Origin of the sequence: Pseudophaeobacter sp. 1A09344, assembly GCF_041008745.1 — a bacterium.
Taxonomy (GTDB): domain Bacteria; phylum Pseudomonadota; class Alphaproteobacteria; order Rhodobacterales; family Rhodobacteraceae; genus Phycobacter; species Phycobacter gallaeciensis_A.
The window spans coordinates 56,765-114,435 of sequence record NZ_JAXGFS010000004.1; the positions used below are offsets into that span (position 1 = coordinate 56,765).

Annotated in this window: 50 protein-coding genes (1 of these 50 cut by a window edge); 26 read left to right on the plus strand and 24 right to left on the minus strand. The window is 60.6% G+C overall.

Features of this window, described 5'->3' with window-relative positions; all coding sequences use genetic code 11:
• The 5 genes in view from SM765_RS08215 to SM765_RS08235 are tightly spaced (at most 11 nt apart) and all read right to left on the minus strand, a layout consistent with a single transcriptional unit that may run on beyond the window.
• A protein-coding gene (locus SM765_RS08215) for an NAD-dependent epimerase/dehydratase family protein (protein WP_274837101.1) crosses the window boundary here: on the minus strand, positions 1–427 show its 5' end (the start). Its footprint begins 1,673 nt before the window's first position; the window shows 427 of its 2,100 coding nt (coding positions 1–427); it begins with the start codon at positions 425–427; the stop codon falls past the left edge of the window.
• An 11-nt stretch (positions 428–438) separates the two neighbouring features.
• A complete protein-coding gene (locus SM765_RS08220; protein WP_274837102.1) occupies positions 439–1,398 on the minus strand; it encodes a glycosyltransferase family 2 protein in 960 nt (319 codons plus the stop codon).
• Positions 1,395–2,609 (minus strand): glycosyltransferase family 4 protein, encoded by a 1,215-nt coding sequence (locus SM765_RS08225; protein ID WP_274837103.1) that lies wholly within the window; start codon positions 2,607–2,609, stop codon positions 1,395–1,397. The genes SM765_RS08220 and SM765_RS08225 overlap by 4 nt, the downstream gene beginning before the upstream one ends.
• Positions 2,606–3,577 (minus strand): NAD-dependent epimerase/dehydratase family protein, encoded by a 972-nt coding sequence (locus SM765_RS08230; protein ID WP_274837104.1) that lies wholly within the window; start codon positions 3,575–3,577, stop codon positions 2,606–2,608. The genes SM765_RS08225 and SM765_RS08230 overlap by 4 nt, the downstream gene beginning before the upstream one ends.
• Positions 3,565–4,689, minus strand: coding sequence for a Gfo/Idh/MocA family protein (locus SM765_RS08235; RefSeq protein WP_082995959.1), 1,125 nt, complete (start codon positions 4,687–4,689; stop codon positions 3,565–3,567). Before SM765_RS08235 ends, SM765_RS08230 begins: the two co-directional genes overlap by 13 nt.
• Positions 4,690–5,122: 433 nt before the next feature.
• On the opposite strand from SM765_RS08235, the gene SM765_RS08240 reads away from it, so the two are divergent.
• A complete protein-coding gene (locus SM765_RS08240) occupies positions 5,123–5,719 on the plus strand; it encodes a gamma-glutamyl kinase (RefSeq protein WP_274837105.1) in 597 nt (198 codons plus the stop codon).
• 60 nt (positions 5,720–5,779) lie between these two features.
• Here the strand turns inward: SM765_RS08240 and SM765_RS08245 are convergent, their stop codons facing one another.
• From SM765_RS08245 to guaB, 3 genes are all read right to left on the minus strand, one after another.
• Positions 5,780–8,092, minus strand: a complete 2,313-nt coding sequence (locus SM765_RS08245) for a hybrid sensor histidine kinase/response regulator (protein WP_274829284.1) — start codon at positions 8,090–8,092, stop codon at positions 5,780–5,782.
• A 94-nt stretch (positions 8,093–8,186) separates the two neighbouring features.
• Positions 8,187–9,362: an RsmB/NOP family class I SAM-dependent RNA methyltransferase gene (locus tag SM765_RS08250; protein ID WP_274837106.1), complete on the minus strand. Its 1,176-nt coding sequence runs from the start codon at positions 9,360–9,362 to the stop codon at positions 8,187–8,189.
• A gap of 49 nt (positions 9,363–9,411) precedes the next feature.
• Positions 9,412–10,860: an IMP dehydrogenase gene (gene guaB, locus SM765_RS08255; protein ID WP_065270343.1), complete on the minus strand. Its 1,449-nt coding sequence runs from the start codon at positions 10,858–10,860 to the stop codon at positions 9,412–9,414.
• Positions 10,861–11,128: 268 nt separating this feature from the next.
• Here guaB and SM765_RS08260 point away from each other — a divergent pair, with 268 nt between their 5' ends.
• On the plus strand, positions 11,129–13,177 hold the full coding sequence (locus tag SM765_RS08260) for an ASKHA domain-containing protein (protein ID WP_274837107.1): 2,049 nt from the start codon (positions 11,129–11,131) through the stop codon (positions 13,175–13,177).
• Between the two features lie 234 nt (positions 13,178–13,411).
• Here the strand turns inward: SM765_RS08260 and SM765_RS08265 are convergent, their stop codons facing one another.
• The 4 genes from SM765_RS08265 to SM765_RS08280 all read right to left on the minus strand — a co-directional run bounded on the left by SM765_RS08265 (position 13,412) and on the right by SM765_RS08280 (position 17,621).
• Positions 13,412–15,019 carry a PAS domain-containing sensor histidine kinase gene (locus tag SM765_RS08265; RefSeq protein WP_274837108.1) on the minus strand — a complete coding sequence of 536 codons (1,608 nt, stop codon included), beginning with the start codon at positions 15,017–15,019 and terminating at the stop codon, positions 13,412–13,414.
• Between the two features lie 281 nt (positions 15,020–15,300).
• Complete coding sequence (locus SM765_RS08270; protein WP_065270345.1) at positions 15,301–16,362, minus strand: methyltetrahydrofolate cobalamin methyltransferase; 1,062 nt, start codon at positions 16,360–16,362, stop codon at positions 15,301–15,303.
• A 3-nt stretch (positions 16,363–16,365) separates the two neighbouring features.
• A complete protein-coding gene (locus tag SM765_RS08275) occupies positions 16,366–17,298 on the minus strand; it encodes a methylenetetrahydrofolate reductase (RefSeq protein WP_065273465.1) in 933 nt (310 codons plus the stop codon).
• Between the two features lie 26 nt (positions 17,299–17,324).
• Positions 17,325–17,621 (minus strand): virulence factor, encoded by a 297-nt coding sequence (locus SM765_RS08280; RefSeq protein ID WP_274829279.1) that lies wholly within the window; start codon positions 17,619–17,621, stop codon positions 17,325–17,327.
• 355 nt (positions 17,622–17,976) lie between these two features.
• Between SM765_RS08280 and SM765_RS08285 the strand changes: the two genes are divergently transcribed.
• Both SM765_RS08285 and SM765_RS08290 read left to right on the plus strand, forming a co-directional pair.
• Positions 17,977–19,089, plus strand: a complete 1,113-nt coding sequence (locus tag SM765_RS08285) for a Ppx/GppA phosphatase family protein (protein WP_274833666.1) — start codon at positions 17,977–17,979, stop codon at positions 19,087–19,089.
• A gap of 111 nt (positions 19,090–19,200) precedes the next feature.
• Entirely contained in the window at positions 19,201–19,932 is a 732-nt protein-coding gene (locus tag SM765_RS08290; protein ID WP_274829278.1) for an RlmE family RNA methyltransferase, read from the plus strand.
• A 30-nt stretch (positions 19,933–19,962) separates the two neighbouring features.
• Here the strand turns inward: SM765_RS08290 and SM765_RS08295 are convergent, their stop codons facing one another.
• Positions 19,963–20,130: a hypothetical protein gene (locus SM765_RS08295; protein WP_274829277.1), complete on the minus strand. Its 168-nt coding sequence runs from the start codon at positions 20,128–20,130 to the stop codon at positions 19,963–19,965.
• A 153-nt stretch (positions 20,131–20,283) separates the two neighbouring features.
• Entirely contained in the window at positions 20,284–21,180 is an 897-nt protein-coding gene (locus SM765_RS08300; RefSeq protein WP_274837109.1) for a YihY/virulence factor BrkB family protein, read from the minus strand.
• Between the two features lie 188 nt (positions 21,181–21,368).
• Between SM765_RS08300 and cls the strand changes: the two genes are divergently transcribed.
• The 4 genes from cls to SM765_RS08320 all read left to right on the plus strand — a co-directional run bounded on the left by cls (position 21,369) and on the right by SM765_RS08320 (position 27,073).
• Positions 21,369–22,790: a cardiolipin synthase gene (cls, locus tag SM765_RS08305; RefSeq protein WP_342455863.1), complete on the plus strand. Its 1,422-nt coding sequence runs from the start codon at positions 21,369–21,371 to the stop codon at positions 22,788–22,790.
• 134 nt (positions 22,791–22,924) lie between these two features.
• A complete protein-coding gene (locus SM765_RS08310) occupies positions 22,925–23,581 on the plus strand; it encodes an ABC transporter ATP-binding protein (RefSeq protein WP_274834208.1) in 657 nt (218 codons plus the stop codon).
• Positions 23,578–26,004: an ABC transporter permease gene (locus SM765_RS08315; RefSeq protein ID WP_274837110.1), complete on the plus strand. Its 2,427-nt coding sequence runs from the start codon at positions 23,578–23,580 to the stop codon at positions 26,002–26,004. Before SM765_RS08310 ends, SM765_RS08315 begins: the two co-directional genes overlap by 4 nt.
• The gene (locus SM765_RS08320; RefSeq protein WP_274837111.1) at positions 25,994–27,073 is read left to right on the plus strand and encodes a lipocalin-like domain-containing protein; all 1,080 of its coding nucleotides are present in this window, start codon (positions 25,994–25,996) and stop codon (positions 27,071–27,073) included. Before SM765_RS08315 ends, SM765_RS08320 begins: the two co-directional genes overlap by 11 nt.
• Before the next feature lie 71 nt (positions 27,074–27,144).
• On the opposite strand, the gene SM765_RS08325 is transcribed toward SM765_RS08320, so the two are convergent.
• The 3 genes from SM765_RS08325 to SM765_RS08335 all read right to left on the minus strand — a co-directional run bounded on the left by SM765_RS08325 (position 27,145) and on the right by SM765_RS08335 (position 31,654).
• Positions 27,145–27,576, minus strand: a complete 432-nt coding sequence (locus SM765_RS08325; protein WP_274829272.1) for a universal stress protein — start codon at positions 27,574–27,576, stop codon at positions 27,145–27,147.
• A complete protein-coding gene (locus SM765_RS08330; RefSeq protein ID WP_274837112.1) occupies positions 27,573–30,560 on the minus strand; it encodes a TRAP transporter permease in 2,988 nt (995 codons plus the stop codon). Before SM765_RS08330 ends, SM765_RS08325 begins: the two co-directional genes overlap by 4 nt.
• A 128-nt stretch (positions 30,561–30,688) precedes the next feature.
• On the minus strand, positions 30,689–31,654 hold the full coding sequence (locus tag SM765_RS08335) for a TAXI family TRAP transporter solute-binding subunit (RefSeq protein ID WP_065270355.1): 966 nt from the start codon (positions 31,652–31,654) through the stop codon (positions 30,689–30,691).
• A 451-nt stretch (positions 31,655–32,105) separates the two neighbouring features.
• Between SM765_RS08335 and mtnA the strand changes: the two genes are divergently transcribed.
• From mtnA to SM765_RS08385, 10 genes are all read left to right on the plus strand, one after another.
• Positions 32,106–33,215, plus strand: coding sequence for an S-methyl-5-thioribose-1-phosphate isomerase (mtnA, locus tag SM765_RS08340; protein WP_274837113.1), 1,110 nt, complete (start codon positions 32,106–32,108; stop codon positions 33,213–33,215).
• Entirely contained in the window at positions 33,212–33,877 is a 666-nt protein-coding gene (locus SM765_RS08345) for a class II aldolase/adducin family protein (RefSeq protein WP_274837114.1), read from the plus strand. The genes mtnA and SM765_RS08345 overlap by 4 nt, the downstream gene beginning before the upstream one ends.
• Positions 33,878–33,986: 109 nt before the next feature.
• Complete coding sequence (locus SM765_RS08350) at positions 33,987–35,048, plus strand: dipeptidase (protein ID WP_274837115.1); 1,062 nt, start codon at positions 33,987–33,989, stop codon at positions 35,046–35,048.
• Between the two features lie 53 nt (positions 35,049–35,101).
• Positions 35,102–36,697 carry an ABC transporter substrate-binding protein gene (locus tag SM765_RS08355; protein ID WP_274837116.1) on the plus strand — a complete coding sequence of 532 codons (1,596 nt, stop codon included), beginning with the start codon at positions 35,102–35,104 and terminating at the stop codon, positions 36,695–36,697.
• On the plus strand, positions 36,698–37,756 hold the full coding sequence (locus SM765_RS08360) for an ABC transporter permease (protein WP_274837117.1): 1,059 nt from the start codon (positions 36,698–36,700) through the stop codon (positions 37,754–37,756). It abuts the gene before it with no gap.
• On the plus strand, positions 37,753–38,670 hold the full coding sequence (locus SM765_RS08365) for an ABC transporter permease (RefSeq protein ID WP_065270361.1): 918 nt from the start codon (positions 37,753–37,755) through the stop codon (positions 38,668–38,670). Before SM765_RS08360 ends, SM765_RS08365 begins: the two co-directional genes overlap by 4 nt.
• On the plus strand, positions 38,667–39,524 hold the full coding sequence (locus SM765_RS08370; protein ID WP_274837118.1) for an ABC transporter ATP-binding protein: 858 nt from the start codon (positions 38,667–38,669) through the stop codon (positions 39,522–39,524). The genes SM765_RS08365 and SM765_RS08370 overlap by 4 nt, the downstream gene beginning before the upstream one ends.
• Positions 39,521–40,291, plus strand: a complete 771-nt coding sequence (locus SM765_RS08375) for an ABC transporter ATP-binding protein (RefSeq protein ID WP_274837119.1) — start codon at positions 39,521–39,523, stop codon at positions 40,289–40,291. Before SM765_RS08370 ends, SM765_RS08375 begins: the two co-directional genes overlap by 4 nt.
• Positions 40,292–40,296: 5 nt before the next feature.
• On the plus strand, positions 40,297–41,082 hold the full coding sequence (locus SM765_RS08380; protein ID WP_368981486.1) for an N-acyl homoserine lactonase family protein: 786 nt from the start codon (positions 40,297–40,299) through the stop codon (positions 41,080–41,082).
• Between the two features lie 139 nt (positions 41,083–41,221).
• Entirely contained in the window at positions 41,222–42,970 is a 1,749-nt protein-coding gene (locus SM765_RS08385) for a sugar phosphorylase (RefSeq protein WP_274837121.1), read from the plus strand.
• Between the two features lie 21 nt (positions 42,971–42,991).
• On the opposite strand, the gene SM765_RS08390 is transcribed toward SM765_RS08385, so the two are convergent.
• Genes SM765_RS08390 through SM765_RS08400 form a run of 3 tightly spaced genes read right to left on the minus strand, consistent with a single transcriptional unit; the run spans position 42,992 to position 45,988 of the window.
• The gene (locus SM765_RS08390) at positions 42,992–44,212 is read right to left on the minus strand and encodes a glycosyltransferase family protein (RefSeq protein WP_065270366.1); all 1,221 of its coding nucleotides are present in this window, start codon (positions 44,210–44,212) and stop codon (positions 42,992–42,994) included.
• Positions 44,213–44,226: 14 nt separating this feature from the next.
• The gene (locus SM765_RS08395; RefSeq protein WP_274837122.1) at positions 44,227–45,000 is read right to left on the minus strand and encodes an HAD-IIB family hydrolase; all 774 of its coding nucleotides are present in this window, start codon (positions 44,998–45,000) and stop codon (positions 44,227–44,229) included.
• A gap of 13 nt (positions 45,001–45,013) precedes the next feature.
• Positions 45,014–45,988, minus strand: a complete 975-nt coding sequence (locus SM765_RS08400) for a DUF808 domain-containing protein (RefSeq protein ID WP_274833702.1) — start codon at positions 45,986–45,988, stop codon at positions 45,014–45,016.
• A gap of 262 nt (positions 45,989–46,250) precedes the next feature.
• Here SM765_RS08400 and gap point away from each other — a divergent pair, with 262 nt between their 5' ends.
• Together gap and SM765_RS08410 are read left to right on the plus strand one after the other, a co-directional pair.
• Entirely contained in the window at positions 46,251–47,252 is a 1,002-nt protein-coding gene (gene gap / locus SM765_RS08405; protein ID WP_274833704.1) for a type I glyceraldehyde-3-phosphate dehydrogenase, read from the plus strand.
• A gap of 73 nt (positions 47,253–47,325) precedes the next feature.
• Entirely contained in the window at positions 47,326–47,469 is a 144-nt protein-coding gene (locus SM765_RS08410) for a hypothetical protein (protein ID WP_165832660.1), read from the plus strand.
• 127 nt (positions 47,470–47,596) lie between these two features.
• Here SM765_RS08410 and coaD read toward each other — a convergent pair whose 3' ends face one another.
• The 3 genes from coaD to SM765_RS08425 all read right to left on the minus strand — a co-directional run bounded on the left by coaD (position 47,597) and on the right by SM765_RS08425 (position 49,684).
• Positions 47,597–48,091 (minus strand): pantetheine-phosphate adenylyltransferase, encoded by a 495-nt coding sequence (gene coaD, locus SM765_RS08415; RefSeq protein ID WP_065270370.1) that lies wholly within the window; start codon positions 48,089–48,091, stop codon positions 47,597–47,599.
• A gap of 127 nt (positions 48,092–48,218) precedes the next feature.
• A complete protein-coding gene (locus tag SM765_RS08420; protein WP_274837123.1) occupies positions 48,219–48,653 on the minus strand; it encodes a CBS domain-containing protein in 435 nt (144 codons plus the stop codon).
• Positions 48,654–48,787: 134 nt separating this feature from the next.
• The gene (locus SM765_RS08425) at positions 48,788–49,684 is read right to left on the minus strand and encodes a LysR family transcriptional regulator (RefSeq protein WP_065270372.1); all 897 of its coding nucleotides are present in this window, start codon (positions 49,682–49,684) and stop codon (positions 48,788–48,790) included.
• Positions 49,685–49,832: 148 nt separating this feature from the next.
• Between SM765_RS08425 and SM765_RS08430 the strand changes: the two genes are divergently transcribed.
• The gene (locus tag SM765_RS08430; RefSeq protein ID WP_065270373.1) at positions 49,833–51,332 is read left to right on the plus strand and encodes a CoA-acylating methylmalonate-semialdehyde dehydrogenase; all 1,500 of its coding nucleotides are present in this window, start codon (positions 49,833–49,835) and stop codon (positions 51,330–51,332) included.
• Positions 51,333–51,586: 254 nt separating this feature from the next.
• Positions 51,587–52,183, plus strand: coding sequence for a L,D-transpeptidase (locus tag SM765_RS08435; RefSeq protein WP_065270374.1), 597 nt, complete (start codon positions 51,587–51,589; stop codon positions 52,181–52,183).
• A 20-nt stretch (positions 52,184–52,203) separates the two neighbouring features.
• On the opposite strand, the gene SM765_RS08440 is transcribed toward SM765_RS08435, so the two are convergent.
• The gene (locus SM765_RS08440; protein WP_274833710.1) at positions 52,204–53,997 is read right to left on the minus strand and encodes an O-linked N-acetylglucosamine transferase, SPINDLY family protein; all 1,794 of its coding nucleotides are present in this window, start codon (positions 53,995–53,997) and stop codon (positions 52,204–52,206) included.
• A 236-nt stretch (positions 53,998–54,233) separates the two neighbouring features.
• Here SM765_RS08440 and SM765_RS08445 point away from each other — a divergent pair, with 236 nt between their 5' ends.
• The 4 genes from SM765_RS08445 (at position 54,234) to SM765_RS08460 (ending at position 57,630) form a co-directional block, all read left to right on the plus strand.
• The gene (locus tag SM765_RS08445; protein WP_274834238.1) at positions 54,234–55,379 is read left to right on the plus strand and encodes an acyl-CoA dehydrogenase family protein; all 1,146 of its coding nucleotides are present in this window, start codon (positions 54,234–54,236) and stop codon (positions 55,377–55,379) included.
• An 8-nt stretch (positions 55,380–55,387) separates the two neighbouring features.
• Positions 55,388–56,428, plus strand: a complete 1,041-nt coding sequence (locus tag SM765_RS08450; protein ID WP_274837124.1) for an enoyl-CoA hydratase/isomerase family protein — start codon at positions 55,388–55,390, stop codon at positions 56,426–56,428.
• A gap of 3 nt (positions 56,429–56,431) precedes the next feature.
• The gene (gene mmsB / locus SM765_RS08455; protein ID WP_274833716.1) at positions 56,432–57,304 is read left to right on the plus strand and encodes a 3-hydroxyisobutyrate dehydrogenase; all 873 of its coding nucleotides are present in this window, start codon (positions 56,432–56,434) and stop codon (positions 57,302–57,304) included.
• Between the two features lie 134 nt (positions 57,305–57,438).
• On the plus strand, positions 57,439–57,630 hold the full coding sequence (locus tag SM765_RS08460) for a YgaP family membrane protein (RefSeq protein WP_065270379.1): 192 nt from the start codon (positions 57,439–57,441) through the stop codon (positions 57,628–57,630).
• The last annotated feature ends 41 nt before the right edge of the window (positions 57,631–57,671 follow it).

The following is a 57,671-nucleotide window of genomic DNA, read 5'->3' on the forward strand; positions in this document are numbered from 1 at the left end:
AGGCCCCAGCGCGCATGTCCTTTTTCATCTTTTGATAGGAGGGAAGACCCAGAAAGTTGTGCCCGGCGCAAAACCGCTTGCCTGCTTTGGTGGCTGCCGCCTCGATCTCGCGGGTCTCGGCCGCTGATTCAGCAACCGGTTTTTCAACCAACACATCGAGCCCGCCTTCAAGGCACTTGATGGCCAGCGCCCGGTGCAGATGCGGCGGGGTCAGGATATGCACGGCGTCGCAGCTACCAGAAGCGATCAGATTATCGACAGAGGTAAAGGCCTGCGCACCATATCGTCCTGCGAACCCTTTGGCCGCGGTTTCATTGACATCGCAGACCGCCGCGATCCGCACATTCGGCGTCGCCTTGAGGGCGTCCGCATGCCAGGTGGCAATATATCCGGCGCCAATCAGGCCTATGCGGGTTTCGCTCGCCATGGAATGTTCCTTTACTTGTACTCGATGATGCGCATGTCGCGCCCGGTTAGGCGGCGCAGGTGAAATTGCACCATGCCGATCAGGTTCGGAAATTTTGATAGGCTCAGTAGAAAGCCAAGGTATCTTGCCTTGGTGAGCGGAATGCCATCCCGGCGCAATCCCGCCGTTGAGCGTGCCCAATTGAGCGCATAGACCCCCAGAATGGGCAGGCTGAACGGCCACCACACCACAGCCACAGCGAGTGCGAAGAGCGGTAGCGCAAGGGCGTAAACATAGGCGCGCCTGCATTCTGTGGTGAAATAGTCAGGATGAAGATGATGCACCTGCGCAAAGCCGTGGCCGGTGCGCACCGCTCGCGTCCACCACTGACCAAAACGCAGCATGTCCGCATCATGACGTGTCATGCCACTGGGTATGCGCCAGAGGGTATGGCCGGATTTGCGAAAACGGCAGCAGATCTCATCGTCTTCGGCAGCGATCACCTGCGGGTTCATACCGCCCACGGCCTGCCATAGCGCAGCACGAACCATCATATCGCCGCCGCAGGCCATGATTTCGCCCGGCGGACGATGCCATTCCCAATCACAGAGAAGGTTATAGGGGCTGGCCTCCGGATGGATCTCGGAGCGCCAGCCGGTTACCATGCCGACCTCTGGATGATCGTTCAGATAATCGCGCGCGGCCTCTACGAATCCGGAAGCCAGAACACAGTCGCCATCGATGAACAGGACAAGCTCGGGATCCTCCAGCGCGTCAAACCCCGCGTTTCGCGCACGCGCCGCGGTGAAGGGGATCGACATATCCAACTCCACCACTTTGGCGTTGCGCTTGCGGGCCTCGTGAAGGCTGTCATCGTCTGAGCCGCTGTCCACATAGACAATGTGCCGAGCCTGCCCCTGGACCGAGTCGAGGCAGGCAATCAGACGCGCGCCCTCGTTGCGCCCAATGAGAACGATATCGACCGGCGTCATGGACGCTTCTCCAGAACGGTGCTGCCGCCTGAATAGCTGGTAAACAGGCGGGACAGGCGGGCGGCTTCGGTATGTATGTTGAAATCGTCGGACACCTTTGCACGACCCGCCAGCCCCATGTCCTGCCGGGCCTTGCTGTCCGCCAACATATGGTCCAGGGCCGCGCGCAGCTCTTGCGGATCGCCGGGCGGTACCAGCAGCCCGCTGGTGGCGTGATCCACCAGTTCTGGTATTCCTGCAATCCTTGTTGCAACAACCGGCACAGCCGAGGCCATTGCCTCCATCAGAACCACGGGCACTCCTTCGGCAAAGCTGGGCAGGACAAAGACGTCGGTGTTCGAGAGCGCTTCTGCGACTTCGGATTGCGAGCGGTAGCCAAGAAAATCGACATTCAGCCCCTGTGCCTGCGCCTCAAGCGCGGCGCGATCCGGACCGTCTCCGATCACCGTCAGTTTCCAGTCGCCAGAGAGGTCCCGCAACGCATCAAGCAGAATTGGCAGACCCTTGACCGCCGCGAGCCGCCCGACGAAGAGCAGGTTTGCACCCTTGTGAGGCGCAGAAGTGTAGCGGCCTGGGTCAATGCCGCAATGAATGATATGAAAGCGCGCCCAATGGGATTGATCGGCAAAACACATCAGCTGTGATCGGCAGAATTCGCTGATGCAGGCAACAAACCGCGCCCGCGCGGCCTTTTCATCGATCCGCCAATGGTTCGGATTGAAAAAGATGTCCGGCCCGTGGATCGTGAAACTGTAGGGGATGCCCGATAGTTCCGAGGCCAGCATTGCCACAGTGCAAGCGGCAGTGGCGATGTGATTGTGCAGATGATCGACCTCCTGTCGGCGCAGCTCATCCGCCAAGACGCCCGCCTCAAGGAAGTAGATCAGGTTATAGAGGCGCCCCTTTACCCCTCGGGGCGCCGTTTTCCAGGCCAGTCGCAAGGCAGCGATATAACGGCCGGGATTTCGCATCCAGCGCAGATGCGCGCGCAGCAGGCGCAGGGGCTTTTTACAGGCGCCAAGCACCTTGAAGGTCAAGGCATGCTCCTGGCGCTGCTCTGGACCCACTAGGTGCTCGGCCCCCGTGGTCCGGATCGAGCAGGTCAGGACATCATGACCCAGCGCCCGCAACGCCGTGACTTCACGCTGGATAAAGGTATCCGAGGCGCGCGGGTATTCTCCGGTCAGATAGGCAAGCTTGGGCAATGTCATGGCTCACCTGCGATGCTCTGTGCCATCATCTCTTCGAATGGCGCGTGATCCTTGCCACCCAATGTGGCCCGCAAGGCCGCGTTGGGATAGCGCAGCGGCATCAGCCGTGCGCGAATAATCGGTTCCTGAAACAACCCCGGCAACCCCGCTGATATCGGCCGCAACAGGCGCGCCAGCTTCAGCCAAACGTCATAGGTAATGGGAAGGACGAACTTGGGCCAGCCAGTCAGAGTTTTGTGCACCGACACAAACCGCCTCCGGTCAGGCAGATCATCGTCCACCACATTGATCGACACCGTTCCCTTTGGTTCCTTCTGCGCTGCCCGGATCAGGGTCTCGCCAAGATGATCAACATGAACCAAAGGCAAGGCGCCATCCTTGCCGATCTGCACGAAAACCTTGGCTGCCCAGAACCCCAGCAGAGCGTTCCACGTTCGTCCGGCCCCCCAAACCGCACCGGGCCGGATCAGCCAGGCATCGGGCATAGCCTCTTGGACCAGCGCTTCCTGTGTGAGCTTTGCCTTAGAATAGGCATCGCGGGCTTTCTGGGCGGTTGCGAGAGCGCAGGTTTCGTCCAGAGCGTCACCGGGGGCAAGCGCCACCGTGTCGTAGACCGCAATGGAAGAGACAAGCACGAACGTGCCGCACCAGTTTTCCAGAGCAGAAAGCAGCGCTTGCGTCCCCCCCAGGGTCACACGGTCGTGCGCCGCCGCATCATCACCCAGATGCGCTGCGGCATGGATGATTGCACCGGCTTCGCTGACAAGTGGGGTCAGCTGTTCGGTGGCGTCTGCTGCGGTTAGATCCAGCTTTACCGCAGTGATGCCGAAATCATCCTCCCACGCGGCGTGCGGCAGGCCGCGGTATAGCGCGATCACCTCGATCCCCTGATCGCGGGCGGCGCGCAGGGCAGCGGAGCCGACAAAGCCGCTCGCGCCGGTGATCAGGATACGGTTCACTGCGCCCATGGCATCGGCTCCATCGCATCGCAGCGGGTTGTCATGGTCTGGGCTCCGCTGAACTCGCCTGCGTTCTGGATAGCCAGCGTGACTTCGGTCAGGTGCAAGGCGAAATCACCGGACAGCCGCCCTGGGCGTCCTTCAGCAAGCGCGGATAGCATTTCGTCGGGGCCAAGCATGAAATTCATCGCCGCTGCCCCCCACTTCCTAACCTTGGGATGGGTTGGCTGCTTGAGCCGGATCCGTTTCTTCAACGGCGATTCCATCAGGCGCCGCCTTAGTTTGATACGCCGTGCGAACCGGATTTTCGCATCATTGTCCCAGGCTTCATCGCAGCTCAGCACGCCTGCGTCGCCGACGATCTGGATCTGGTGGTTGTGCGGCGCAACAAAGGAACAGGTCAGTCGCGTCACCGGGCCGTTCTCGAAAAACAGGGTCGCCACCGACAGATCCGGCGCATGCGGTCCGTGCCCCTCCTTGCCCGGAACAGCCTCGGCGCTGGCGGCAACTACCGTGCGGACTGCTCCGAACCAGCTGATCAGCCAGGCCAGGTAATAGCCTGCGTGTTCGAGCGTGCAGCCAACCCGGAATTCATCCTCATAGGGCCAAGGCGCGCCGCTCTCCGTCTGCCATTTGTGGTATTCGGCCTGGGTGATGAAACCGTCATCCAGCTCGGCATAGATAGCGCGCGGAGTGCCTGCGGTATTGTTGCGAAGAGCCTGACCAAGAGTTTGCGCCGCTTCCCCCAGGACCGAGCAAGGGGCCGAAGCGATCTGCAAGCCGCGGCTAATGGCAAGATCCACCAGTTCTTTGGCCTCAGGAAAGGTCGTCGCCAGGGGTTTTTCGGAATATACTGGGTGGCCCGCACCCAGACAGGCGCGGCTGGTTTCAAAGTGGGATCCTGGATTTGTCAGGTTGAGAACGAGCGCGCCCGGCGCGCTTTGCAACAATGCTTCAAACGTTGGTGCAAGCGGCAGGTTCCAGTAGCTGCAGAAGTGTTTGAGCCGTTGTTTGTCGGTATCAAACACGCCCGCGATCTCGATCCCCGGCATCACCGCCAAGGACCGCATATAAAGGTCGGCCACAAAGCCGCAGCCAAGTACCAGAAGCCGCTGTTTCATGCCCCTGCCCCCGATAAGAAAAACCCGCAAGAACGGGACACACCTGCCAAACTTTCAAGGAGCACTAATAAGACCTGCCTTTTCCCACGACATCTGCCTATTTTACAAAAATGGCCAGAATTCGGCGAGACTTCGAATTCTGAATGATGGGCAAAAATGGCGCGTTTCCGCAACGTTCGTTGTCGCTTTGCGCTATTTCAGAGCGGAGAATTTACCTTCTCTTCCCGCTTTCCAGACCGAAAATCAGGTGCTTTGCAGCATTGCCTCAATAGCGAAGGCCTCCACGAGGTATTCAGCTGACCACGCGAAATGCACTGCACTCTACCGCATCAAAGCTCTCGCGGCGCTTTTGTTGTCCTTTGAATGGAATAATTGTGACACGTGCAATCTGATAGTATGTCTTAGATTGATTTCCTTTCGGAGCCCCGTGGCAATGCTTGTATTTTATGACGAACGGCTGGTTCTTCTTTCGGTTCCGAAAACCGGCACCACGGCCTATCAGGCGGCGTTGCGGGATCGTGCTGATTTCGTGGTCTCCGATCCGCCGCAGCTGAAACATGCCCCTGTGTTCCGCTATAACCGCTGGTTCCGGCCGATGTTCGAACGGGTCTGCGGTGTTGAGCTGGAGCTGGCCGCCGTGATGCGTGAGCCGATCAGCTGGCTGGGCAGCTGGTACCGGTTTCGTCAACGGCCGTTTCTGGATGGGTCCCCGAATTCTACCAAAGGGATCAGTTTCGACGATTTCGTCCGAGCCTATTGCAAAGGCGATGTGCCGAAATTTGCAGATGTGGGAAGTCAGGCTAAGTTTCTGGAGCCACAGCGTAATGGCTGCGCAGTGACGCATCTGTTCCGATATGAGGACCAGCCCGCGCTCACAGCCTTTCTGGAGCAACGGCTTGATATGAAGATCGCAACCGACCGCCAGAACGTCAGCCCCGCCATGGAGCTGACACTGGATCCCAAGGTCGAAGCCATCCTGCGGCGTAAGCGTGCGGCGGATTTCGACCTCTACGACAGCATCGGCGGCTAACGCCGACGCCTTTCGTCAGAAAAATACTGGCTGCCGAAAGCAGGCAGCGCCTGTGCAGCGTCAGTGAAGTTGGGCGTGTACCGTTTCGGTCAGCTGGCTCAGCGAGAAGGGTTTGGGCAGGAACACCGAGTTCGGCACATCCGGGTCCGTTTCGCCGAAGGCGCCTTCTGCATAGCCGGAAACGAAGACAACACGGGTATCGGGGCGTTCTTTCAGTGCCTCGCGTACCCAGCTGGGGCCATCCATGCCCGGCATCACAACGTCCGTGACAAAGACATCGACGCTCAGTCCCGGATCCTCCAGCGTGCGCAGCGCGTCTTCGGCGGATTCTGCCTCCAGCACCGTATAGCCGCGCATTCGCAGCGCGCGCGATGCAAAGGCGCGCACCGGCGCCTCATCCTCGACCAGCAATACCACACCCTCGCCATGCTGCGGCGCGGCGGTTTCCTCGACGGGTGCCTCGACTGGGGCATGTTCCACGGCGTCTTGCTTGTGCACCGGGAAAAACAGGGTGAAGCGGGTGCCATGATCCTTGACCGAGTCGATGAAGATATAGCCACCGGTCTGTTTGATGATGCCATAGGCGGTCGACAGGCCCAGACCGGTGCCCTCGCCGGTGCGTTTGGTGGTGTAGAAGGGTTCGAACACCTTCTGCATCTTGTCCGGATCGATCCCGACACCTTCGTCTGACACCCGAATGGTGACCCAATCGCCCGCAGGCACCTTGGCCCGGTCGCGTTCCAGCGGTGCCGTCAGCGTAACCGCTTCTGTCTCGACGCGGATTTCACCGCCATTGGGCATCGCATCGCGGGCGTTCACCACAAGGTTCATCAGCACCTGTTCCAGCTGGCGTTTGTCCGCCCGGATCGAGCGCATCACCGGATCATGGCTGAGCGTCAGAGTCACCTTCTCCCCGACCAGACGATTCAGCAGATGCGTCAGGTCCGACAGCGTGTCGCGCACGTCAAGGATTTCGGGCTGCAGGGTCTGCTTGCGCGAAAACGCCAGAAGCTGACTGACAAGGGAGGCCGCCCGGTTGGCGTTTTCATGAATCTGGATCAGATCACCATAGTCCTGATCGCCCTGATCGTGGCGCAGCAGCAGCAGGTCACAATGGCCAGAAATGGCGGTCAGCAGGTTATTGAAGTCATGCGCAACGCCGCCGGCAAGCTGGCCGATGGCCTGCATTTTCTGGCTTTGCACGAATTGCGCCTCAAGCGTCTTCAGCTCGGTCGCGTCGTTCAGCACCGCGATCAAAACCGGCGCGCCCTCTTCGAAGGTGCGCGTCAGGGTCACCTGTACGAAAACCTCGCGGTCACGGCGCGATAGCCGCAGGAATTCGGACTTGTTAGAGGCCAGCCCTGCGGCCGTATCGCGCAGCCAATCGGACATCGGGCGCCCCAGTCCCTCCATCAGCTGACCGAGTTTCAGATCGTCGCGCGGCTCCACCGCCAGCAGACGCTGGGCCATCTTGTTGAGAGACAGGATATCGCCGCTGGGCGCAACTTTCAGGAAGGGCACGGGCAAGCTTTCGAACCCGGAGCTGGAAGCGCTGAGCCCGGAGGTGTCCACCTCCATCAGGTAAAGCTCGCTGCGGCCCTGGGTGCGGTTCAGCTCGGTCACCAAGACGTCCACCGGCCCGGATTGGGTCATGATGGTGTTGAGTTGGCCGGGATTGACCGGCAACGCCGTAAACAGGCGCTCGGTGGATTTGACCCGTTCGCCGATCAGTTTGCGGGCGGCCTCGTTCATGAACAAAACCGCGCCGGACCGGCCCACGGTGATCATCGGGATTGGCACCGCCTCAGCACCGCGCCCGCTGCCGCCGCTGCGTTCGGCAATATCCTCAACCCGCCACAAAAAGCTGCCGCCCTGCATCTGGTGCACCGCGAGACGTACATGACCCCGCCGGGTAACGATATCCTCACGCGCAGCACCGCTTTTTGCCGCCTGGCTTTGCAGGCGGAACAGTACTGCTGTCGGATTGGCCAGAACCGAGCGCAATGTGCCGGCGAGCGTTTCCTGTTTGCCTTCGGAAAACCGCTTCACGGCGGCCTCGTTGCAGGCGTGAATGCTGCCGTCCACATCGGTAACGAAGGTGGGCGTGGCGTCCTTTTCGATGAAACCGGTCAGAAGATCCGTCGCCATCGCCCGGGCATTCAGTCGCACCCTGGATTGCAGCACCATCAGAAGCGCCACCGCCACCAGAGTCAGCGAAACGGCGAGCATTCCGCGCGCGACCCGGTCAGGCCACTCAAGCGCCCAAGGCGCCACCAGCATTGCGCCTGCCAGCAGCAGAACGATCAAAAGGCGTTTATTCTCTGGGGTATTCACCCGCAATGAAGGAACGGAGGAAGTGGGGCGACCTGTCATTACGGCTCCGAAAAAAGACAAGATGCCGCCAATACGCCGCCATCAAGGTTAAGGCCACGTTAATGGTGCAGCGGCTTTTGTTGACAGATACTTATCAATCAGCCTTCGACCGCGTCAACATCGCTGCGAAGAAGCCATCGGTGCCATCCTGCACCCCCCAGGATTTTTCGCCGATCAGTTGCCATTCCGGGCTGCGGGACAGGAAGGCACGGATCTGATTGCCGTTCTCCGCCTCCAGCATGGAGCAGGTGGCATAGGCCAGCACACCGTCTGGCGCAGTGAGTTCAGCCGCTTCATCCAGAATTTCGGCCTGAATGGCCCGGATCTCGTCCAGCCGCTCCGGCGTCAGGCGCCATTTGCCTTCGGGTGCGCGCCGCCAAGAGCCGGAGCCGGAACAGGGCGCATCGCAAAGCACCAGATCAAAGGGCGCCGCAGAGCGGACCGCCTCGGTCGGCTGGCAGCTGATCTGAACCCCGGCGCGGGATGCACGATCTGGCAAATCCTTCATTCGGCGGGGATCGATGTCATGTGCGGTCAGCCGGATTTTGGCGCGCGCCGCCATGGCAAGGCTCTTGCCGCCACCCCCGGCGCAGAAATCCAGCACCTTCATGCCATCACGCAAGGGGAGCATATCCACCACCGCCTGACTCGCGGCATCCTGCAGCTCGACCAGACCACTGTTATAGGCGGCGGCGTTGCGCAGTTTGCGCGCACCTTCGGTGACCTCCAGCGCGGTGGGCGACGCGGCGTGGGGCTCGGTCGAGATCCCCTCGCCCTCCAGTGCGGCGCGGGCCTCCGCGACGCTGGCCTTGCGAAGATTCACCCGCAGATGCACCGGCGCGCGCTGGCGCAGTGCCTGCGCTGCGGCCTCGGCCTTGTCCCCAAGGCTGCTTGAAAAGGAGGACCAGAGCCAGTCCGGAATATCAAATTCCTCGGCCGGACTGGAAAAACCTACAGGCTCGGCCTGTTCTTCGGCGCTGAGCGGCGCAGGGGCGTAACCTTCACCTGTGAACATATCGGAGGGATCGACGCCCGCCTCGCGCAGACCGCCAAGGATCAGGCCCCGGCCCGTCAGGCTGCCACCCAGAACCGCATGGGAGCGAAAGCAGCGCAGCGCCGTGAAGACGTGATCGCGCACTGCCGCGCGATCCTTGGAGCCGGCAAAGCGACTGCGCCGTGCCCAGCCCGTCAAAGACTTCTCCGCCGCCTCGCCCGCAATCACCTGATCCAGGACCTCGATCGCCGCCTGCAGGCGGGCCGCCGGGGTCACGCCCCGGCCCCGATCTTCGCTGACGCTGTCACAGTACTGCGCATTAAGATCATCCGATCCGGTAGTTCGGGCTTTCGCGGGTGATCTGCACGTCGTGAACGTGGCTTTCCTTGAGGCCAGCACCGGTGATCTTCACGAAGTTGCAGTTGCGGCGCATCTCTTCGACCGTCGCACAGCCGGTATAGCCCATGGCCGCGCGAAGACCGCCGACCAACTGGTGAATGACCGCGCCTGCGGAACCTTTGTAGGGCACTTGACCTTCGATCCCTTCGGGCACCAGTTTGTCGCTGGCGGCGTCCTTCTGGAAATAGCGGTCGGCCGAGCCGCGCGCCATGGCGCCAAGGCTGCCCATGCCGCGATAGCTCTTGAACGAGCGGCCCTGATACAAGATCACCTCGCCCGGGCTTTCATCGGTGCCGGCGATCATCGAGCCGACCATGGCGCAGGAGGCGCCGGCGGCAATCGCCTTGGCAAAATCGCCGGAGAACTTGATGCCGCCATCGGCGATCACCGGAGTGTCGCCTGCGGCGCTGGCACAATCCATCACAGCGGTCAGCTGCGGCACACCCACGCCCGCCACCATGCGAGTGGTGCAGATCGAGCCCGGGCCGATCCCGACCTTGATGGCATCCGCGCCCGCATCAATCAGCGCGCGGGTCGCTTCGGCGGTGGCGACGTTACCAGCAATCACCTGCACTTCGTTCGAAAGCGCCTTGATCCGTTTCACAGCTTCGATCACGCCTGCCGAATGGCCGTGGGCGGTATCAACCACAACAATGTCGACACCGGCATCGATCAGCGCCTCGGAGCGCTCAAAGCCAGAATCGCCAACCGAGCTGGCCGCTGCGACGCGCAGACGGCCCAAATCGTCCTTGCAGGCGGTTGGGTTCAGAACCGCCTGTTCGGTGTCTTTCAGGGTCAGAAGGCCAGTCAGCTTGCCCGATTTATCGGTGATCAGCAGCTTTTCGATCCGGCGCGCCTTCATCAGGGATTTCGCCTCTTCGCGGTCGGCAGGCTCTTGCAGGATCGCAAGTTTGTCCGATGTCATCATCACCGAAACCGGCGTGTTGTCATCGCTCGCAAAGCGCATGTCGCGATTGGTCACAATGCCGACCACACGGCCATCGCTGTCAACCACCGGAAAGCCGGTCACGCGGTAGCGTTCCTGCAGCGCCTTGGCATCGGCAAGGGTCTGATCTGCCGTCAGGGTGATGGGATTATAGACGATACCGCTTTCGAAACGCTTGACCCGGCGTACCTGCCGGGCCTGCTCTTCGGTATCGAGGTTCTTATGAATGACGCCCATGCCACCGGCCTGCGCCATGGCAATCGCCATGCGGGCCTCGGTTACCGTGTCCATGGCCGAGCTGAGCAGCGGAATGTTGAGCGAAATCGAGCGTGTCACGCGGGTGCGTGTGTCCGCCGTGCTGGGCAGCACTTCGGATGCCCCCGGAACCAGAAGAACATCATCAAATGTGAGAGCCTCACGAATCTGCATTTGTCATCCCCATGCAAAACCCCGTTTGGCGGTGACCCTATGGCACAGAAGCCCGGGAGGGAAAAGAGGCCACGACAAGAAATAGATCAAATCCCGTTGCAAGGGCCTCCGGGTCAGGCAAACGGGGCGTACGGCAGGCTCAAGACGCATCTCAGATGCTCATTTTTGAAAAATGCCGGAACCAGGCCCAAAAATGACGCGGGCCGCCTTTCCCTTGGGCAAAAAGAACTTATGCTCCGCCACAGAATTCTAGTGAAAAGGCACAGGCATGGCTGACGATCCTCTCGTTGTGTTTACCCCCTCCGGCAAACGCGGCCGGTTCCCCGCCGGAACCCCGGTTCTGACAGCTGCGCGGCAGCTTGGGGTCGATCTGGATTCCGTCTGCGGTGGCCGGGGCATCTGCTCGAAATGTCAGATCACCCCCTCCTATGGCGAATTCTCGAAACTCGGCGTCTCCGTGCAGGACGACGCGCTGAGCCCATGGAACAAGGTTGAACAGCGCTACAAGGACAAGCGTGGCCTGATCGATGGCCGTCGCCTTGGCTGTCAGGCCCTGATCGAAGGCGACGTGGTGATTGACGTTCCTCCCGGAAGCCAGGTCCACCGGCAGGTGGTCCGCAAACGGGCCGAGGCGCGCGACATCGTGATGAACCCGTCGACCCGCCTGTTCTACGTCGAGGTGGAAGAGCCCGACATGCACAAGCCCTCGGGCGATCTGGAGCGGCTGGCCGAGGCCCTGCGGGTTCAGTGGGAGATCGAGAACGTCCAGTGCGATCTGCAAATCCTGCAAACCATGCAGCCCGTCCTGCGCAAGGGCGGCTGGAAGGTCACCGTCGCGGTGCATCTGGGCGACAGCAACACGCCGCCGCGCATCATGCATATCTGGCCTGGCCTCTACGAAGGCTCGCTTTATGGGCTGGCGGTTGACCTAGGCTCCACCACCATCGCGGCCCACCTGTGCGATCTGAAAACTGGCGAGGTCGTCGCCTCCTCCGGCATCATGAACCCGCAGATCCGCTTTGGTGAGGATCTGATGAGCCGGGTCAGCTATGCAATGATGAACAAGGGCGGCGATCAGGAGATGACCCGCGCGGTCCGCGAAGGAATGGCGCAGCTGTTCACCCAGATTTCGGCAGAGGCCGGGATTGATCAGACGCTGATCGTCGATGCGGTCTTTGTCTGCAACCCGGTGATGCACCACCTGTTCCTTGGCATTGATCCCTTCGAACTGGGTCAGGCGCCCTTTGCCCTGGCGACCTCGAACGCCTTGTCCCTGCGGGCCAGCGAGCTGGATCTCAACATCCACCCCGCAGCGCGTGTCTACCTGCTGCCCTGCATCGCCGGCCACGTGGGCGCCGATGCTGCCGCCGTGGCCCTGTCCGAAGCACCGGATAAATCCAAGGATCTGGTGCTGGTGGTTGATGTGGGCACCAATGCGGAGATCCTGCTGGGCAACACGGAAAAGGTCCTCGCCTGCTCGTCCCCCACAGGTCCAGCCTTCGAGGGCGCGCAGATCTCCAGCGGTCAGCGCGCCGCCCCCGGCGCTATCGAGCGGGTCGAGATCAATCCCGAAACCAAGGAACCGCGGTTCCGCGTCATCGGATCGGAGCTCTGGTCGGATGAGGAAGGATTTGCCGAGGCGATTGCCACCACCGGCATCACCGGCATCTGCGGCTCAGGCATTATCGAAGCGATTGCCGAAATGCGCCTTGCCGGTGTTCTCGATGCTTCGGGCCTCATCGGTTCGGCAGAACAGACCGGCTCCAGCCGCTGTATTCAGGACGGGCGCACCAACGCCTATGTCCTCTGGGATGGATCTGCCGATGGCGGTCCGACGATTACTGTCACCAACCCTGACATCCGGGCGATCCAGATGGCCAAGGCGGCGCTCTACTCTGGCGCGCGGTTGCTGATGGACAAATTCGGCGTCGACACCGTGGACCGCGTGGTGCTGGCCGGCGCCTTTGGCGCCCATATCTCGGCCAAACACGCGATGGTTCTGGGCATGATCCCCGATTGTCCGCTGGAAAAGGTCACCAGCGCCGGCAACGCCGCAGGCACCGGTGCGCGCATTGCGCTTCTGAACACCGAGGCCCGCCGTGAAATCGAAGAGACCGTGCGCCAGATCGAAAAGGTGGAAACCGCAGTCGAGCCCCGGTTCCAGGAGCATTTCGTCAATGCCTCGGCCATTCCGAACTCGGTCGAGCCCTTCCCGATTCTGGAAACGGTGGTCACCCTGCCAGAGGTCAACTTCAACACCGGCGGCGGCGATGGCGCGGCAGACGGCGGGCGCAGACGCAGGCGTCGGCGCGGCTAAGTCGCTCACCCAAGACTGTGCCCCACTGGGGCTTGACGCCAGGCGTCCCGGTATTGGTTACCGGGACGTTTTTTCATGTCCCCCCCTTTGCCCCAAGATTGCTGGCCAAAGCCCACGTGAGGATCAGATTGAATCACATCATGTAGCCAGGTTGCGGCCGTCCCAAACACGCGATCGCTTTGACTGCCGTCCATCACGTACCGCACAGCCGACACCACTGGACCCGACCAGACCTCAGTCGAGTGAAGCGAGACAGGCCAGAAGTTCGGCCTTGCGAAACGGCTTGGTCAGGAATCCATTCATGCCAACCTCGAAACAGGCCCTTGTGTCGCTTTTCTGGGCATTCGCCGTCAGCGCAACGATCCGGCATTCGGCGCGGCCGGTTTCTGTCTCGTGCTGTCTGATCCTGCGCGCCGCCTCCAGCCCGCCCATGACCGGCATGGAAAGATCCATGAGGATCAGGTCGTAGTCCGCGCCCAGATAGTTTTCGACGGCGGCAGCACCGTTTTCCGCAAGACGGACCTGTGCCCCTAGTTTCTGGAGCATCTTGTCCACGACCATCTGGTTGGTCTTGTTGTCCTCGGCTACAAGGATCTTCATCCCATGCAGCCGGTCCGATGCGATACCCGTGTCGGTCCCAACATCCCGTTCCAGACCACCGTTGATCTGATTGGGGACTGCCTTCCCCGCAGTCTCTGCCCGCCGCGGATCAGCAGTATCTGGCGCAAGGTTCAACCAAAGAGAGAAACGCGCGCCCTGTCCTGGCGCCGAGTCGACGGTGATGTCGCCCCCCATCCGTTCGATCAGCGCCCGCGAGATTGCAAGGCCCAGCCCCGTGCCCTCTGCCTGCGCCTGCGGCGAGCTGGCGGCTTGCTCGTAGGCCGAAAAGATCGAACGCAGCTTACTTTCCTCGATCCCGCAGCCGGTATCCGAAACCACGAATTGCAATGGCCCCCTTGCGGAAGCCGGATCATAGGAAACCACCAGAGAGACATGACCTTCGTCGGTAAATTTAATCGCGTTTCCGATCACGTTCAAAAGGATCTGACGGGTCTTGCTGGCATCCCCCACAAAAACGGATGGCACGGCATCAGGGTAATCCAAGCGAAACTCAAGCCCCTTGAACGAGGTCTTGGCCGAGAAAAGCGTGACGATTTCATCAACAAGATCGCGCAATGAAAAAGGCTCATAGTGCAGTGAAATCTTGTCCGCGATGATCTGCGAGAAATCCAAAACTTCGTTGACGATCTTCAGCAAAGCATTGGTAGAACTCAGTATCGTATTGGCAAGCAGGGACTGCTCTTCGTCCAGACTGGTGTCTTGCAGCAACTCGCAGATGCCAAGGATGCCATTCATCGGCGTCCGGATCTCATGGCTCATCTCAGCCAAGAACCGTTCCTTGGCCTGGCTGGCCGCCTCCGCCTCCTGCTTTGCGATCTTGGCCAGTTCCAAAGCCGCGTCGCGTTCACGTTCCGACGTGACATCTGCTGACGAGCCGACAAGGTGCGTCAGCTTGCCTGTCTCGTCGAAGACCGGGCTCATAGTCGTACGGATGTATCGTTCCTTGTGGACCGCAGGGAGATTGATCTCATAGGTTACCTCTTCGGCAGCGCGCGCCACTTCGATATGCTTGGCAAGAGCCCGCTCGCCGGTGGAACCGCCAAATACTTCCATCGCAGTTTTGCCAAACCAACCCTCTGCCGGAAGTTTCGAAATAGCCCGGGCGCGCGAATTCATCGCGGCATATCGGGGGATCCCATCGTCGCCGACCTCCAAAACGATCACCGCCATGCCAATCGAATCCAGCATGGAATAGAAATCGGTCACCTGAAGTCGTTTCACCCGTTGCTTCCCTTGCAGCTCGGACACGTCACCCAATTGACCATGGGCAACCATTCCTCTGTTGTAATCTGTAAATGGATCACCGCTAACGAAGTCTGAAGATAACCTTTTGCCAAAGGTTTGTGCGCAATCCGACCGCACCCGCAACGTTTGGCTCAGGAAACACACGCACAGGACACTGTCGCCCCTGCTCCGTTTGTCGAAATACGGTGCCCCCCAGACCGCACACAAGAAAAGGCCGGGACAAATCCCGGCCTCCCCTCACTATATTGTTATCAGGTTCAGGCGCGGCGGCGACGGCCACCGGTGCGGCCACCGCGGCCACGGCCTTCTTCGCCAGCCTTTGCGGGCGCCTTGTTGGCGGCAATCCAGGCACCGCCGTGCGGATCATTGTTGGTCAAGAGGTTGGCAGCGCGGATCGCTTCCATCTCCTTGCCCGCGCGCGGCTTGGTCGAGCCGAGACCGAACAGGGTGACAAAGGTCTCATCGTCCATGCCTTCGGGCAGGATGATACCAGCGGCGGTTACCTGTTCCTTCTTCTCGGCAATCGCCTTTTGCGTCACCGGCAGCGCCACCGGGTTCATGATCGCAGAGGTCATGCCCGCGCCCATTGCCATCGGCAGGAAGGCGTTGTTGATGCCGTGACGGTTCGGCAGACCAAAGGAGATGTTCGACGCACCGCAGGTGGTGTTCACACCCAGTTCTTCGCGCAGGCGACGCACCAGGGTGAAGACCTGATGCCCGGCGGTCGCCATGGCGCCGATCGGCATTACTAGCGGGTCGACCACTATGTCATGCGCGGGGATACCGAAATCGGCAGCGCGTTCGACGATCTTCTTGGCCACGGCGAAACGCACGTCGGGATCTTCCGAGATCCCGGTGTCGTCGTTGGAGATCGCAACCACCGGCACGTTGTATTTCTTGACCAGCGGCAGAACCAGTTCCAGGCGCTCTTCCTCACCGGTGACCGAGTTCAGAAGCGGGCGACCCTGCGCGGCTGCCAGACCGGCCTCAAGCGCCTCGGGGACCGAGCTGTCGATGCACAGCGGCACGTCGACCAGACCCTGCACCAACTCGATGATCTTGGTCATCAGCGGCGGCTCGGTCTCGTTCGGGTTGGGGTTAGAATTATAGACTACGCCCGCGTTGATATCGAGGATATTGGCCCCGGCCGCCACCTGTGCCAGTGCGTCTTTCTCAACGGTGGAGAAATCGCCCGCTTCCAGCTCTGCTGCCAGTTTTTTACGGCCTGTAGGGTTGATCCGTTCGCCGATCACGCAGAACGGCTCATCAAAGCCCAGGACAGCAGTTTTTGTTTTTGATTCTACGACAGTACGGGTCATGTCTTATCCTTGGGAGTTGACAGGCTGCGCCGAGGCGCCGCCGTTGTTGATGGCCCAGGTGGCGTTGGTCTTGATGCCGCCCAGCGGGAAGAAGTGTACATTGGTAATGTTGAAGTCCGGGTTCGCGGCCTTGTGGGCAGCAAGCTCGGCAACGACATCGGTCGGCTCATAGGGCAGCAGCAACTTGGACACGTCCATTGCGCGTTTCTGCAGCACCTTCAGCGACGGCCCCACACCGCAAGCGATGGCGAATTTGATCAGCGTCTGCAGCTTGGCCGGACCGGCGATACCGATGTGGATCGGCAGGTCGACACCGGCCTCTTTCAGACCGTCAGCCCATTCGATGATCGGCTTTGCCTCAAAGGCGAACTGTGTGGCCAGCGCCATCTTGGCATCGGTGCGCTCCGAGAATTTCTGTTTCCACAGAACCGCTTCCATCACGTTCTTCGAGGAACCGTCCGGATCGATGTCCTTGTTGCCTTCGGGGTGGCCCGCGACGTGCAGGTTGGAGAAACCCGCCTTGTCGAACAGTCCGGTTTCCAGGAGCTGCATCGAGCTGTCGAAGGCACCGTGCGGCTGCGCCACACCACCGGCCAGAAGCAGCGCCTGTTTGACGTCAGCCTCGCCCTGATAGCGCGCGATCCAGTCCGCCAGGGTCGCCTCGTCCTTGATGATCCGCGCCGGGAAGTGCGGCATGACGGGAAAGCCCTCGGCATTCAGACGCTTGGCGGTCTCGACCATGTCTTCGATGGGCGTGCCCTCGATATGGGCGATATAGACGCGGGTGCCTGCGGGCAGCAGATCGCGGAAATCCTCGACCTTGGTCGCGGTGCGCGGCATCACCTCGATCGAATATCCGTCAAGGAAGGCTTCGACCTGCGGGTTGACGGGCTGCGGGCTGGTGGCCTCGCGTTTCTTGAAGTTCAACAAAGCCATCACGGCCTCCCATAGTGGTGTCAGGCTCACGCCCATCCGTCATTCGCGATCAGGGCTTTCAGACGCTCCTGATCGAACTCTCCTTCCAGACGTACCGCTTCGGCTTCGGCGATCTCTGCCGGATCGCCCTCCGCCGCAAAGGGAGCCGCCTTGCGCCATTCCGCGAGATAGGCGTCCGCATCCTTGGCGTTCACCTTCATCGCTGCGCGGTCAATGGCCTGCTCGAACCGTTCTTCGAGCTGGCGTTTGGCGCCGCGGCGGCCCTTGCCCACGATGACCTGAGCCGGGATATCGCGCCAGTATACGATGGTGACGTCAGGCATGTCGGGTCCTTTGCTTCGCGTCTGTTCTGCTGCGTTTCTAGAATGCGATCCTGAAACGCGGGTGCCGGTTTTCGACAACACTTGGGGTTTGAGCGACCTTTTGCTCTGGCTCTGAATACATTCTCCGGGCCCGCATGGCCACAGAGGGGCATCCTCATAATTCTCATCAAGCTTATGAGGTTGTCGCCAAGACCCTGCACAAGCCCCTGGCAACACAGGCTGAACGCCGAAACAAGGGCCGGAGCAGCGCCGTTAACCGGTACAAGGAAAGCGTCGATCCGGGCGCCGCCGCCCTTGCACATACGTCTTTGTGAACATATCCTAAAACCAACACGATAATCGGAGGGCGTGAATCATGGCGCCCAGGCGTTCCAAAGGTGCGGGCGCGTTTCCCAAGGCGGTTGAAACCCCTGTACCAGCCCGTCCGGATCCGGATGCGCTTTATGCGGCATTGGATCTTGGCACAAACAGTTGTCGCATGCTGATCGCCCAGCCCAATGGCAGTGGCTTTCACGTGGTGGACAGCTTTTCCAAGTCGGTCCAGCTGGGGACCGGCCTTGAACGAACTGGGCGCCTGTCTCGTTCGTCGATGTCGCGCACCATTCAGGCGCTGCGCATCTGTCAGCAAAAGCTCAAGCGGAACAAAGTGCGTCGGATGCGGCTCGTCACCACCGAGGCGTGCCGCCGCGCCAAGAACGCGCGCGATTTCATCCGGCAGGTCAAACGGGAAACCGGTCTGACGCTTGAAATCATCCAGCCCGAGGAAGAAGCACGTCTGGCGGTGATCTCCTGCGCGCCGCTGGTTTCGACCAAGACGGAACAGCTTTTGGTGGTGGATATTGGCGGCGGCTCGACCGAACTAGTCTGGATCGACATTTCCTCGGTCCCACGCCGCGACCGGCCCTCCGCCATCATGCGCCTGCACGCAGGGTTCCACCCCGCCGAAAGCCCCTTCCCCGCCGCCAAGGTGGTGGATTGGATTTCCGTGCCGCTGGGTGTGGCGACACTGCGCGATCAGTTCAACGACGTCGACGACGATGCCGCCCGTTTTGCCTTGATGAGCTGGTTCTTCGAAGAACACCTCGCCGATTTTGCCCCCTATAAGGATGAGCAGGCCCGCGAAGGTTTCCAGATCGTCGGCACCTCGGGCACGGTGACGACCGTCGCCGCCTCCCATTTGGGGCTGAAGCGCTACGATCGCACCAAGGTCGATGGGCTGCGCATGACCAGTGATCAGATCGACAAGGTGATCCGCGGTTATCTGGATCTCGGCCCGCAGGGGCGCCGCAGCGATCCGCGTATCGGCGAGGACCGTCAGGCGCTGATCATGTCTGGCGCCGCGATCCTGCAGGCTCTCCTTCGCTGCTGGCCCACCGACCGGTTGTCGGTCGCGGACCGGGGCCTGCGCGAAGGGCTGCTCTATGCACAGATGAGCGCGGACGGTGTTCTGGAAGACGGACCCTTTTAATAACGCAGACCGAACCCTCGGCATTTGAGTTTTCGCGTCCGATCTGTCATGGACCGCGGAAAGCGAGCCTATACTGGCAAAGACCGACATCGGCAAAGATGGTACAAAGAGATGGCAAAGACACCTTCCGGCAAGAGCCCGACCGGCAAGAACACTTCCGGCCGCGGCCAGCGTGACCTCAAGGTCAAGGTAAAGACCGCTCGCGGGCGCAAGCTTTCTTCGACCCGCTGGTTGCAGCGTCAACTGAACGACCCCTATGTGCGCCGCGCCCAGGCCGAAGGCTATCGCGGCCGGGCCGCCTACAAGATCATGGAGCTGGATGACAAGTTCCGCTTCCTCGTCCCGGGGGCCCGGGTCGTTGATCTTGGCTGCGCGCCGGGGGGCTGGGCGCAGGTCGCGGTCAAACGCATCAATGCGCTGGGCGAAAAGCAGGGCAAATCCATCGGCCGCATCATCGGCGTCGACCTGCAGGAGGTCGAGCCGCTGGCAGGGGCCGAATTCCACCAGCTCGATTTCATGGATGAGGGCGCCGACGATCAGGTGAAGGAATGGCTGGGTGGCATGGCCGATGTGGTGATGTCGGATATGGCCGCTGCCAGTTCCGGCCACAAGCAGACCGACCACCTGAAGATCATGGCCCTTTGCGAGGCAGCTGCCTATTTCTCGTTTGATGTGCTGGAACAGGGCGGCACCTTCGTGGCCAAGGTTCTGGCCGGCGGTGCCGAGGGCGACCTGCAGAAACTTTTGAAACAGAAGTTCACCAAGGTCGCCAATGTGAAACCGCCCGCATCGCGGTCGGACAGTTCCGAAAAGTTCGTGATTGCCACCGGCTTCCGGGGTTAAGCGCCCCGGCGGGCCGATCGGGCCGCTTTTTTAATGCAACGGCTGCTGCGTTGTCTGCAGGGACAGGGTGGCCAGCTCACGCAGCAAACGCGCATCTGGGCCTTCGTCTTCGCACTGGCGGAAAATCATCTGGGGACGCGGCGTCGGTGCCATGTCGGGCATCGGGCTCTTGAACAGATCTTGAAGGCGTTTCAGCATCGCGGCGGTCCTTATTCTTGCGTCGGCTGAATCTTGCCTACCCGCGTATTTCGCCCAGCCGATGGCCAAATTGTGGCAAACCTGCCTTTTTGTTGCAAAACCGGAAACAATAAGGCTTCCACCTCCGAATTTTCCAAGAACCGCTGGTGCATACTATTCGACGTAGCTGTCCCCAGACGCCTCTGCTGCCTCGGCGCCCGGCTGGTCCAGTCGCATCAACGCACCGTTGAACTCGGCGCCAAAAATCAGGATCGCGGCATTCACATAAAGAAAGATCATCGCCGCCATGGCTCCCGCTAGCCCCGCATAGGTGGCCGAATACTGCGCGAAAGATCCGACATAGATCGCAAAACCAATCCCCGCTGCCCACCACAGCACCACCGTCAGCACCGCCCCCGGCAGGATCTGCGATACCCGGTGCCGCTGCCCGGGCAGCAGTATATGGCACAGCAGCACCGCGACCAGTGGCAACAGAAACAACAACACGCCACTGAATCCCCGCTCCCATCCCGGTCCGACCAGCTGATAGGGCAGCAGATCAGCGATATAGCGGACATAAAGCGGCAAAACGACCTCGAAGAGAGCCGCCACAAGGATGCCCGCGCCGCCCAGCACCACCAGCCCGGCGCAGATCAGGCGCGCCTTCCAGAAAGGCCGGGGATCGTTGTCGCCATAGGCATTGACCATGGCCACCCGCACCGCGTTGACACCGTTAGAGGCGAAATAGAGCGCCAGAACCCCGCCCAACGTTGCCAGTTGCGTGCTGGAGGTCTCCAAAACCGCGAAGAGTTCGTTCAGGATCGGCTTAGAAACCTCCTCGGGCCAGCCGCCAAAGACGAGGTCCACCAGATCCTCGATCGCGACATCCTGTGACAAAAGGCTCGCGGCGGCCCCCGAAAGGGCGACGGTGAACAGGACAAAGGGGAACAGCGCCAGCATCATCGACATGGCGATATGACTGCTCATCACCCATCCGTTCTTGCGGTTGAATGCGGCGGCAGCGCGTGCCAATGCGCGCAGCCAAGGGGAAAAGACAGCAAACAGGTTCATGCTGCAAACCGTTCCACAGCCTCGGCAGAATCGCCAGTCTGACAGGGCTGGTTTTCACCTCTGGTGTGACCTGTGTCCTCCCGGTCACCCAAAAGCCTGCGGTCCTCGCCCCACGACTGCCCACTGGCAATCAGCGCAGGCCCCGGCCATACTCCATTGGAAAGGAACCGAATAATGGGACAGGCCAGGTGACGTTCTGGGTCGCGATCAGCACGGGTGGCGTCCTCCTGATGTGGGGGCTTGCGGTTCTGGGCGCGCTGAACGCGGCCCGCACCGCCCGCACGCCACAGGGCGCCATCGGCTGGGTCGTGTTCCTGCTGGCCTCGCCCCTGATCGCCCTGCCCGCCTATATGATCTTTGGCCATCACCGGTTCGAACGCTACCGCGCCGCCCGCCAGGACGCCCATCGCGCCGTGCAGGACATGCAGCCAATGGCCGAGGTGCGGGGTACACATAGCCCGGCGAAGATGGCCGTGGACCCTGCACCGTTCGAAGCGGTCTCTGGCCTGCAGGTCTGTACCGGTAACGGCTTCCGCCTGCTGATTGACGGAAAAGCCGGGTTTGCCAGTATGTTTCGCGCCATAGATGAGGCGCGCGACTACCTCTTGATCCAGTTCTACATCGTGCGCGACGATGATCTGGGACGCCGCCTAAAGAGGCACATCATCGCCGCCAGACAGCGCGGCGTTGCTGTCTGGTTCATGGCCGACCGGATCGGTAGCCACGGCCTGCCCACCTCCTATCTTGCCGAGCTGCAACAGGCTGGCGTCAATCTGGTGGATCGCGGTACCCAAAGGGGCCCCAAGCACCGCTTCATGCTGAACTTTCGCAACCACCGCAAAACCGTGGTGGCCGATGGCCGTGTCGGCTTTACTGGTGGGCTGAACGTCGGCGATGAATATATCAGCCACACCAAGGCGTTTGGCGACTGGCGCGACACCCATGTGGAGCTGACCGGCCCGGTGGTGCAACAGCTGCAGCTGACCTATGCGCAGGACTGGCATTGGCTGACGGATGAGCCGATCCTGGACCTGCTCACATGGGAGCCGGAGCCGTCGCCGGAAAACCGATCCGCCCTGATCGTCCCGACAGGGCCCGGGGATACCACCGAAAACGGATCAATGATGTTCTTTTCGGCCATCTCTGCCGCCCGCAGCCGGGTCTGGATCGCTTCGCCCTATTTCGTTCCCGACCTTGATGTGGTGGCCGCCCTCAAACACGCAGCGCTGCGCGGCGTGGATGTGCGCATACTGTTGCCAGGCATTGTCGACCACTACCTGCCATGGTTGGCCTCATTCGCCTATTTCGATGACCTGCAAAAGGTCGGTGTTCAGGTCCTGCAGTATTCCGGGGGCTTCATGCATCAAAAGACCTTTGTCGTCGATGATACCGTCGCCGCCGTCGGTACCACCAATATGGACAATCGCTCTTTTCGACTGAATTTCGAAACCATGGCGCTGTTCTTTGATACCGGCGCGGCGGAATCTGTCGCCGCGATGCTGGAGGATGATTTCAGTCGCGCGCGCAGTTTGGATCGGCCACTCGCAGCGCAACACTGGTCCGTCCGCCTTTTCGCCCCCGTGGCCCGGTTGCTGGCGCCGGTACTGTGAGAGCCCGACCCCGTTTCCAAAGTCCCGAACTGACGCCGCGATCCCAGCAGGCCGCCCTGTTCCGCGCGCAAAATGCCCCTAAATGTTTCCCAGTCACAACCAACACCCCAGCGCCGACAGGATGACAAACCACTATGGTTCTCAAGATTACCGACGTGAGCAAGAGTTATACCTCAGGCCAAGGTGTGACGCCCGTATTGCAGGCGGTCTCGCTGACGCTTGAGGCCGGATCCAGCTTGGCCCTGACCGGGGACAGCGGATCGGGGAAAAGCACCCTGCTCCATCTAGCTGCGGCTCTGGACAGTTTTGACAGCGGAGAGATCACAATCGAGGGCACGCCCCTGTCCGGGCTGAACGAGGCCGCGCGCGCCGCCCTACGCCAGCGGCAGGTCTCTATCGTGTTCCAGCAATTCAACCTGATCCCATCCCTCAGCGTTGGTAGCAACCTCAGCCTGCACGCACGGCTGAGCCGCCGCCGGGACCGCGCCTGGGAAGACCGTCTGACCGACCGGCTGGGCCTATCGAACTTACTGGACCGCTATCCTGACCAGCTATCCGGCGGACAACAGCAACGGGTCGCCATCGGCCGCGCCATGGCCCTGCGCCCGGCGCTGCTGCTGGCCGATGAGCCGACCGGAAACCTTGATGAAACCGCGAGCGAGGCGGTGATGGGCCTGATGCTACAGCTGCTGCGCGACAGCGGCGCGGCGCTGTTTCTGGTGACCCATTCGGACAGTATCGCCAACCAGCTGGACCGGCGGCTGCACCTGAAACAGGGCCAGATCGCATGATCACTGCCGCCTTTCAGACGTTGCTGTCCCATTGGCGGCGCCATCCCTTCCAGTTGCTCGCCATCGTCGCCGGGCTGGCGCTCTCCACGGGTCTCTGGTCAGCGGTGCAGGCCATCAACGCCGAGGCCCGCGCCAGCTATGCCCGCGCCGCCAGCCAACTGGGACAAGCGCAGGCCGATCAGCTGGTGGCCGGTGATGGCGTGATCCCGCTTAATACCTATGTGGCCCTACGCCGCGCCGGTTGGCGGCTGGCTCCGGTTCTAGAGGGGCGCATCAAGCTGGGCACGCAATCCATTGATCTTATGGGGATTGATCTCCTGAACCCGCCGCCTGTCGCACTGTTGTCCGGAGAAACAGGCGAAGAGGATGAGGCATCCGATATCTCACTGTCGTTGCTGCCCCCCGGCCAGTTGTTCCTGCACCCGGAGACCGCCGCGTCTCTTCCACCGGTCAAGCGTACGCCGCGCATTGTAGCGTCCCCCGAGGTGCCCCGAGGCACGGCGATTGCCGATATCAGCTTGGCGAGCCGACTTCTCCAGCGTCCGGATACCCTAGATCGGCTGGTGATCCTTCCAGAACAATCCAGTGACCTGCCGCCGCTAGAACAACTAGCGCCAGCGCTCACCCGGATCAGCGCACAGACGGCAGGTTCAGCTACGGACCGGCTCACAGACAGTTTTCACCTCAACCTCACTGCCTTTGGTCTGTTGTCTTTCGCCGTCGGGCTGTTCATCGTGCAGGGCAGCATTGGGCTGGGGCTGGAGCATCGCCGCGGTCTGTTCCGCACCCTGCGCAGCCTCGGGCTGCCGCTGCGCACCCTTGCTGGTTTACTGGTGGCAGAACTTGCGCTCATTGCACTGGGCGCTGGTGGCCTTGGCCTGATCATAGGTTATGGCGTTGCGGCGGCGCTGCTGCCAGATGTCAGCGCGACGTTGTCCGGACTATACGGTGCCTCGGTCGAAGGCAGCCTGACCCTGCGCCCGGCATGGGTTCTGTCCGGCCTTGGCATTGCCCTCGCGGGGACCGCACTGGCAGGCGCGCGGGCGCTGTTCAGCCTCTGGACCATGCCGGTGCTGGCGGCTCCGGCAACCTCCGCCCGGGGACAGCAGACCGCCCGGTCCTTCCGGCTGACCGCTCTTGCAGGCTTCCTAATGATGTCCGCTGGCTGCGCTACGCTGTGGATGTTTGACGGGCTGGTGGCGGGCTTTGCCTTTCTGGCCGGGCTGATGCTGGGCGCGGCGCTGCTGCTGCCACAGGCGCTGTCGCTGCTGCTGCGCCTTGGGGCCCGCAGTGCACGGGGTCCGCTCGCAGAATGGATCTGGGCCGACAGCCGTGCGCAACTGCCCGGCCTGTCGCTGGCGCTGATGGCGCTTCTGCTGGCGCTGGCGACGAATATTGGCGTTGGAACAATGACTTCCAGCTTTCGGCTCACCTTTACCGGCTGGCTGGATCAGCGGCTGGCGGCAGAGTTCTATATCACGCTGAACAGCAACCAGCAGGGCACTGACTTTGCGGCATGGGCTGAAACACAGCCCGATGTCCGCCTGCTGCCGATCCGCTGGCATGAGATCCGGCACCGAGAGGCACCGCTGCGGATCTATGGCGTTGTCGACGATCCGACTTACCGGGACAACTGGCCGATCCTGCGGGCGCTGCCCGGCGTCTGGGATCAGGTGGCCGCGGGTCAGGGCATTCTGATCAACGAACAGCTGGCCCGGCGCCACGAGTATGCGCCCGGCGACACGCTTACACTTGCGCCGGACTGGAACCCGACCATCGCCGGGATCTATTCCGATTACGGCAATCCAAACGGCCAGGCCATCGTCGCCCTGCCGGATCTGCTGCACCGCGCGCCCGACATCCCGAACCGGCAATTTGGCGTCCGCATCCCCCCGGAACGCAGCGCGGATTTTATCAGCTCTGTCCGGCAGAGGTTTGATATCAAAACGGAAAGCATAAGAGACCAAGCCACGATCAAGGCGCGATCATTGGCGATCTTTGACCGGACTTTCGTCGTCACAGAGGCGCTCAACCTGCTGACGCTGGGGGTCGCCAGCTTTGCCATGCTGACCAGCCTTCTAACCCTCTGGGGGCAGCGGCTACCGCAACTGGCACCGGTCTGGGCCATGGGGGTGACGCGCGCACGGCTGGCCCGGATCGACATCCTGCGTAGCCTGCTGCTGGCGGGCCTCACTGCCTGTCTGGCGCTACCCCTGGGGCTGGCGCTGGCCTGGGCGCTGCTGGATGTGATCAATGTCGCGGCCTTTGGCTGGCAATTGCCGATGTATCTGTTCCCACTCGACTGGCTGCGCCTGTTCCTGCTGGCGTTGCTGGCCGCCGCCCTGGCTGCCCTGATCCCCGCCCGCAAGCTGAGCCGCCTGTCACCATCCCACCTGCTGAAGGTCTTTGCCAATGAACGATAAGCCGCTGGCGATCCTTGCTGCCGTTCTCCTGACGTTCGGCCTGACCCTTGCGCCCTTGTTGTTGCGGGCGCAGGGTTTCGCGGGCCTGGGCACCAAGGCTGAAGGATTTGCCATCCCCGAACCGGGCACCGTGCTCAGCTTTCCGCGCGACCATGGCCCGCACCCAGGTTTTCGTATTGAATGGTGGTACTTGACCGCCAATCTTCAAGACGCGGACGGACAAGAGTACGGCATTCAGTGGACCCTATTCCGCTCTGCACTGGCCCCCGGAGAGCAACCGGGCTGGGACAGCCCGCAGATCTGGATGGGGCATGCTGGCCTCACCACCGAACGGCAGCATTACTTCGCTGAACGTCTGGCGCGCGGCGGTATCGGACAGGCCGGGGTCACCGCAGATCCGTTCAACGCCTGGATCGACGATTGGCAGGTGCGCGGCACCGGGGCAGGCATCGACCAGTTGAGCCTCCGCGCCAGCGGAATGGAGTTTTCCTATGATCTACAGCTCTCGGCCGACACGCCGCTGGTCCTGCATGGCGCGGATGGATATTCGGTCAAATCCGCCAGCGGACAGGCGAGCTATTACTACTCCCAGCCCGGCTACCGCATCGAGGGGCAGTTGATGCTGCCCTCGGGCCCTGTTGCCGTCACCGGCCACGGTTGGCTTGACCGGGAATGGTCCAGTCAGCCACTCGATGAGGATCAGACCGGCTGGGATTGGTTCTCCCTAACCTTTGACAGCGGTGAAAAACTGATGGGGTTCGTTCTGCGCGGCGCGGGCGGCGATTTCACATCCGGCACATGGATTACTGCCGATGGCAACGCCCGCGCCCTGCCCGATGGCGCCTTCTCAGCGCAGCCGCTGGACTACAGCAGCGTCGCGGGCCGCTCCGTTCCCACTCGCTGGCAGATCTCGCTGCCTGAACAGGAGCTGTCAGCAACCGTGGAGGCGCTGAACCCGCAAAGCTGGATGGGCACCGCCTTTCCCTATTGGGAGGGTCCTGTTCGGGTCAGCGGTAGCCACAACGGTCGCGGGTATCTGGAGATGACCGGTTATGAGCCAGACGAGTAGCTGTCAGGCATGAAAAGAGGCGCCACAAGCGGGCGCCTCTGATCTGTCGTACTCAGCATTGGACCGCTGACCTACCGAACCACGTAGACCGAACAGTCGCTGTGCCGGATTACCCGCGCGGCGTTGGGGCCAAGGAGGTAATCCTTGAGGTCGGGCTTATGCGCGCCGATCACGATCAGATCGGTTCCCGCCTTTGCCGCCACTTGCAGGATTTCCTGATAGGCGGTGCCGGTGGCCACCACATGGCGCACCTTGGCGTTCCGCTCCGCGCCGAGAACCTCTTCGCAGAGGTCCCGCAGATGCGCGGTGGTGTCCTTGACCGCCTTGTCGTGGTGGTGCTCTTCGAAGAAGCCGGAAACCCAGCTTTCCCCGAAATCCGGCAGGACGTTCACCACGTCCAGCTGGGCATCATCCAGCGCAGCAAGCCGCGCCGCCTGTTCCAGCACCTTGCGGTCCAGCGCCGCATCGCTCAGTTCAAGCGCACATAGAACGGATTTGCTCATGCCGGTACTCCTTCCTTGCTGGCGCGACCACGCTGCATCATGGCCACCAATGCCAGCAGCAGCAATGCGGGGATAAAGATCAGCTCCTTGGGCAGCTGATCCTGCGGCGCCTTGATCTCGGTGACCTGAACCGGGTCATCGCCATAGAAATCAAAGCTGCCAAGGACCTCTTCTGCCGGGGTGCCGAAACCAGGCGCGTCCAGTTTCATCAGCCCGTCTTCAGGCAACAGCACCAGACCGATTGCCTCGGCCATGGCCAGACCATCGCCGGAGCCATCCGAGGGGATCACCAGCGTTGTGGAAGCCGCGCCGCCAGTGTCAAAATCGGGACCTTCGATGCGGAGCCGCAACTCCTGCCCCGCTTCAGAAGCCGAGAGCACCTCAACCAGTTCGCTCGGGGCCGCCTCGGCAAAGGGTGGCATGATCCGGTTCATGAAGAAATCCGGACGGAACAGGGCAAAGGCCACAAGAACCAGAAGCACGCTTTCGTAGATGCGGCTGCGGGTCAGGAAATACCCCATCGTCCCGGCGGTAAAGACCAGGATCGCGATGGTCGCCGATATGGCCACCAATATGCCTTGAGCCCATGTCACATCGATCAACAGCAGATCGGTGTTGAAGATGAAGACAAACGGCAGCGCCACGGTGCGCAAGCTATAGAAGAAAGCCACAAACCCGGTGCGGATCGCATCGCCGCCCGATACGGCAGCAGCTGCAAAACTGGCAAGGCCTACGGGCGGGGTCACATCGGCCATGATCCCAAAGTAGAAGACAAAGAGATGCACAGCGATCAGCGGCACGATCAGCCCCGATTGCGCGCCAAGTTCCACCACGACCCCCGCCATCAGCGAGCTGACAACGATATAGTTCGCCGTGGTCGGAAGGCCCATGCCAAGAACCAGAGAGAGAAGGCCGACCATGATCAGCATCAGGATCAGGTTTCCACCAGACAGGAACTCCACCAGTTCGGACATCACCTGCCCCACGCCCGTCAGCGTCACGGTGCCCACGATCACACCCGCCGTGGCGGTTGCCAGGGCGATCCCGATCATATTGCGAGCACCGTCGATCATGCCGTGCCACAGATCGCTCACCCCATCCATGAAGTTGAAGGCAAGGTTGGACTGTCCCCGGAACAGGGCCTTGAGCGGTTTCTGCGTCAACAGGATCACAAACAGCAGTGCCGTCGCCCAGAAGGCCGACAGGCCGGGCGATTTCTGTTCGATCATCAGGAAATAGACCAGTACGATGATCGGCAGCAGATAATGCAGCCCCGCCTTATAGATCTTGCCCACATCCGGCAGCTCCACATCCTCGGCATTGGGATCGTCCGGCACCAGATCCTCGACCCCGGCCGCGAGCTTCAGCAACGCCACATAGGCCGCAACCACCAACAGCGACAAGACTGTGCCAGAGGCTTCGGGCACCAGCGAAATCACCCAACCGACGGGATATTGCACGCCGTAACACAGCGCCGCGAAACCCGCGAAGAACGCCGCCATACCTCCGATTGTGCGGCCCATGGAGACCACCCGGTTGCCCAGCGTCGGCATGTTCCGCTTCACCGCCTCCAGATGCACGATATAGACCAGCGCGACATAGGAAATTGCAGCCGGAAGGAAGGCATGGGTGATCACCTCGACGTAGGAAATGCCCACGTATTCCACCATCAGGAAGGCCGCAGCCCCCATCACCGGCGGCATGATCTGACCGTTGACCGATGAGGCGACCTCGACCGAGCCGGCCTGTTCATTCGTAAAGCCCACCCGTTTCATCAAGGGGATGGTGAAGGTGCCCGTGGTCACAACGTTGGCGATGGAAGAGCCTGAGATCAGGCCTGTCGCTGCCGAGCCGACAACAGCCGCCTTAGCCGGGCCACCGCGCAGGTGGCCAAGGGCGCCAAAGGCCATTTTGATAAAGTAATTCCCGGCGCCCGCCTTATCCAGCAGCGCCCCAAACAGCACGAAGAGAAAGACGAATTTGGTGGAAACGCCAAGCGCGATGCCAAAGACCCCTTCGGAGGTGATCCACATATGGCTCATCGCCTTTTTCAGGCTGGCGCCTTTCCAGCGGATCACTTCGGGCACCACGTCAGAGGAGCCAAAGAACACATAGGCGAGGAAGATCGTGGCGATGATCGCCATCGCTGGCCCCAGAGCGCGACGCGCGGCTTCGAACAGGATGATCAACCCAGCCAGCGCAAAGAATTTGTCGACATCATCGGCCAGACCGCCGCTGTCGACGATCTTCTGGTAGTTGAGGAAGCCATAGACCGCCACATAAACGCCCGCAGCGGCAAGAACCCAGTCCTGCACCGGCACGAAACCTGGCTCGGGATTGGCCCATTCCCGCAGGTAGGCCAGAACCATCACGGCCGCTACAATCAGCGCGACCACGATGGAAAAGAGCGCCAGAGAACCGCTCCAACCGTCAAAAAGATACTGCCCAAGGATCGCCACAGCGCAATAGGTCAGTAGTGCCACCGCCGCGAAAATCCCAAGCGCGCTGGCCATGCTCTCCAGCCGCGTCGCCATGCCCGATCCGTTCAGATAGGTCGGCAGCACCAGCACCAGCGCCACCAGCGCCGACACGACAACCGCCACCGACACCGACATACCCGGCGCGATGGCCAACAGCACCGCCACGCCAAAGGCACCAATGCCCAGCAGTGTTCCCAGGTGTCCCAGCCAGAAGCCAACCAGATTGCGGCTTTCCCGGCTCATGGCGGGATAAGCCATGAACCCCAGCATCAGGGCGAAGGCCAGGTGGATCAGCCGTGAATTGTTATTGACGGCGCCCGGAAGCAGATAGTTCGAAAGCGGTGAGGCCAGAATGACCTGAAACAGCGACCAGCTTACGGCGACAAGAGCAAGAGACAGGCCCACAGCCCCGATGGGGTTGCGCGCACCGGCGTCCGAAGACGCGACCAGTTCCTGCAATTCTTCCTCGCTAAGCGGTCGATTTCCTTGAGCATCGGATGTCATGGATAATCTCCCCTGCGGACGCCCTGATATGGGATCCGGCTATTGTGATTGGCGCCATCACCGATGAGAGGCCCGGCAGGCGCAAAGCGGGGCGCCAATGCGCCCCGCCAGTTGGTCATTGGCCGATCTTATTCGATCCAGCCCATTTCCTTGTAGTATTTGGCAGCGCCATCATGCAGCGGCGCCGACAGGCCGTCCTTGATCATCTCTTCCGGCTTCAGGTTGGCAAAGGCCGGGTGCAGCTTCTTGAAGGCGTCGAAGTTTTCAAAGACCGATTTCACAACCGCATAGACCGCGTCTTCGGACACGTCGGTCGAGGTCACGAAGGTCGCGCCCACACCGAATGTCTTGGTGTCTTCGTCAGACCCACGGTACATGCCGCCCGGGATCGTCGCGGTACGATAGAAGGAGTTGTCGGCAACCAGTTTGTCGACGGCTTCCCCGTCCACGGTGACCAGAACCGAGTCACAAGCGGTGGTGGCTTCCTGGATCGAGCCAGAAGGGTGACCCACGGTGTAAACCATCGCGTCGATCTGGTTATCGCACAGGGCAGCGGATTGTTCGGCCGCCTTTAGTTCAGTCGCCAGAGCAAAATCTTCCATGCCCCAGCCTTTGGCTTCCATCAGAACTTCCATGGTGCCGCGCTGACCGGAACCGGGGTTGCCGATGTTGACCCGCTTGCCTTTCAGATCGTCAAAGTTGGTGATGCCTGCATCGGCGCGCGCAACAACGGTAAAGGGCTCGGGGTGGACCGAGAATACCGCACGCAGACCTTCAAAGGCGCCCTGCTCTTCGAATTTGGAGGTACCGTTATAGGCATGGTACTGCCAATCGGACTGGGCAACGCCGAACTGCAGCTCACCTTCGCGGATGGTGTTGATGTTGTAGACCGAACCGCCGGTGGATTCGACGGCGCATTTGAAGCCGTGCTCCTTGCGGTTCTTGTTAACCAGACGGCAGATCGCGCCGCCCGTCGGGTAATAAACGCCGGTCACACCGCCGGTGCCGATGGTGATGAATTCCTGCGCCTGAGCAGCCGGAGCCATGAAGGCCGCGGTCACAAGCGCACCAATGGACAGTTTTGCGTGTTTCATCGTTTCTATACTCCCTTTTTCATTCTTGGTGACACTCTGCACCTCTGTGCGACTGTCAGCTCTCAATCAAAATCCGGAGACTGAACAGTCTGGCTCAGCAGGCAGGAACGCCCAACTCTTTTGCTAAAGTCTGCATATGCAATAGATAAAGCTCAGCTTCCGGCGCGCATCGGCGCCTGTCAACTCTGCCGTTTGGCGAAAGGGTTGAAAAACCGATCTTCCCGCATATGTGATGCCCTGCGTTGGATTTTCCCCGCTCTCAGCCAGACCCACCCGGATTCGCATAACTGTGGCAGAATGCCGCACTGAAATGCAAGACCTCTTCCTGCGTCAGGTTTCCACTTCCGGTACAGTTGAGCGGCTCCTTTGGCGCGCCCTTGCACGGGCCAGAATTTTCCGCAACAAAAGTTCCGACACATACTTCCAGCCGTCCTGGCAGAAAGAGGCTCTCGTGAAAGTCAACGGAACCCCGTACCGGTCCCTGTGGTGGGAAGAAAATGCGCAGGCTTTGCAGATCATCGACCAGCGCTGGCTGCCCTATGATTTCCGGATCGAACAGCTTGAGACTCTGGCAGAGTACTGCGAGGCAATCACCGGAATGCATGTACGCGGCGCGCCGCTGATCGGCGCCACCGCAGCCTACGGCATGGCGCTGGCTGCGCGTCTGGACCCTTCGGATGGCAATCTGGACGCCGCATGGGCGGCGCTGAACGCGACACGCCCGACGGCGATCAACCTGCGCTGGGCGCTGGACCGCTGCCTGAGCGCCCTGCGCCCGTTGGAAGAGGCAGAGCGCGCTGCAGCAGCCTTGCAACTGGCCCATGACATTGCGGATGAGGATGTCGAGATCAACCGCAGGATCGGCCAGCACGGCCTTGAAATTATTAAAGAGATTTCCGCGAAGAAACCCGAGGGCGAGCCTGTCCGCCTGCTAACCCATTGCAACGCAGGCTGGATTGCGACGGTGGATTGGGGTACCGCCACCAGCCCGATGTATCAGGCCCATGATGCAGGTCTGGATATCCATGTCTGGGTCGATGAAACCCGGCCCCGCAACCAGGGTGCGCTGACCGCATGGGAGCTCGGCAGCCACGGTATCTCCCACAGCTATATCACCGACAATGCCGGCGGCCATCTGATGCAGCACGGGCAGGTGGACATGGTCATCACCGGCACTGACCGAACCACCCGCAACGGCGATGTCTGCAACAAGATCGGCACCTATCTAAAGGCGCTGGCGGCACGGGACAACAACGTGCCCTTCTACGTGGCACTGCCCTCGCCGACCGTCGACTGGACGGTTTCCGACGGCGTGCGCGAGATCCCGATCGAGGAACGCGCAGGCCGCGAAGTCAGCCATGTTCAGGGCGCCCTGCCGGATGGCATGATCGGTACGGTTGAGGTCACGCCGAAAGGCAGCGACGTCGGCAACCCCGCCTTTGACGTGACCCCCAGCCGTCTGGTCACCGGGCTGATCACCGAACGCGGTGTCTGCGATGCCAGCGCCGAGGGGTTGGCCGGGCTATTCCCGGAGTTTGCAGCCTCTGGCGATCCGGCATGAGCGCGGCACCCTACGCCGACACGCCCGAGCTGCGGCAGGCCATCATCGACGCCTGCCTGTCGATGGAGCGCCAGCAGATCAATCAGGGCACTTCGGGCAATATCTCGGTGCGGATCGGGGACCAGATGCTGATCACCCCTTCGGGCGTGGATTACGCCCGAATGACGCCAGAGATGATCGTCGCGGTGCCGCTGGACGACGGCGCCCCGGCGCCCGGCCAGATGAAGCCCTCTTCTGAATGGCGGTTCCACCGGGATATCCTACGCGACAAGCCTGCCGTTCACGCGGTGGTCCACGCGCATCCGGTCAATTGCACCGCGCTGGCAATGAACCGGACCGAGATCCCGGCCTGCCATTACATGATCGGCGCCTTTGGTGGCGATACGGTTCCGGTGGCAGATTACGCCCTGTTCGGCACTGCAGAACTGTCAGACAATGTTCTGAAATCGCTAAAAAATCGGGCAGCCTGCCTAATGGCCAATCATGGTGCGGTTGTCATCGCGGACACGTTAAACCGGGCGCTGTGGCGCATGGTGGAGCTGGAAACACTGGCCAAGGGCTATGTCACCAGCCTGACCATCGGACAGCCCCATATTTTGAACGGCGATGAAATGGCCGAGGTCATGGAGGCCTTTGCTGATTATGGCCTCAAAGATATCTGAGAGTTGATTGCACAGTCGTCGCGGTCGGCTTTTCCTCTGGACATTTGCGACGCGTGGCGGAAGGCTGCCGGTTATTGAATCCAATATTCACCGACCCGAAGGACCCTTCATGACTGCCCCCCTCATCTTTGACGGCCACAACGATCTTCTGCTGCGCATTCATAGCGGAGCAGTCTCCGCCGGTCCTGATGGGTTTCTGGGCAACGGCGGAAACCAGATCGATATGGAGAAGGCCCGGGCGGGCGGATTCGGCGGCGGCTTCTTTGCCATCTATGTCCCGAACGAGGACTCCGCGCTTGATGATACGGAGATGAACAAGCCCTCCTATGACCTGGCCCTTCCGGATATGGTCGATTGGCCCACGGCCAGCCGGGTTGCCCTGTCGCAGGCCTCGATCCTGATCAAGCTTGAGCGGAAAGGCGCGCTGGCCATCTGCCGCAGCACCGATGAGATCCGCGCCACCATGGCAGAAGGAAAACTGGCGGCCATCATGCACATGGAAGGCGCCGAAGCGATTGATCCCGATTTCCACATGCTGGACGTTCTTTATGCCGCTGGTCTGCGCTCGCTTGGGCCGGTGTGGAGCCGGGAAACCATCTTTGGCCATGGCGTGCCATTCCGATACCCCTCGACCGGGGACACCGGGCCGGGACTGACGGCAGACGGCATCCGTTTGGTCAAAAAGTGCAATGACTTGCGCGTTCTTATTGATCTTTCCCACCTGAACGAGGCTGGGTTCTGGGACGTCGCGAAACACAGCGACGCTCCGCTGGTCGCGACGCATTCCAATGCCCATGCCATTAGCCCGCACAGCCGCAACCTGACCGACCGGCAGCTGCATGCGATCCGCGACAGCGATGGTATCGTGGGGCTCAATTTCGCCGTCGCCTTCCTGCGCGAAGACGGGCGGATGGATGAAAACACACCTATTGACCAGATGATCAAACAACTTGACTATCTGATGGAACAGCTGGGCGAAGATCGGGTCGGACTTGGGTCTGACTTTGACGGCGCCACTGTTCCGGCCAAGATCAGCACGATCGCCGGTCTGCCGCATCTGCGCAGCGCCATGCAGGCGCGGGGCTATGATGCGGAGCTGATAACGAAACTCTGTCACGGCAACTGGATGCGGGTCCTCGACAAGACTTGGGGCCACACCAGCGCCGCCTGACTGGGCCGCCGCAAGGCAAAACAAAAAACCTAATAAAAACAGGGAGTTTACAAATGACAATTATGACACGTCTGATGGGCACGGCCGCGCTTGGCCTGGCTTTGGGTCTGACCACCCTGCCCGCCATGGCAGCTACACCGGACAATATGCTGGTGATCGCCAACCGGATCGACGACATCACCACGCTGGACCCGGCGCAAAGCTTTGAATTCGCGGGCTCCGATGTGCTGCGCAATGTCTACGGCAAGCTGGTGAACTTCGACCCCGAAAACCTGGATGCAGGCTATCAGCCCGATCTGGCCGAAAGCTGGACCGTTTCCGAGGATGGCCGCACCATCACCTTCACGATGCGCGAAGGTGTGAAATTTCAGTCTGGCAACCCGGTCCGCGCCGAAGATGTCGCCTTTTCGCTGAAGCGCGTCGTCCTCTTGGACAAGACCCCGTCCTTCATCATCACCCAGTTCGGATTCACACCGGAGAATATCGACGAAACCATCGTTGTTGATGGCAACACCGTCTCGATCACGACCGACAAGCGCTACGCGACCTCCTTTGTGCTGAACTGTCTGACCGCAACCATCGGCGCCATCGTTGACGAGAAAACCGTCATGGCCAACGAGGTCGACGGCGACATGGGCAACACCTGGCTGGCGACCAACTCTGCCGGCTCCGGCCCCTACACCCTGACCAGCTGGAAACCGAAGGAAAGCGTCACCCTGACCGCGAACCCCGATTTTTACGGCGGCGAACCGGCCATGAAGCGGGTGATCGTCCGCCACGTGCAGGAAAGCGCCACCCAGCGCCTGATGCTGGAACGCGGTGACATCGACGTGGCCCGAAACCTGAACCCTTCGGATGTCGAAGGCGTACGCGCCGCGGATGGTGTTGAAATTCTCGAAGAGATGCGCGGTCGTCTGATGTATATCTCGATGAACCAGAAGCATCCGGAGCTGTCCAAACCCGAAGTCCGTCAGGCGCTGAAATACCTGATCGACTATAAAGGCATGGAAAGCAGCTTCCTGAAGGGCGCCTATGTGGTGCATCAGAACTTCCTGCCGAAAACCTATCTTGGTTCGGTCAACGAAAACCCCTTCTCACTGGATCTCGACAAGGCCAAGGCCCTGCTGGCCGAGGCAGGCGTTGATGGCATGGAGCTGACCGTGGGCGTGCGCGAAGCGCAGGAACGTCTGGAAATCGGCCAATCGCTGCAGAACACCTTTGCGCAGGCCGGGATCACGCTGAACCTCGAAGTCGGCACCGGCAAGCAGGTGCTGGGCAAGTACCGCGCGCGCGAGCTGGACATCTATCTGGGCGCATGGGGGCCGGACTATCCCGACCCCCATACCAATGCAGGCACCTTTGCCTACAACCCGGACAATTCGGATGAGGCAAACGCCACCGGTCTTCTGGCCTGGCGTAACGCCTGGGATACCGCCGGTCTGACCGAGAAAACGGCTGCCGCCGTGGTCGAAGGCGATACCGAGAAACGCGCCGAGATGTATCACGAGATCCAGGCCGAGTTCCGTGACAAGTCGCCCTTTGCGGTGATGTTCCAGAAGGTGGAGCAAGCCGGTGTGGCCGAGAACGTCGAAGGTCTCAGCCTTGGCGGCGCCATCACCGCGGTGTCCTACTGGTCCGTGACCAAGTAAATGACCACGTCGAACACCTATGTGAAGAGGCAGCCACGGCTGCCTCTTCCGGCATGGCTGCGGGGCGTGCTGGTCACCCTTCTGTCCATTTCCATAACCATGCTCGGGCTGTTGTTCGTGACCTTTGTGATTGGTCGCGTGATGCCCATCGATCCGGTTCTGGCGGTGGTCGGCGAACGCGCCACCGAGGCGCAATACGATGCCGTCTTTGTTGAACTTGGGCTGGATAAGCCCCTGATCGTACAGTTTTTCTACTATGTCTCCGATGTGTTGCGCGGCGATTTCGGCACCTCGCTGCTGACCGCACGGCCCGTTGCCGATGATATCGTCCGCGTCTTTCCGGCGACCTTTGAACTCGCCACCATCGGCATTCTCTTCGGCTGCCTCCTGGGCGTTCCGCTGGGCGTCGTGGCGGCGGTGAAGCGCGGCAGCTGGATCGACCAGATCGCCCGCGTCGTGGCGCTGGTGGGCTATTCGATGCCGATCTTCTGGCTGGGCCTGATGGGCCTGTTGCTGTTCTACGGCATTCTGGGCTGGGTCGGTGGACCCGGGCGCCAGGGCATCTTTTATGAGGACATGATCCCCGTCGTCACTGGCATGATCCTCTTGGATTCCATCCTTGCCGGGGACTGGGGCGCTTTCTGGGATGCCTTTTCCCATATTGTGCTGCCTGCCTCGATCCTGGGTTATTACAGCCTTGCCTATATCAGCCGCATGACGCGCTCCTTCATGCTGGAGCAGCTCTCGGCCGAATATGTCACCACCGCCCGGGTCAAAGGCATGAGCGAATGGGCCGTGGTCTGGCACCACGCCTTCCGCAACATCCGGGTGCAGCTGATCACGGTGATCGCGCTCAGCTATGCCAACCTTCTTGAAGGGTCGGTGCTGACCGAAATCATCTTCTCCTGGCCGGGCATTGGCAGCTATATCACCACCGCGCTGCTGTCTGCGGATATGAACGCCGTTCTGGGCGGAACCGTCGTGGTGGGCCTCGTGTTCATCTGCCTGAACGTGTTTTCCGACCTTCTCTACAAAGTCTTTGATCCGAGGTCCAAATGAGCAGTCAAACCGGAACGCTGCGCGACTGGCTTCTGTCAGATACGCCAACCTCGCGGCGGCAGGCCCGCTGGGCCGCCGTATACAAAGGCTGGCTGACGCTGAAATCCAACCATATGGCCATGGCAGGCCTTGCTATTATCGTAGCCCTGATCGCGCTGGCGATCTTTGCGCCGCTCATCGCCCCGCATGATCCTTTCGTTCAGGATCTTGGCAACCGCCTGCAACCGCTGGGCAGCGAGGGGCACCTTCTGGGGACGGATTCCCTTGGCCGCGATATCCTCAGCCGGTTGATCTGGGGCGCCCGGATCACCCTTTATATCGTTGCGCTGGTGGCGCTGATCGCGCCCATCGCCGGGCTTCTGGTGGGCACCGTGTCGGGCTATGCCGGTGGCTGGGTCGACGTGATCCTGATGCGGATCACCGATATCTTCCTCGCCTTTCCCCGTCTGGTTCTGGCGCTGGCCTTTGTCGCCGCGCTGGGTGCGGGCATCGAAAACGCCGTGCTCGCCATCAGCCTCACCGCCTGGCCGCCTTATGCACGCATGGCGCGGGCCGAGACGCTGACGATCCGCTCCTCGGATTATATCAGCGCCATTCGTCTGCAAGGCGCAGGCCCCTTGCGGATCATCATCAAACACATCTGGCCGCTGTGTATTTCTTCGCTGATCGTGCGGGTGACACTGGATATGGCCGGGATCATCCTGGCCGCTGCCGGCCTTGGCTTTCTTGGCCTTGGCGCGCAGCCGCCCAGCCCGGAATGGGGCGCGATGATCTCAGAAGGGCGCCGGTTCATTCTGGATCACTGGTGGGTTGCCACCATGCCAGGCCTTGCCATTTTCACCGTCTCGCTTGCCTTCAACCTTCTGGGTGATGGCCTGCGCGATGTACTCGACCCAAAGGACAGCGCCTCATGAGCACGCTTCTGGACGTAAAGAACCTCTGGGTGAAATTCCCCACCCGCAACGGCGTGGTCGAAGCGGTGCGTGGCATCTCCTTCTCGCTGGGCAAGGAACGGCTTGGCATCGTCGGCGAAAGTGGCTCGGGAAAATCCATGACAGGCCGCGCCATCCTGCGCCTGATCCGCCCCCCTGGGGTGATCGAGGCTGATCATATTTCCCTTCATGGTCAGAACCTTATGGATCTGAGCGAAAGCAAGATGCGCGCAGTGCGTGGGCAAAAAATCTCGATGGTGATGCAGGACCCCAAGTTCTCGCTGAACCCGGTCATGACCATTGGCGATCAGATCATCGAAGCCCACCGTCTGCACGCGAAATCCTCGCGTAGCGAGGCGCGCGCGAAGGCCATCGAGATGCTGGAGGCGGTGTCGATCCGCGATCCGGAACGGGTGATGAAAGCCTACCCGCATGAGATGTCCGGCGGCATGGGGCAGCGCATTATGATCGCCATGATGCTGATCCCGAACCCGGAAATCCTGATCGCGGATGAACCGACCTCGGCGCTCGACGTCTCGGTTCAGGGGCAGGTCCTGTCGATCATGGACAAGCTGGTGAAGGACCGCGGCATGGGGTTGATCTTCATCAGCCACGATCTGAACCTCGTTTCGCAATTCTGCGACCGGGTGCTGATCATGTATGCCGGGCGCATTGTCGAGGTCTGCGAAGCTGACAAGTTGCACGAGGCGCAGCACCCCTATACCCGGGGGCTGCTCGGCTCCCTGCCCCGGTTCGATGCACCGCGCGCGCGGCTGGATGTGCTGCAACGGGATCCCGCCTGGCGCGATGCCCCCAGCGTGGAGGCCCGCACATGAGCGTCGCATCCAAAGACATTGCGCTGAAAGTTGAGGACCTGAGCGTCTATTTCGGCGATCACCACGACCTGTTTCAGGCGGTCAAATCCGCCAGTTTCACCGTTGAAAAGGGTGCCAGTTTCGGTCTTGTCGGCGAAAGCGGGTCGGGCAAATCGACCATCCTGAAGGCGCTGACCGGTCTTGCTCCGCAGTGGGAAGGACATATGCATGTCGCCGGGCAGGACCTGGGGCGCAAGCGCGACCGGACCTTCTATCGGACCGTGCAGATGGTGTTTCAGGACCCCTATGCCTCTTTGCATCCGCGCCAATCGGTGGATCAGGTTCTGTCGGAAACACTGCACCTGCACGGGTTCACGGATATCGACGACCGGGTGGATCAATTGCTACGGGATGTGGGGCTTGGCCCAGCGTTCCGCTTTCGCTATCCGCACCAGCTGTCCGGTGGTCAGCGCCAGCGTGTGGCGATTGCTCGCGCCCTGGCGCCAGAGCCGCAGATCCTGCTTCTGGACGAGCCGACCTCGGCGCTGGATGTGTCGGTTCAGGCGGAAATCCTGAACCTTCTGAGTGACTTGCGCAAGGAACATCACCTGACCTACATCATGGTCTCTCATGATCTGGCGGTGGTGGCGCATATGTGTGACAGGGCCGCGGTGATGCAAAACGGCGAGATCGTCGAGATCCTCAGCATCGACGACATGCGCAACGACCGCTCCAGTCACGACTATACGCGCCACTTGCTGGCGGCCTCAGCCAACCGGGTGGCCTGACGACCATGGCAGAAATCGGAACTGTTGAACCCATCGCACAGGGCGGCCTGCTGAAAGGCCGCCCTGTGCGGCTGTATGTGCTCGATTTCGGGCTGTTCCGGGTCCATTCAAACGGGCGCAAGATCGGCATCTGTGGCTATCTGATCCAGACAGATGCGGGCGAGAACGTGCTGATCGATTCTGGGTTTCCCGCCAAATACGCAACGGATCCTGCGCCGGCGAGCGAGGAGGATCGGCTTTATGAGTTCGGCGAGGTGCTTGATTGCCAGCCGCACCACCTGCCCGCCGCGCAGCTGGCCCTCGCCGACGTGCAGCCCAAGGACATTGACCTCTTCGTGCTGACCCACACTCATATCGACCATATCGGCGGCATCGCTGATTTCCCGCAGGCGCCGATGGTGATTTCGAAACGGGAACGGGATCTGCCGCAACCGCTGTACTGGGGAAACCAACGCCCGCTGGACTGGCCGGACCGTCGCTACCTTACGCTGACCAAGGATACCGAGATCGGACCGGGCTTTGAGCTGCTGATGGCGCCCGGCCATGCACCGGGGCAAATCGCGGCGCTGCTGTCCCTGCCAGAGAGCGGCGATGTACTTCTGACCTCAGATGCGATTTCCCGCCCGGCCGAGGTTGATGAAGGCTTTGATACCGCACCTGATCCGCAGCGGGCCAGGCAAAGCGCCCGTCGCCTGCTGGACCTTGCCATAGCGCGCGATGCGATGGTGATTTATGGTCATTGCCCGACCCAATGGCCCGACCTGAAAAAGGCGCCGGATTACTTTGCCTGACGGCGATTTTTACGCACGCAAAACATCGCACACGGGCTGCTGAAAAATTGGACACCCCGCGCAGAGCGCGCCTGTTTTCCGGGCCTGCCAATCTGGATAGGCTTGGCCTTGCAGGCTGCAACATGTTTGACTGCCTGTCATGACAGAACCCACCCGATCCCTTCACCGCGCGATCAGCAGCCGCATCGCGCGGATCTATCCCGGTCTCAACGCGGATAATCTTGCCACGCAGATCAACCAGGCCTTCTGGCCGGATCCGTTCAAACGCCGCAAACGCGCCCGCACCCCGGGCAACCGGATGTGGAGCGAAGCGGACGCGCTGGTCATCACCTATGGCAATTCCATCGTGGACGGGCAGCACAAGCCGCTGGATCTGCTGAATGATTTCCTGCGCCGCTACTGTGATGGCTGGCTCAACAGCGTGCATATCCTGCCGTTCTTTCCCTATACCTCAGACGACGGATTTGCGGTGTCGGATTTCTGCAGCGTCAATCCGCAGCTAGGCGATTGGAGCGATATCAACCGGATCGCATATGAGTTCACTCTGATGTCGGATCTGGTGCTCAACCATGTCTCCAGCCAGGGCGCGTGGTTCAACGCCTACAGGCAAGGACAGGCGCCCTATGACAAGTTCTTTTTCGAGGCCAGCCCAGAGGATGATCTGAGCGCCGTAGTCCGCCCACGCACCACGCCGCTGCTGCAGGAGGTCGAGACAAGCAACGGGACGCGTCACGTCTGGTGCACCTTCTCACACGACCAGATCGATCTGGATTTCCGTAACCCGGAGGTTCTGCTGGAATTCCTGCGTATCATTCGCCTGCATCTGGACAATGGCGTGCGGATGATCCGGCTCGACGCAGTGGCCTTCCTGTGGAAGGAGGTCGGCACCCCCTCGATCCACCTGCCCCAGACCCATGAGATCATCAAACTGATCCGGCTTTTGTGCGACAACACCGCGGAAAAAGTGGTTCTGATCACCGAAACCAACGTGCCCAAGGCAGAGAACCTCAGCTATTTCGGCGCCCGTGATGAGGCGCATATGATCTACAACTTCCCGCTACCGCCGCTGATCCTGCATGCGATGATGGCCGGGGATGCCACCCATCTGGTGCAGTGGCAAAAGGCGATGCCACCAGCGCCGCTGGGCTGTGCCTATTTCAACTTTACCGCCAGCCACGATGGCATCGGCATGCGCCCCGCCGAAGGATTGCTGAGCCACGAGGAACAGGAGCGGATGATCGAAACGGTCCGCCATGCGGGGGGCCTTGTGTCGATGCGGGCGCTGCCTTGCGGCGGTGAGTCCCCTTATGAGCTGAACACCACATTCTACGAGGCGCTCACAGAAACCTTTGACGGGCCGGATGCCTTTCATTTTGAACGGTTTATCTGCTCTCAGACCATCGTGATGTCGCTGGAGGGTATTCCCGCCTTCTATATTCACTCCCTGCTGGCGACGCCAAACGATCACGAGGCGGTGGAGAAACGGGGCATGAACCGGGCGATCAATCGGCACCGCTGGGATTACACCGAGCTGCGCGGCCTTCTGGACGATGAAACCAGCCTGCAGGCCCGCGTGATGCGGGAATTGCGCGCGCGGCTGGAACTGCGCAAGATGCAGTCCGCCTTTCATCCCAATGCCACGCAATTCACGCTCAATTCCGGGGATGACCGGGTCTTTACCCTGTGGCGGCAGAGCCTGGATCGCGGGCAGTCCATGTTTGCCTTGCACAACGTTAGCAAGGATGAAATCGCACTGCCATCCCACCATCTGAACCTGATCGAGGATGACACCTGGGTCGACATTCTGACAGGCGAGCATCTGGCAATGATGGATGGTACCATCACCCTTGCGCCCTATCAGTGCCGCTGGATTACAAACGTCAACTAACGCCCTGCAACGACGGCATTATCACTGAAATTCCGCCGTGTCCTGCGCCGCTGCGGCATGCATGTCCCGCAGGAAGGCCGGGTCTGCGGCATGCACGCGGCTCCATGTCGGGATGAAGGGCGTCTCATGCGGGTTATCGAGAAAGAACTGCCCGGCCCGCATGATGTTCTCGGCAAAGAGCTCGATCGAGCGTTCCTCGCTGTGGCGGTCGATGCTGAGACCATTCATCTTGGCATCGGCGTAATAGGCCTCCAGCAGGTCCAGCGCGCTGCGGTAATAGGTGGCTTTCAGGGTCCTAAAGACATTGGTGGTAAAGACCGTGCCATCCGCCGCCAGTTTGCGGAAGATCGATTTGCAGATATCCACCGACATCCGGTTCAGCCCTGCCTCAGCGTCTTCCGGGCTCAGCTCCTGATGTTTGTGATCATAGGAATCGGCGATTTCCACCTGACAGACGGCCTTGGGCGCCAGGTTGCGCCAGGCCTCGGAGAGCACTCCAATCTCCAGCCCCCAGTCCGAAGGGATCCGCAGATCCGGCAGAATGCTGGTGCGCATCGCGAATTCACCGGACAAGGGATAGCGGAAGCTGCGCAGGTAATCGATGTAGTCGCGGTCCCCGATCACCCGTTTAAGCGCGATCAGCAGCGGGCTGACCAGAAGGCGTGTCACCCGCCCGTTCAGCCGGTCCTGCCCGACGCGGGCATAAAACCCTTTGGCCACCTGATAGGGAAAGTTGGGGTTCGCCACCGGGTAAACCAGCCGCGCCAAAAGCTCGTTCGTGTAGGTCAGGATATCGCAGTCGTGAATTGCCATGACCGAGCTGTCTTCGCAGCTCATCAGATAGCCAAGCGAAGACCAGACGTTCTTGCCCTTACCCTGCTCGGTCGGGGCTAGACCCATCGCCTCCAGCCGCGCGCCAAGCGCCTTCATCCGGGGGCTGTCGTTCCAGATCACCACGTGGTTCTGGTTCAGATCCTTGAAGAACTTCTGGGCATGGCGAAACTGCGCCTCATCGGCCCGGTCCAGCCCCACCACGATGCGGTGCAGGTAACGGACCTTGGACAGCTCTGCCACGATATTGGGCATCGCCTCAGTTTCCAGCTCGGAATAGAGACAGGGCAGGATTAGGGAAATTTTGCGTGATTGGGCAAAGGTTTCCAACTCATAGTTCATTTCCTCCAGCGATCGGGTCCGCAGATTGTGCAGCGTCGTGATATTCCCGTTCTGATGAAAATCTACCATGCGGATGTCCGTTCCTATGCCTTGGTTTCTAGCCGGTCCAACAGGTCCATCATGGCCCTGTTCCAGCCCGAAGGCCCAGCCTCATTTGTTCGAATTATGCGGCCTGTGTGTTCTGCGGCCAAGGGCGGCAATGCCGCACGATGCGGATTGGCGATGATGACGCCGAATTCTGCGGCTTCCAGCATCTCGACGTCGTTTGGCGCGTCCCCCAGTGCCACCGTGTGCCGGGCAGGATAGCGTGACAGGACCTCGGCCATCTGGTCCGCCTTGGTGCCGCCAAAGGACAGGGTCAGGAACCGCCCGCCATATCGCGCATAAACACCGAGATCCGCCAACGCTGTTTCAAACTGCGCCCGCTCCGCCTCGGTGCCGCTCCAGATCCCCGGTTCGGAAAACAGCCGCTCGGCAGCACGGGTAGCATCTGCCTGCGGCAGGCCGGTGATCTTTGCAATCTCCGCCACGGACATATCGCCAAACCCCCGGAACTTCTGGCGCAGACCCGACGGAACCCGCTCCAGCGCAGCGCGCAGATCCGGATAAGTCGGCGTAACGCTTTGCCCCAGCAGCCCGGCACCGTTTTCAACGATTGCGGGCCAGTTCGAAAGACCCATTTCCCGTTGCAAAACAGTTATTTCCGATGCGGTCTTACTGCTGGCCAGAACCACGCCTGCGCCCATTTCTGCCAGCCGATCAAGCGCGGGAACAGCGGCCTGCCAGGAATAGCTGTCATGATCCAGAAGCGTCCCATCCAGATCGGAAAACACGACCAATGGCAGCGGTTCTTGCATCGGCTCCACTATCCTAGTGTCCGGCAGGCGATTTGCCGGTCACAGCCGCCAACAACGGCGCAATCACCTTGGTCGCCACAGGGATCAGCACCATGCCCAGAGCCACGCCAAAGACCCCGTCCATCGCGGCCTTTGCCGACCATTCCACTGCCCCGGTCCAGCCTGCAGGCACCGCGTGACCAATGGCATAGGCCCAGTCGTGGATCAGATGCCCCAACCCGCCAAAGCCAAGCTCCTCCAGCCCGTGAATAACGATGGAGCCGCCCACCCAGAGCATTGCAGCGGTCCCCACGATAGTCAGCAGCTTCATGAAGCCCGGCATAGCGTGGACCAGACCGCGCCCCAGCGCCTGCGTCAGGCCCAGACGCCCGTTCTGCGCCATGTAAAGCCCCACATCGTCTGCCTTCACGATCAGCGCGACCGAGCCATAGACGGCCACGGTAATACCAAGCCCCACCAGCGCCAGCGTCGCCGCCTCCATCCAGATCGTTCCCTCAGGAATGGCCGAAAGGGCGATGGTCATGATCTCAGCCGAGAGGATGAAATCGGTCTTGATTGCACCAGCGGCCTTTTCTTCTTCGAGATGCGCCGGATCGCCTGGCTTATCCTCGGGGAAGACATGGGTTTCGTCATGCGGCACAAGGGCATGATAGATCTTCTCGGCGCCTTCAAAACAAAGATAGGCACCGCCCAGCATCAACAGTGGCGAAATTAGCCAAGGCGCCAGATTGGCCAGCAGCAGCCCGATGGGCAACAGGATCACCAGCTTGTTCTTGACCGAGCCCTTGGCGATCCTCCAGATGATCGGCAATTCGCGTTCGGCGGCAAAGCCATGCACGTATTTCGGAGTCACCGCAGCATCGTCGATCACCGCACCGGCGGCCTTGGCGCCCGCCTTGGCTGCCTGCGCCGCAACATCGTCGACCGAGGCAGCCGCCACCTTGGCAATGCCTGCCACATCATCCAGCAGCGCCAGCAAACCGCTCATCGAACATCCCCTCGTAAACCTGCCTTTATTTGCACCCTATCCGATCCACCAGCACAGGCAAGCCGAAGCCCGGGCACGACAGCCCGGGGATTCCCGGCGCATGGCAGCCTGCCCAAATCGTTATCGCCACCAGTCGAAAACCGTTAACGCCACCGGTCTAGTTTTGCGCTAACATGCTGTCATTTCGGCCTTTTTGCCTCTTTAGGGATTTACATAACGGGTCTATATCCGGCGCAAGTTTTGCTCGCCAGGAGACACAGGAATGACCATCAAAGTCGGGATCAACGGTTTTGGCCGCATCGGCCGCTGCACCCTGTCACACATCGCAGCCTCGGGCCGTGACGACATCGAAGTGATCAAGGTCAACGCGACCGGTCCACTGGAAACCGCAGCGCATCTGATCAAATACGACTCCGTGCATGGCCGTTTCCCCGGCGAGGTCAGCATCGGCGACGGCACCATGAACCTTGGCCGCGGCGACATGCAGATGTTCTCGACCTACGACATGAATGAACTGGACTGGGACGGCTGCGATGTCGTTCTGGAATGCACCGGTAAATTCAATGACGGTGAAAAAGCCAAGGCGCACCTGGAGCGCGGCGCAGGCAAGGTGCTGCTCTCCGCCCCCGGCAAAAACGTTGACAAGACCATCGTCTATGGCGTCAACAGCGACCAACTGACCGCCGAGGACCGCATGGTGTCGAACGGCTCCTGCACCACCAACTGCCTGGCCCCGATCGCCAAGGTTCTGGACGAAGGTGTCGGCATCGAAAGCGGCATCATGACTACGATCCACGCCTATACCGGCGACCAGCCAACGCTGGACCGTCGCCACAAGGATCTGTACCGCGCTCGCGCGGCAGCCATGTCGATGATCCCCACCTCCACCGGTGCAGCCAAGGCTCTGGGTGAGGTTCTTCCCAACCTCAAAGGCCGCCTGGACGGTTCCGCCATCCGCGTGCCCACGCCGAATGTCTCCGCCGTGGACCTGACCTTCCGCGCTGCCAAGGAAGTGACCGCCGAGGAAATCAACGCGCTGGTCGCCGAAGCCTCCAAGGGTGCGATGGCCGGTGTTCTGGGCTATGAGCCCGCGCCGCTGGTCTCCACCGACTTCAACCATTCCAGCGAAAGCTCAATCTTCGCACCGGATCAGACCCGCGTGGTCGAAGGCCGCATGGTGCGCGTCCTGTGCTGGTACGACAACGAATGGGGCTTCTCGGTACGTATGGCTGACGTGGCAACCGCGATGGGCCGCCTTAGCTAAGCCCCGTCACGGACTTGAGATTTAGCGCCCGGTCAGGCATATCTGACCGGGCGTTTCTTTTTGGCGGACAGCTATGACCAATCAAATTGCTATTGTCATGGGGATTATCCTGACAGCCGCCATCGCCATCGACGTGGCGCTGTTCGGCAGCGAGCACATGGTGTTTCTCGGCAAGAAGTTGTTCGAACTGATCGACTGGGTTGCGTTCTGGCGCTAAGGCGCGCGTCGCCCGCTGAACCGCATTTGACCCATTGACCCAATAGAAAAAGCCGGGCGAGGCGCCCGGCTTTGTCATTTCGCGGCGGAGCAATGCCCCGTACCCTATCTGGAAACTTCAGACCGGCCTATTTCGAAAGCCGCTTACGAAGTTCGTCGTTGACCTGGGGCGTGACGAATTTCGACACATCGCCATCCAGCCGCGCGATTTCCTTCACCAGTTTCGAGGCAATCGCCTGATGACGCGCCTCGGCCATCAGGAAGACCGTTTCAATCGAGCTGTCCAGGGCCCGGTTCATACCAACCATCTGGAATTCATACTCAAAGTCCGCAACCGCCCGCAGGCCCCGCACGATGATCTGCGCGCCAACATCGCGGGCGCAATGGATCAGCAGGTTCTCGAACGGGTGCGCGACGATCTCGGTGCCGGTTTCCTCTGACAAGGAGGCACATTCGGCCTCGATCATGGCAACACGCTCTTCCAGATCGAAAAGCGGTCCCTTGTCCCGGTTGATCGCCACACCGATCACCAGTTTGTCCACCAATGCGCTGGCGCGGCGGATGATGTCGATATGGCCCAAAGTGATCGGATCAAATGTGCCGGGGTACAAGCCTATACGCATTGGGGGCCCTCCTGCCTCCTCAGAACTCGCGCGCACGCAAACATATTTGCGCCTGTCCTGACAAGAGGGGGAAAATACGGAAACACCTGTTCCGGCACGTCATCTGGCAAGAAAATTTCGCCGAGGCTTAATGCCCCATGATCATGCCTTCCAGAGCGTCCTTTTCCATCGCGACTTCGGCCAGCTTGGCCTTGACCACATCGCCCAGCGAAATCAGCCCGACCATTTTACCGCTTTCGACCACAGGCATGTGGCGGAACCGGCCCTCGGTCATCTGCTGCAGGATATCTTCGACGTTGGATTCGCTGGTGCAGGTCACCAGCTCGCTGGTCATGTAGTCCTTGACTTTGCAGGTCAGGCAGCCAGACCCACTTTTGCCCAGTTCACGCACGATATCGCGCTCGGACAGGATCCCCTCAGCCGTCTCATTGTCGGAAGACACCACCACGGTCCCGATGCCTTTCTCCGCCAGCAGCTTGGCCGCGTCAGAAACCGGAGCCTCAGGAGAAATCGTTACCACCCCGGCGCTTGCCTTGGATTTCAAAATCGATTGAACCAGCATGAACTCTCCTCCACTCGTAATTTTCTTGCGTAAATACAAGCGTTGCCGCAATGCAGATCCAAGTCAAGAACATGTCCAGTCAGTTTTGGAAATAGCTGCGACAATTTGGCAGGAAAGCCGCAGCAGATCCAGCGTCAGGTCAGTGCCTCCAGCCGCGCGACCTCGTCGCGGATCCCCTTGGACAGCGCCTGCGCAAACCGGTTCAAACGCTCGCTGCGCTGATCGCCCTGATGGCGCACCAGATAGAAACTGCGCGACAGGCTGATCTTGTCGGTCAGCACCTTGCGCAAGACCCTATGCGCAGGCAATGAAAAATCATGCGCCACACAAAGCGCAGTGCCCTCGGCCGCCAGTTTGATTTGTACCGAGACCGAGTTGGAGGCCAACGCCACCCGCTCCACCCCCAGATCGCTGAGGTAGTCCAGCTCCCGATCAAAGATCATGTCCGGGATATAGCCGATCATCCGGTGCCCCTTCAGATCCTCAAGTTTTTCCAGCGGCGGGTGCTCACGCAGATAGTGGCGCGACCCCACAAGATGAAGTTTGTAATCAGTAATCTTCTGAACCAGCAGCTGCCCGGCAGTGGGCGCGCTGACGGTCACGGCCATATCCGCCTCACGGCGCGACAGGTTGATGACCCGCGGCAAGGCAACGATCTGGATATCGAGATCGGGGTTTTCGGCGCCAATCGCGGCGCAGACCTGCGGCAGGATATAATTGGCGCTGCCATCCGGCGCCCCGATGCGGATCTGCCCCGACAGCGTGTCGCTGGGACCGCTCAGCGCCTCCTGCCCGGCCCGCATCGCCTGTTCGGCGGTCTCTGCATGGGTCAGCAACCGGTCCCCAGCCGCACTCAGCGCATAACCCTGCGGGGATTTGACGAACAATGGGGTGTCCAATGCAGCCTCGAACCGGGCGATACGCCGCCCGACGGTCGCGGGGTCCATCTTGAGCACCCGCCCGGCACCGGACAGGCTGGCCTCGCGCGCGACCGCGAGAAACACTTTCATATCATCCCATTGTGGGTCCATGCCGGGATCCTCCTCGACGTTCCTGTACCTTATGTTCTTGCCCTGCGATTAACACTTGCGTTCTTGCAAAGCCTTTTTGAAATCTTTCCCCTTTTCCGGTGTTTTTTGCAAGTCTATGTTGCCGCCAAAGCGTATAGGGAGGAATCCGATGCAAGAACTCACCCATTATATCAACGGCGAACACGTCAAAGGCACGTCCGGCCGTTTTGCAGATGTCTTCAACCCGGCAACCGGTGAAGTGCAGGCCAAGGTGCCGCTGGCCTCCAAGGACGAGATGGAACAGGCAGTGGCCATCGCAGCCGCCGCACAGCCCGCATGGGCCGCCGTCAACCCGCAGCGCCGCGCTCGCGTCATGATGAAATTCGTCGACCTGCTGAACCGCGACATGGACAAGCTGGCCGAAGCGCTGAGCCGCGAGCACGGTAAGACCCTGCCCGACGCCGCCGGCGACGTGCAGCGTGGTCTGGAAGTGGTCGAATACTGCATCGGCGCGCCGGAACTGCTGAAAGGTGACTACACCGACAGCGCCGGCCCCGGCATCGACATGTATTCCATGCGTCAGGCCCTGGGCGTCACCGCGGGTATCACCCCGTTCAACTTCCCGGCGATGATCCCGATGTGGATGTTTGCCCCGGCCATCGCCTGCGGCAACGCCTTCATCCTGAAACCGTCCGAGCGTGACCCGTCGGTTCCGCTGATGCTGGCAGAACTGATGGAAGAAGCCGGTCTGCCCAAGGGCATCCTGCAGGTCGTCAACGGCGACAAGGAAGCCGTGGACGCGATCCTTTACAACGACACCATCCAGTCGGTTGGTTTCGTGGGGTCCACCCCGATTGCCGAATACATCTACGGCACCGGCTGTGCGCAAGGTAAGCGCGTACAGTGCTTTGGTGGCGCCAAGAACCACATGATCATTATGCCCGATGCGGACATGGATCAGGCCGCAGACGCGCTGATCGGCGCAGGCTACGGTGCTGCCGGTGAACGCTGCATGGCAATCTCGGTTGCGGTTCCTGTCGGTGAAGAAACCGCCGACCGCCTGATCGACAAGCTGGTGCCGCGTATCGAAAAGCTGAAAGTCGGCCCCTACACCGCAGGCAACGATGTGGACTATGGTCCCGTTGTCACCGCCGCCGCCAAGGAAAACATCCTGCGGCTGGTAGAATCTGGTGTTGAGCAAGGCGCGAAGCTGGTGGTCGATGGCCGTGACTTCAACCTGCAGGGTTATGAAGACGGCTTCTTTGTCGGCCCGCACCTGTTCGACAACGTCACCACCGACATGGATATCTACAAGAAAGAGATCTTTGGCCCGGTTCTGTCCACCGTGCGCGCCAAGACCTACGAAGAGGCGCTTGGCTATGCCATGGACCACGAGTACGGCAACGGCACCGCGATCTTTACCCGCGACGGTGACACCGCGCGCGATTTTGCCAACCGGATCAACATCGGCATGGTCGGCATCAACGTGCCGATCCCGGTTCCGCTGGCCTATCACACCTTTGGTGGCTGGAAGAAATCCGCATTCGGCGACCTGAACCAGCACGGCCCGGACGCCTTCAAGTTCTACACCCGGACCAAGACCATCACCTCGCGCTGGCCCTCGGGCATTCGCGAAGGCGGCGAGTTCAACTTCAAGCCAATGGACTGATCTGGGATCTCATACCGACATGCAAAGCCCTGGCCGAAACGCCGGGGCTTTGTTTTTTCTTTCCTCCACGGGAGTGCCGCGATATCGGGCAGCGGCAAGCAATTGTTGCGCCAGGCCCCGGACCGCATGAACACAAATTCGTGAGGCCACCAAAACCCTCCGGAAACCACTGGCCAAATTCGCTGAAGTGAATATGTTCCCGGACAGACCCCGAACGAAACCGAGCAGTTTCGAAACAGAATACAGGAGGCACCATGACACAACGGATCACCCGCCGGAGCACAATCCTTGGGCTGGCAGGGGCTTTGGCGACCCCGACACTCCTACGCGCGCAATCCACTGATGCCTTCCCCGCCGATGAGGCACCGATCCGCGATCAGACAGCGGTAAAAAGGAACATCTCGGCCTTTACGCAGCAAAACTGGCAGGATCATTTCGACGAGCTAGGTGTGGGCTGCCTGCTGGCGGATGTTGCATCGCGTGCGGTGCATTACTGGGGCGGAGACGGCGAAAGTTACCGCTTGTTCCCCTCTTCCGTGCCGATGAGCGACGAGCTGACCAAGCGCGGCTATACCAAGGTCGTGCGCAAGGCAAAGAATCCTGGCTGGACCCCGACCGCGAATATGCGCGAACGTGACCCCACTCTGCCCCGATATATGGAAGGCGGCCCGGGCAACCCGCTGGGCACCCGCGCCATGTATCTGACTTGGCCGGCCTATCTGGTGCATGGCACCCATGACACCCGCAAGATCGGGCGCCAAAGCTCATCCGGCTGTATCGGTCTTTACAACCAGCACGTCGAGGAGCTCTACGAACTGGTTGAGATCGGAACGCAGGTGCGGATCCTTTAGGATCCGCACAGCGGCCTCTGTCAGTTCAGGGACAGGTGCTTGGGCTTGTATCCTTCCTCATAGCGCAGGATTGCCTTTTCCATCAGGTTCTCGAAGTCGCGAACATACTGCTCCGAGTCATACAGCGGAGTGGTCCAGAGATTGTCCTTGAGACGCTGTTTAATCTCGTTCAGAGCCTCACGATCCGTCGCTAGTTTGTACGCTAGGTCGTAGTACTCCTCTTTTGTCTCGGTCACCAGATCCGGGCACCCTATTGCGGTGACGATGCTGGCTGCGACACGTGCAGCGAACTGTTTGCCAGCCTTGGTCACGATTGGCAGCCCGGACCAGACCGCCTCACTTGCGGTGGTATGGGCGTTACAGTTGAACGCATCCAGGAACAGATCTGCCCGCCCCATCCGGCTCACGTGTTCTACCATGGAAACCCTTGCCGCGAACACCAGCCGTTCGGGTCCGATCCCGCGTGCTTTCGCCTCCCGTAGCAGGTTCTCCTGAATGGTGATGGTCGGCGCAAAAAGCCAAAGCACACTGTCCGGCACATTGTGGAGAAGCTTCGTCCAGACATCGAACTCGGCCGGTGTGACCTTGTTCGGGTTGTTAAGGCTGCAAAACACAAACGCATCTTCCGGAAGCCCCAGTTCAGCGCGAGTAGGCATATCCGGCGAATGCTCCCTTGTGTTGTCATTCACCTGATAACAGTTGGGCATATAGAGAATTTTTTCACTGAAGTGCTGACGCAGCGATGGCGGCACCGTAATTTCATCCCCAATGAAATAGTCCATCGTCGGCAAGCCGCTCGTTCCCGGATAGCCGAGGAAAGCAACCTGAACCGGCGCCACCCGCTCTGCAAATGCAGCCAGCCTGGCGCCTTTCGTATAGGTTTTCATGTCGATTGCGATGTCGACGCCATCCTTGCGCGCCAACTCAGCCATTTCATGATCACTGATATCGCGCACGTTGTGATAGATATCCGCGCTCTCTTCCACTTGCAGTCGCACGGCACTATTTCCAGAACTGCCATAGTCATAGATAATAACCTCAAAGCGCTCACGATCTATTAGATCGAAAAACCGTCCCATCAGGAGCATTGTGGCGTGATCCCTGAAGTCGTCGGAAAAGAAACCGATCCGGATTTTCCGTCCGTGAACGCTGGTCCGGGAGAAACGCTTGTTTTCCTTAATCCGTTTCATCAAATCTCTACACCGCGCTTTGACGCGCACCTTGTGCAACGCCGGATCGTCCGTCAGACCCAAAAGCGTAAATGGCTGCACATCAAGGGGACACCTATCGCCCAAGCGCAAAATCTGCGGCAGCCGGTCAAAGAAACTCCAGTCGCTGTCCTTCATACTGTTATGAGCCCAGTTATAACCAGAATAGGCATCACTCGGATCGGTATTATGTGCTGCCTGGAAAAAACCTTTGGCATCGTGGGAGTTCCCCATGAGCCCCAGCAGGCTTCCGATCGAGTTCAACACTTGAGTGTCCAGCGGGTTGACACCCATGGCAGTCATGTAGGTTAAAAGCGCGTTATCCTTATCATCCTGCTGCAGGTAAACATCGCCTGAAAGCCGAAGAAGGACAATGTCTTCGGGATAGATCGACAGAGCCTCGTCAAGCATGGCACGTGCGGCGTTGTAGTCGAGCGAGACCACCAGATCCATCGCGTCGTCAATGTACTTCCGCGCAGTTTTTACGGTGCCAGCCTGACTGCCTTGCTGAAATCCAGCCTTCTTTTGCGTTTCGAACATCGCCAACCCTGCTGTTACCGACTGATTCGACGCGTTTTTCTGAAATTGGAAATCGAATTTTGACATGGATCTCTTCCGAAGTTCTGACAGTTCTATGATACCGTTCGCCGGCACATGGGCGTGTGTGCACTCTATGGCCGCGGTTCCTAAGAATTGGTTTCCGAAATCAAAATTCGCCTTAAAGGTGTGCCGCGGCCATTCCTGCAGCACGGCTTTGCAATTGCACAGCTTGCTCTGAGAGGCGCCTGCGGATAAGTAAATAAACAACCGTTCAATTCACACCGCGCCAGGGAGGACACGACGTGGATTTCGCTTTGACAGAAGAACAGACCGCCATTTTTGACATGGCTCATGCCTTTGGTCAGGACAACATCGCCCCCTTTGCCCGCCAGTGGGAAGCTGAAGGCACCATTCCCAAAGATCTGTGGCCCAAGGTCGGTGAGTTGGGCTTTGGTGGGCTTTACGTCAGCGAAGAAGGCGGCGGATCCGCTCTGACGCGTCTTGACGCCACGCTGGTGTTTGAGGCACTTTCGATGGCCTGCCCCTCGGTCGCGGCCTTCCTGTCGATCCATAACATGTGCGCCAAGATGCTGGACACCTTTGCCAGCGACGAAATGAAGGCCCGCGTGATGCCCGACGTTCTGACCCTCAACACGGTGCTCTCCTACTGCCTGACGGAACCCGGTTCGGGGTCCGACGCGGCGGCGCTGAAAACCCGCGCTGAAAAGACCAACGAAGGCTACACCCTGAACGGCACCAAGGCCTTCATCTCGGGCGGTGGCTATTCCGACGCCTATGTCTGCATGGTGCGCACCGGCGAGGATGGCCCCAAGGGGATCTCTACCGTCTATGTCGAAGACGGCACACCGGGCCTGTCCTTTGGTGGGCTTGAGGACAAGATGGGCTGGAAGAGCCAGCCCACCGCCCAAGTTCAGTTCGACGACTGCAAGATCCCCGCGAACAACCTTGTCGGCGAAGAAGGCAAGGGCTTCAAATACGCCATGATGGGCCTTGATGGCGGACGCCTGAACATTGCGTCTTGCTCGCTCGGTGCTGCGCAGACCGCGCTCAACATGACCCTGCAGTACATGAGCGAGCGCAAAGCCTTTGGCCAGTCGATCGACCAGTTCCAGGGGCTTCAGTTCCGCCTTGCGGATATGGAGATTGAACTGCAGGCCGCGCGCACCTTCCTGCGTCAGGCGGCGTGGAAGCTGGATCAGGGCGCACCGGATGCGACAAAGTTCTGCGCCATGGCCAAGAAATTCGTCACCGAAGCGGGATCGAAGATCGTCGATCAGTGCCTGCAACTGCACGGTGGTTATGGCTATCTGGCGGATTACGGCATCGAGAAACTGGTGCGTGATCTGCGGGTGCACCAGATCCTTGAGGGCACCAATGAGATCATGCGCGTGATCGTGGCCCGCCACATGCTGTCTGAAAACCGCTGAGGCCGGGGATGAGCGATATCGACATTCGCGTGACCGGCTCAGCGGGCCGGATCACCCTCACCCGCGAAAAAGCGCTGAATGCCCTGTCCTATGACATGTGCATGGCCATTGATGCGGCGCTGAAGGACTGGGCAACCAATGATGCGGTCAAAATCGTCGTCATCGATGCAAGCGGTGAAAAGGCCTTTTGCGCTGGTGGTGACATTGCCGAGCTTTATGCCACCGGCACCAAGGGCGATTACGGCTATGGGCGCACCTTCTGGCGCGACGAATACCGCCTGAACGCGCGGATCTTTGAATACCCGAAACCTGTGGTCAGCTTCCTGCAAGGCTTCACCATGGGCGGCGGCGTCGGCATCGGCTGCCACGGCACTCATCGCATCGTCTGCGAGAGCAGCCAGATCTCCATGCCCGAGACTGGCATCGGCCTGATCCCCGACGTGGGCGGCACGCTGATCCTGGCGCTGGCGCCGGGGCGCTTAGGCGAATACCTCGGTCTGACTGCGGGCCGGATGAAGGCCGCCGACGCGATCTACGCCGGTTTTGCCGACCACTATATCCCGCAGGAGAAATGGCCCGGGCTAATCACCGCGCTGGAGCAGGACGGCAACCCCGATATTCTGGCAAACGCCGCCGAGGCCGCGCCCGATGGCACACTGGAGTCCATGCAGGGTGATATCGACCGGCTGTTTGCCGGGGAAACCCTGAATGACATCCTCACCGTCCTTGAACAGGACGGCTCGGAGTTCGCCGCCACCGCGCAAAAGCCGCTGATGCGCAATTCGCCGCTGTCCATGGCCGCGACTGTGGAAATCCTTCACCGGCTGCGGGGCGCGACCCTGACCATCCGCAAGGCGCTGGATCTGGAGTATCGCTTTACCTATCGGTCGATGGAAAAAGGCGACTTTCTGGAAGGCATCCGGGCCCAGATCATTGACAAGGACCGCCAGCCCAAGTGGCAATACGCGGACCGCTCCGTGCCAGCCGTTGCCGTCAGCCAGATGCTGATGCCGCTGGGCGCAGACGCACTGACATTTGAGGAGGAGTAACCCATGAAGATCGGATTTATCGGCCTTGGCAATATGGGCGGCCCGATGGCGGCCAACCTGGCCGCTGCAGGCCATGATGTCACCGGCTTTGACATGGCAGAGGTCAAGGTCGAGGGCGTCACCATGGCCCCGTCCGGGGCCGAAGCCGCCAAGGACGCCGATGTGGTCATCACCATGCTGCCCAACGGCCAGATCCTGCGCAGCGTTGCGGATGAGATCATCCCGGCGATGAAAGCGGGCGCGGCCTTCGTGGACTGTTCTACCGTGGACGTGGATTCCGCCCGCGCCGTGGCAGAGCAAGCCGCCGCGGCAGGACTGCTGCCCGTGGATGCGCCGGTTTCGGGCGGCATCGGCGGCGCCGCGGGCGGTACGCTGACCTTCATGGCAGGTGGCTCGGCAGAGGCCTTCGAGAAGGCAAAGCCGCTGTTTGACATCATGGGGCAGAAGGCCGTGCATTGCGGCGATGCGGGCGCCGGTCAGGCGGCCAAGATCTGCAACAACATGATCCTTGGCGTCACCATGATCGCCACCTGCGAAGCTTTTGCCCTTGCCGACAAGCTGGGGCTGGACCGGCAGAAAATGTTCGATGTGGTCTCCACCTCCTCGGGCTACAGCTGGACCATGAACGCCTATTGCCCGGCCCCGGGCGTCGGCCCGCAATCGCCTGCCGACAACGATTACAAGCCCGGTTTCGCAGCCGAACTGATGCTGAAGGACCTACGCCTGTCGCAGCAAGCTGCAGACAGCGCCGACGCGGACACGCCGATGGGCCAGCTCGCACAGGCGCTTTATGCGCAATTCGTCGAGAACGAGGATGGCATGGGCATGGATTTCTCGGCCATGCTGCCCCGGTTCGAAAAACGCAGCCGCGACTAAGGCACAGCAACAGATCAGTTGCCGATCAAATACAGGGGCGGACCGGATGGTGCCGCCCCTTTTCATTGACCCACATCATGTTCGACCGTCCAGACGCCGGGTATTCTCTGCCCATAACGAGGAAAGGACATGCCATGTTTGCAAACAACGTTGGGGGTCTGGACAAGATCCTGCGCATCGTCATCGGCGCATTGCTGATCGTAGGCGCGCTGATGGGCTATGGCTGGTGGATGTGGATCGGCGTGGTGCCGCTGGTGACGGGTCTGCTCGGGACCTGCCCTCTGTATTCCATCCTGGGCGTCAATACCTGCCCGATGAAGAAATAGCGACCGCTGGGGATTTGGTCGACTGGACGCCCGGATTTGGC

What these genes read in the sequence shown, in the direction of transcription:
- SM765_RS08245 (WP_274829284.1), bottom strand. Translation starts at nt 8,092, where the DNA reads ATGACAGGTCGCCCCACTTCCTCCGTTCCTTCATTGCGGGTGAATACC.
- SM765_RS08285 (WP_274833666.1), top strand. Translation starts at nt 17,977, where the DNA reads ATGGCGCCCAGGCGTTCCAAAGGTGCGGGCGCGTTTCCCAAGGCGGTT.
- gap (WP_274833704.1), top strand. Translation starts at nt 46,251, where the DNA reads ATGACCATCAAAGTCGGGATCAACGGTTTTGGCCGCATCGGCCGCTGC.
- SM765_RS08420 (WP_274837123.1), bottom strand. Translation starts at nt 48,653, where the DNA reads ATGCTGGTTCAATCGATTTTGAAATCCAAGGCAAGCGCCGGGGTGGTA.
- SM765_RS08335 (WP_065270355.1), bottom strand. Translation starts at nt 31,654, where the DNA reads ATGAAACACGCAAAACTGTCCATTGGTGCGCTTGTGACCGCGGCCTTC.
- SM765_RS08440 (WP_274833710.1), bottom strand. Translation starts at nt 53,997, where the DNA reads ATGTCAAAATTCGATTTCCAATTTCAGAAAAACGCGTCGAATCAGTCG.
- SM765_RS08370 (WP_274837118.1), top strand. Translation starts at nt 38,667, where the DNA reads ATGAGCACGCTTCTGGACGTAAAGAACCTCTGGGTGAAATTCCCCACC.
- SM765_RS08330 (WP_274837112.1), bottom strand. Translation starts at nt 30,560, where the DNA reads ATGACATCCGATGCTCAAGGAAATCGACCGCTTAGCGAGGAAGAATTG.
- SM765_RS08320 (WP_274837111.1), top strand. Translation starts at nt 25,994, where the DNA reads ATGAACGATAAGCCGCTGGCGATCCTTGCTGCCGTTCTCCTGACGTTC.
- SM765_RS08310 (WP_274834208.1), top strand. Translation starts at nt 22,925, where the DNA reads ATGGTTCTCAAGATTACCGACGTGAGCAAGAGTTATACCTCAGGCCAA.
- SM765_RS08315 (WP_274837110.1), top strand. Translation starts at nt 23,578, where the DNA reads ATGATCACTGCCGCCTTTCAGACGTTGCTGTCCCATTGGCGGCGCCAT.
- SM765_RS08295 (WP_274829277.1), bottom strand. Translation starts at nt 20,130, where the DNA reads ATGCTGAAACGCCTTCAAGATCTGTTCAAGAGCCCGATGCCCGACATG.
- SM765_RS08240 (WP_274837105.1), top strand. Translation starts at nt 5,123, where the DNA reads ATGCTTGTATTTTATGACGAACGGCTGGTTCTTCTTTCGGTTCCGAAA.
- SM765_RS08260 (WP_274837107.1), top strand. Translation starts at nt 11,129, where the DNA reads ATGGCTGACGATCCTCTCGTTGTGTTTACCCCCTCCGGCAAACGCGGC.
- SM765_RS08425 (WP_065270372.1), bottom strand. Translation starts at nt 49,684, where the DNA reads ATGGACCCACAATGGGATGATATGAAAGTGTTTCTCGCGGTCGCGCGC.
- SM765_RS08380 (WP_368981486.1), top strand. Translation starts at nt 40,297, where the DNA reads ATGGCAGAAATCGGAACTGTTGAACCCATCGCACAGGGCGGCCTGCTG.
- coaD (WP_065270370.1), bottom strand. Translation starts at nt 48,091, where the DNA reads ATGCGTATAGGCTTGTACCCCGGCACATTTGATCCGATCACTTTGGGC.
- SM765_RS08345 (WP_274837114.1), top strand. Translation starts at nt 33,212, where the DNA reads ATGAGCGCGGCACCCTACGCCGACACGCCCGAGCTGCGGCAGGCCATC.
- SM765_RS08275 (WP_065273465.1), bottom strand. Translation starts at nt 17,298, where the DNA reads ATGGCTTTGTTGAACTTCAAGAAACGCGAGGCCACCAGCCCGCAGCCC.
- SM765_RS08360 (WP_274837117.1), top strand. Translation starts at nt 36,698, where the DNA reads ATGACCACGTCGAACACCTATGTGAAGAGGCAGCCACGGCTGCCTCTT.
- SM765_RS08385 (WP_274837121.1), top strand. Translation starts at nt 41,222, where the DNA reads ATGACAGAACCCACCCGATCCCTTCACCGCGCGATCAGCAGCCGCATC.
- SM765_RS08235 (WP_082995959.1), bottom strand. Translation starts at nt 4,689, where the DNA reads ATGAAACAGCGGCTTCTGGTACTTGGCTGCGGCTTTGTGGCCGACCTT.
- SM765_RS08220 (WP_274837102.1), bottom strand. Translation starts at nt 1,398, where the DNA reads ATGACGCCGGTCGATATCGTTCTCATTGGGCGCAACGAGGGCGCGCGT.
- SM765_RS08400 (WP_274833702.1), bottom strand. Translation starts at nt 45,988, where the DNA reads ATGAGCGGTTTGCTGGCGCTGCTGGATGATGTGGCAGGCATTGCCAAG.
- SM765_RS08435 (WP_065270374.1), top strand. Translation starts at nt 51,587, where the DNA reads ATGACACAACGGATCACCCGCCGGAGCACAATCCTTGGGCTGGCAGGG.
- SM765_RS08430 (WP_065270373.1), top strand. Translation starts at nt 49,833, where the DNA reads ATGCAAGAACTCACCCATTATATCAACGGCGAACACGTCAAAGGCACG.
- SM765_RS08270 (WP_065270345.1), bottom strand. Translation starts at nt 16,362, where the DNA reads ATGACCCGTACTGTCGTAGAATCAAAAACAAAAACTGCTGTCCTGGGC.
- SM765_RS08290 (WP_274829278.1), top strand. Translation starts at nt 19,201, where the DNA reads ATGGCAAAGACACCTTCCGGCAAGAGCCCGACCGGCAAGAACACTTCC.
- SM765_RS08325 (WP_274829272.1), bottom strand. Translation starts at nt 27,576, where the DNA reads ATGAGCAAATCCGTTCTATGTGCGCTTGAACTGAGCGATGCGGCGCTG.
- SM765_RS08280 (WP_274829279.1), bottom strand. Translation starts at nt 17,621, where the DNA reads ATGCCTGACGTCACCATCGTATACTGGCGCGATATCCCGGCTCAGGTC.
- SM765_RS08355 (WP_274837116.1), top strand. Translation starts at nt 35,102, where the DNA reads ATGACAATTATGACACGTCTGATGGGCACGGCCGCGCTTGGCCTGGCT.
- SM765_RS08375 (WP_274837119.1), top strand. Translation starts at nt 39,521, where the DNA reads ATGAGCGTCGCATCCAAAGACATTGCGCTGAAAGTTGAGGACCTGAGC.
- SM765_RS08410 (WP_165832660.1), top strand. Translation starts at nt 47,326, where the DNA reads ATGACCAATCAAATTGCTATTGTCATGGGGATTATCCTGACAGCCGCC.
- SM765_RS08365 (WP_065270361.1), top strand. Translation starts at nt 37,753, where the DNA reads ATGAGCAGTCAAACCGGAACGCTGCGCGACTGGCTTCTGTCAGATACG.
- guaB (WP_065270343.1), bottom strand. Translation starts at nt 10,860, where the DNA reads ATGCAGATTCGTGAGGCTCTCACATTTGATGATGTTCTTCTGGTTCCG.
- SM765_RS08230 (WP_274837104.1), bottom strand. Translation starts at nt 3,577, where the DNA reads ATGGGCGCAGTGAACCGTATCCTGATCACCGGCGCGAGCGGCTTTGTC.
- SM765_RS08225 (WP_274837103.1), bottom strand. Translation starts at nt 2,609, where the DNA reads ATGACATTGCCCAAGCTTGCCTATCTGACCGGAGAATACCCGCGCGCC.
- SM765_RS08300 (WP_274837109.1), bottom strand. Translation starts at nt 21,180, where the DNA reads ATGAACCTGTTTGCTGTCTTTTCCCCTTGGCTGCGCGCATTGGCACGC.
- SM765_RS08350 (WP_274837115.1), top strand. Translation starts at nt 33,987, where the DNA reads ATGACTGCCCCCCTCATCTTTGACGGCCACAACGATCTTCTGCTGCGC.
- SM765_RS08390 (WP_065270366.1), bottom strand. Translation starts at nt 44,212, where the DNA reads ATGGTAGATTTTCATCAGAACGGGAATATCACGACGCTGCACAATCTG.
- SM765_RS08395 (WP_274837122.1), bottom strand. Translation starts at nt 45,000, where the DNA reads ATGCAAGAACCGCTGCCATTGGTCGTGTTTTCCGATCTGGATGGGACG.
- SM765_RS08460 (WP_065270379.1), top strand. Translation starts at nt 57,439, where the DNA reads ATGTTTGCAAACAACGTTGGGGGTCTGGACAAGATCCTGCGCATCGTC.
- SM765_RS08450 (WP_274837124.1), top strand. Translation starts at nt 55,388, where the DNA reads ATGAGCGATATCGACATTCGCGTGACCGGCTCAGCGGGCCGGATCACC.
- mmsB (WP_274833716.1), top strand. Translation starts at nt 56,432, where the DNA reads ATGAAGATCGGATTTATCGGCCTTGGCAATATGGGCGGCCCGATGGCG.